The following is a 57671-nucleotide window of genomic DNA, read 5'->3' as shown; positions in this document are numbered from 1 at the left end:
ATATGCATAAACCAGACCTGCAAAACCTATAAGTGTAAATATCAAGGATACAAATACTAAACTAATTTTATCATCTCTAGCCTTTATATCTTTTCTAGATTCTTCTAATTGAGCTTTTTGTTGCTCCATCATTTTACGAGAATTCTCGAGGTCTTGGGTAACTACAGAAGTCAATTGTTGATTTTTTATATTAGATGCCTGCGCATCTATCGAATCTCTAATTTTAATATTTCGTTTTAAATAAACAGTAGCGTTTTTAAAATCACCTGTCTTATAATAGTAATCTGCATAAATTCTATTTCGCTTAAGAATATTGTCGGGCTTAATAGGATTTATATTATCACTTAAATAATCAGTTGCTTTAGCATAATTATCCAATTTCAGATAACAATCTGCTAACGCCAAGGTGTTCTCTATCAAATCAGGAGAAAACTTACCTTTACTATATTTCTTAATAATCTCCCTACTCTCCTCTAAAAATGGAATAGCTTTTTCATATTCTTTTAATTGAACATGACATTTACCTATATTACCTATTATTAATCCACTTAAAAATTTTCCATCAGTAATTTCCTTATCAGTCCTTTGATTGGTAACATCGCTTAAAAAAACCTGAACTAAGCCTTCTGCCTTTTTAAAATAACTAAGTGCCGTAGGGGTAGATTTGTCCAATCTAAGATAATTGCCAATAGTGTTGTCATAAACAGCTTGGCCATAGTAATCATCATCTTTCAATTCCTTTTTTTCCTCCGTCATATAATCACGCATCGCCTTTCTATATTGACCAAGGCTTGCATAAATATCATAGAAGGCAACGTTTTCTATTAAGCCTAATTCGCGTTTAACTCTCCTTATTTCAATCTGCTTATCATACAATTGTAACATTGCATAATTATCATCCATCAATTCTAAAATAGAACTCTTTACATCCTTATCCAACGTATCCAAATAAACATACAAAGATCTTGAAATCGCTAAACTCTTCTCATAATTACCTAAATCATAGTAAATCTTAGCTTGTATGAGTTGATAGTATCTAATAGAGGTAGTATCCTTAGTTTTTTCTGAACTATTTAAATACACATTAACCGTATCTAACCAATCGTATGGAGAATTTTGATTATAACGGTTGGAAGTATTGAAAAAGAAAAAAGAACGAAGCTCGCCGTTCTCTAAATCCTGAAATTGCTTAAAATAATCATCATTCTGAGTAGAAAGTTCATCTTGTGCAAAGACCATGCACGAAAGTGCACCTAAGAACAATGAGCATATCAATTTAGAAATAAGATTCTTTTTCATATTACCTTAAAAGAAAAAGTAAAATCAAACTTATAACTAATACTTGATTCTACTAAATTTTTGTTGTGAGCTTAAGTTGTGTTAAGTGCAAAAAGCGGGTTCTACGTACATTTAAATAAACTTGTAGCATTCATTCAAAACAATTGAAAAAATTTAATTGAGACTGCCATTTTGTACCGAATCTCTACTAGTCTCAAAGAGTACAAAATTATAGCTTAGCTGAGCTATTCATCTTTATTTGTTGTGAAACCCCTAATATTTGTTGTGAAACTACCTTTACCGATTTAAGCGCGTAATTCACCGATAATAACCAACACTTAAGCGGAAAATGCGAACAGCTCATCTGATTAAAAACAAAAAAAACACCTCGAAAAGGTGCTTTTATGGGTTAAATAAACAGTTTGTTTTATGAATTCATTGCCGATATTATAAATTCTTTGAAATCTTTTGAGATTGGTATTAACGTATTGTTAATCATAATATCCTTAGAATTGATAGCATCGATATGATCCACATTAACGATGTAAGACTTATGAGCTCTATAAAATTTGTTCTGTGGTAACTTCTCTAAATAGTCCTTTAAAGGAGAACGAACCAAAAACTTTTTATCAACCGTATTTACTTCTAAATACACATTGTCAGCCTTTATAAACTGAATATCTCCAAATTGTATTCTATAATATAAATGTTGTTTCTTGACAAATATTGAATCCTTTAAAACAGAATTGGACATAGGAACATCTTTCTCGACAACTTCACTAGAAAGTCCCTTTGCTACATTCTGTTTGCCATAAATAAAATTGGAAAGAGCAATTTCAATAGAGGTGTAGAGGTCTTGTTGCTCAAATGGTTTTACCAAATATCCATTTGGCTTAACTGTCTTTGCGTTCTCCACAGTTGCTCTGTCAGAGTTTGACGTTACAAAAATGAATGGAATATCATAATTTTCTCGAATATGCTTTCCTAAATCTATACCGGTTTTATCGGAAGCTAAAATTATATCGATAAGAACTAAATCTACTTGCTGTGTTTTTAATACTTCAACTGCCTGTTCATATACAATTACGTTGTCTACAATTTCATATCCTATCTCCTCTAACATGGACTGCATGTCATCTGCGATAATCACGTTGTCCTCAACAATTAGAATTTTAATGGGTTGTTCCAAGGTCAAAAATGGTTTAGAAAGTTACACTCAAAATTACAAAAAATAAAAATAACTAATAAAAAACAGCAGAGCAATGAAAAAGGTACTTAAGGCCAATTTTTTAAGTTCTGGATCTAAATCTGCCTGATTACTCGTTAACGATACTTTAATCATGTGAATAAACACAGGTACAAATCCGATAAGACATACATAACGCAAGAGTGTGCCGTTTGTTGTTAATAAAAAATAAAACAAAGATAAAAATGAGATGCTCAACAACGCATAATGGTATGTCTTTGCTTTTTCTAAACCCAACTTAACAACCAAGGTGTTTTTCCCTACAGCCTTGTCAGATTTAAAATCTCTCATATTATTTAGATTAAGAACACCTACACTCAAAAGACCAATAGAAATTGCAGGTAAAAATGCTATCAGGGAAATTGATTTGAGGTTCAAAAACATAGACCCCAAAACACTTACCAAGCCAAAGAAAATAAAAACGAATATATCTCCAAGGCCATTGTAACCATAAGCTGATTCACCAACTGTATATTTTATAGCGGCCCAAATTGCAAAAGCTCCTAATATCAAAAACAAAGCGGGATATAACACTTGGCTTAACCCAAAAGATGTTAGCACCAATAAAACAACTAGTATACTATTTATAAAAATGCTAATATAGATACCTTTCTTAAGTTGTTTTGCTGTTAAAAGTCCGCTTTGCAAAGCCCTTTTAGGACCTACCCTTTCTTCATTATCGGTTCCTTTAACCCCATCACCATAATCATTGGCAAAATTAGAGGTTATTTGAAGTCCTATAGTCGTACATAGCGCTAAAACAAAAATTACCACATTTGTTGATCCTTGAGACGCTGCAATAGCAGTACCTACAAGTATACCTGAAATAGATAAAGGAAGGGTTCTAAGTCTTGCCGCATTGAGCCAAGCATTAACTTTAGTCACTAAAAAGGATCTTCTATCTGTATTCGTTTACCATCTTGATATGAAGCTACAAAGGCATCACCGAAGCCTATATCAACCAACTGTTTTCTAAAAGACTGAGCCTCTTGTAAGGTTTCAAAATTTCCTAAAGAATAAGAGTAAAATGGGTTTGTTTTAACGAAAAGCGTATTTGTAAGTGCCTCGGAGGCTAGGGTAACGTTATTATCAACGAATGATTTTACTTGAACTGAATATATCTTTTCTTTTTGCAAGAACTCTTTGGCCAAATAAAATTCCTTTACTAAGCTAAGTTCTTCATTCTGCTCTTTTAAGCTTTCTAATCGCGTTCTTATAGCATCTACGCTATCAATAGAAGTAAGAACTAAATCATTTGAGGTATTTCTATTAAAACCACCCGAACTAGACAAACCTGCGGTGAAAGAGGTAAATGCTAAACCACCAATAAAAAAAAGAGTTGTAATCCCAGCAAAAATATTACGCTGGATTTTACTATTTTTTAATTCCCTATTCTTATATTTTATTTGGTCTAGAAGACGTTCATTGATAATTTGGGCTTTATCCACATCTTTATGTAATTCTAATAAATCACTCTCTTCTATAAAAGGCATATAACAACTGTAAATTTGATACTTAAATCTAAATGTAAGTTAAAAATTATTAATAACTTTTTATTTGCCTCAAAAATAAAATATAATGACTAGTATCACAAAAATCTTATGGTTTAATTAGCATATAAATCTGCAAATCAATTAATTAATATTTTTCTGACAAATTTAAACTAATCTTCAATTAAGGTGATTCCGTCCGACTCCATCTTAATTTTTCTATCCTTATACAAAGTTCCTAAGCCTTTCTTGAACGTTTTTTTACTCATCTGAAAAACATCCCTTATTTTTTCAGGTGCAGATTTATCGTGCAGCGCTAAAAACCCACCATTTTCTTTTAGAACTTCAAAAATCTTTGCTGCAGCTGGCTCCAATACCTTAGTCCCTAAGGGTTGAAGGGAAATATCTAATTTATTATCATTTCGAATTGTTTTAATACAACCGGGTATTACATCACCAATATTAATTGGTTTAAAGACTTCATTGAAATACACTAGGCCCTTATGTCGTTCGTTAACGATTACTTCCCAGCCCAAATCGGTCTGTCTGGTTACCACCAAATCTACTTGCTCCCATACTTTAAGGTCGACACTATCATTACTTAAAAATTTATCCAACTTATTGGATGCCACTAATCTACTTGACCGTTCGTCTAAATAGCAATGAACTACATACCATTGCCCTTCCTTCATTTTAACGCGCTGCTCTCTAAAAGGAACTAAAAGATGCTTTTCAAGACCCCATTCCATAAAGGCACCAAACTCATTAACTTCTGCAACCTGAAGCAATCTGAACTCCCCTAACATTATATCTGGCTCTAATGTTGTAGCCACTGGTCTTTCATCATAATCCAAGTAACAGAATACCTTTATGTTCTCACCAATTTCATAATTGGTAGGAACATATTTATTTGGCAACAAAACGTCGTTACCTTCTTCGTCGCCCAAAAATAGTCCGACACTGGTATCCCTTAAGATTTCTAGATTATTTATACGTCCTAATTCTATCATACTACAAAATTACATTTTAAAATCTAGAAACCTAGCCGTAAAAAAAAAGACCGTCACCAAAATGGTAACGGTCTATAGTTTCAAATCAGCGCTGTGCTATTTATAAATAGATGCTTTTTTAAAATGCTTACAAAGCATGTAATAAATAACTGCTCTGTGCTTATTTTTATTAGAGGAACCATACTTGTCCATAACACCTTTAATTGCATCATCTAATTCAGAACCATCATTAAGACCTAATTTCTTAATCAAATAGTTATTCTTAACAGTATCCAATTCCTTTTGATCACCACCAGATACCTTAGAAGCATCTAAATTGTAAATTGAAGGTCCTAAGCCTACAGTTACTTTTTTAAGTAAATCCATATCTGCACTCTCACCAAATTTATCTTTGATGTCCGCAGCATACTTTTCAATTAAATCGTCTCTTTTACTCATGTTTAGTGTGTTATAATTAATGGTTATAATACCTCTAAGATATAAAACGAAAATAATCAATCAAAATTTTATCGTTGATTAATGCCGGTGTAAAAACTTCTAATAATTTAGGTCGCCCCGAATCATCAAAAAAGCTATTCAATTGATCTTGAAGTGTATCTGAAGAATTTGTAGTATGATAGTCAAACCCAAACATGCTACAAAGGTGTTCAGCATTTAACTCGTGACGCGTTTCAAAATAGGTTTCAAAATCATCAGAATTCTCTTTACCAGGAAGGATTCTAAAAATACCTCCTCCTTTATTATTTACAACTATAATTCTAAAATTCGTGTTGATATAATTGTTCCATAAAGCGTTGCTGTCATAGAAAAAGCTTAAGTCACCAGTAATTAACAACGTTGGTGTTTCACTTATTATTGATGCTCCAATAGCTGTCGATGTACTACCATCTATACCACTCGTTCCTCTATTACAAAACACCTTTAATGTCGGGTTCAATTCGAATAATTGGGTGTATCTAATCGTAGAACTATTGGCAAGTTGCAAAAGATAATCATTCGGTATCCCTTTTAAAACTTCATTAAAAACCAAAAAATCTGAAAAAGGAATTTTCTCCAAATATGCTATCTTTTTTAACGTATAATTCCTCTTTACCTGATTCCAATAATCAAAATAATTACTTTTAATAGATTTTGTATCCGCATACATTTCTCTAAAAAAATACGCGACGGGTATTTTAATATGTTCTTCTAAACAAAAAAATGTATCGTTGGCTTCATGACTGCCAATATGCCAATGATGCTCTGGTGAAAAATTACGCAAAAAAGCTTTTATCTTTTTTGACACAATCAGTCCGCCAAAAGTCACCAAAACTTCAGGCTGTAATGCTTTAAACTGAATCTCAGGGTTTTCACTCATTTCAATAGGAGTAATAATCGAATCTATACTATTGAAGAAATTAGAATGATATAAGTTTGACGTTGTTTCGGTAAGCACCAACACACTTGGATCATTCGCAAGATTTTTAAGTGTTATTTCATCAATGCTATTTGGTGCATTTACACCTATTAATACCATCTTCTTAGTCGCTTGGCTCCAGATATCTTTTTGAAGCTGCAAAGTAGTATCACCGTCTTCTTGCGTAGAAACCGGACTACTATGTGAGGCTATACTAGGCTCTAAAATAGTTTCATATAAAGGTTCTTCAAACGGTACATTAATATGCACAGGGCATTGAGCTGTTAAAGCTAAATTAAATGCCCTATTTAATTCGGAATCATTATACTCTTGAACTTCATTTTGAACCTCATCGATATTCCTATCATTTATCCATTCTTGACGATATTGCAGAATTTTATCGGTTGAATGGGTTACGTCTTGCTTAAGATTAGCAGAATATCCTATTTGATTTTCATAGACATTTTTCTGATTTATTGTCTGCCCATCCCCTATTCCTATTTTATATAATGGCCTATCGGCTGAAATCACAACCAAGGGAATATTACTATAATACGCCTCGGCTACAGCCGGATAATAATTTAATAGTGCGCTACCCGAAGTACATAGTACCACAACAGGTTTTTGTAACTGTTGCGCCATGCCCAAAGCAAAAAATGCCGCACAACGCTCATCAACTATACTATAACAAGAAAAAAATGAATTCTCAGTAAACGCAATTATTAACGGAGCATTTCTAGAACCAGGTGAAATCACAATATTGGAAATATTCTTTGCCTGACAATGCTGTACGATGGCTTGAGCCGTGGGGATAAGAGAGTAATTCATGTACTTCAAAAATACGACCTAAGCAGGGTATTACCCAATAGTCTTCATGCTATTTATCATTCAACACACGAAACATGGTGTTACTTTTCAAAACCGTTTCATCCCATTCATTTTCATAATTTGAATCACTTGTAATTCCGCCACCTACATAAATTGAAACTTTATCTGCATGTACTTGCATACATCTTAGGTTAACAAAAAGTTCTGATTTGTTCACCACACTTCTATACGCACTATTTTCTTGATTTCGCCTATTCCTATTTCTTGACAATTCATTTTTAAAGTTTAATTCCCCCAAAAAACCAGTATAATAGGCACGATCATAAAATTCATTTTCACTAATGAATTTCCTCGCCTTTTCCATTGGCGTACCGCAAACTGCGGGTGTAGGATGAAGAGCCCGAAGCAAATTACCAAATTTATTGGGTGCAAACCTACCGTTCAACTTTGTTCGTAGATGCCAAAGTTGGCCTGCTTGAATAGATTCAACTTCCGATGTTGTTATTGAACTAACCTCATCCTTTAATGCTTTTATTATATAATCGGTAACCATTTGCTGTTCGTTCAATTCCTTATTGGTCCATTGAGGTTTTACAAACTCATTCGAACTTTGCGTACCCGCCAATGATATGGTCGTAAATTCTGCTCCTCTAGTATTAATCAGAATTTCTGGTGTTGCACCCATCCAGGTTCCAATTTTTGGATGATGCCATAGATAACAAAAAGCCTTTGAATATTTATTCAACATTCGTTGAAACATTTCAAAGTGATACACATTACAGTCAATCACAATTTTTCTAGATAGAACTACCTTATCAAATTCACCTTTACGTATTTCCTCAATTGCCTTGGTAACTAGCTTCATGTAACCTTCCCTATCAGTTTCATTAATAGAACTAATACCTTGATCAACTTTTAGTGAAGTATGGTTTAATTCAACCGGAGCAGTTAAGAGGTCATCTGAATGTAAAAGAATTGCATCAGCGTTTACATTGAAGGGAGCAAAAACAAATCCGGATTCCGAAAAATCATCAACAAAATGAATATCATTATTGTTTTGAAAAATGGCAGTCAATTGTGAGGCATTGGGTTTTCTATAGATAACGAAAGGCAATCCTTCATCTAAACAAGACGCGGCCCGGTCAAAAATTTCTTGTACCATCTTAGGCTTTTGGTAAAGCAATTGTTGTTAATTTACAAAGCGAAACAAGCTCCCCCGCTTCATTGGTAATCTTTATTTCCCATAACTGCGTTGTTCTTCCTTTATGAAGAATTATGGCCTTGGCAAAAACATAACCTTCTTTGACGCTTTTAACATGGTTTGCAGAAATTTCAATACCTCTCACAAAATACGTGCTGGCATCTAAAAATATGTACGATGCTGCGCTACCAACACTTTCGGCCAAAGCAACCATTGCACCACCATGGAGAACACCATCTGGCTGATGTACTTTAGGTGTTACTGGCATTTTAGCTAACAAAAAATCCTCCCCAACATCTATATAATCTATTTCTAAGGTTTCCATTAACGTATTCTTAGAAGTCTCGTTACAAATCTTTAGGATTTTTTCTTTGTAGTCGTTCATCTTTTTTTTGTAAAATTAAGCATTAGATTATCAATTGAAAAGCTAAAGAGAATTGCCTGCCTTATGAAAAACCAAATTAACAACGTCACTTACAATTCGTCTAACACCTACGAAACCTTAAATACTTTGTCTGATGAGACCAAAAATGTTTGGATAGTTTTTCACGGGATAGGTTTTTTAAGCCGTTACTTTCTTAAGTATTTTGATGAACTCCCTAAGAATGAAAATTATATCATAGCACCACAAGCACCTTCTAAATATTATTTAAACAGTAAATACAAGCATGTAGGTGCCAGCTGGTTGACTAAGGAAGATACAAAACAAGAAACAAACAATCTCTTCAATTATATCGATGCTGTATTAACTAATGAAGAAATTCCTACCTACTGTAATATCATAGTATTAGGATTTTCTCAAGGAGTTTCAATTGCTTTGCGCTATTTGGTACACACACAACTACGTTGCAACAAATTGGTACTTTATGCCGGTGGAATTCCGCATGAATTAAAAAAAGATGATTTTAAATTTTTATCAAATTTCAATACCGACATACTATCAATTATAGGAGATAAAGATGAATACCTCACTCCAGAACGCTTAATTGTAGAAAGAGAAAAAGTAGATTTATTATTTAGCGATACGATTCAGCATATTGATTTTGAAGGCGGACATGAAATGAAAAAAGAAATCATTAATAACTTAGCGAAATGAACACGTTATTCATCTTAGAAAATGCGAGAGTTGTATTAAGACCTCTAACACTTGAAAATTTCGAAGAACTAATTTCTATTGCATCCCAACATAATTTAGTTCAATATTCTCCTTCAAATATTGCTACGCCTAATACTTTAAAGGAATATGTTGAAACAGCCTTAAAACAAGTAGATGATGGCACCAGCATCTCTTTTATAATTTATGATAAGTTACAGAAAGCCTATGCCGGAAGTACTAGATATATGAACATGAACCATAAAAATAAAGTTTTACATATTGGTTCAACTTGGATTGGCCGAGAATTTCATGGCACAGGATTGAATGACCAAGTGAAACTTCTTATGTTAGATTATGCTTTTGGGGCTATGGATTTTGAAAAAGTAGAATTTCGTATTGATGAACGAAACAGTAAATCAAGAAAAGCAGTTGAAAAATTAGGATGTACCTTAGAAGGTATACTAAGAAAAGATGTGTACTTACTTAATGGTTTTAAAAGAAACACCTGTTGTTATGGGTTATTACGCGAAGAATGGCGTAATGTAACCACTAGACCCTAAATTTATTCTTTTACTTTTGGCTCGGAAACGTAATACGTTATTTTTCTAGTTTTGTAGGTATTATCAGGGGTGACAATTTGTTTGATCCAATTACCATTATCAGCTCTATCGTATTGGTATATATATTCTTTTTTAATAGTTTTCATCCCAGATATAGTCGTCTCGGAGATTAACATACTATTATCATCATACACATAGGTAGTTCTAGCCGTTGGTTCAAACTTCTCACCTTGATTGTTATACTTAAAATCTTGTTGTGCCATTAATTCCCCCTCAATACTAAATACCTCTTCAGATGCCTGATTGGCATCACCCTTTAAAAATTCTTTTGTGAGGACAGTTTTTTGAGGAGGTTTATTTTTTGGTTTTAATGTAGAAGTACGTATAGATTTTAAAGGTACCTCGTTCAGTAAATAGGTTACCGTATATTCTCCATTAATTTTTTTATGCTCTACTTGGGTGACATCCGTTCCATCATTATTCGTTCTTCGAATACTCACAATATCACCAGCTTGATCATACTCATACACATATTCATCTAAGAACTGTTTATCATAAGAAAATATTCGTTCCTGTATTTTTATATTTTCCGTAGAATCAATTTGGTAAAAGTGGGCTATAGAGGTACTTGGATCAAACGCATTATTTCTATAAGATTCTGATCGTTTCTCTGACAATTCACCTTCGCTGTACTTATAATAAACCACATCGTAGTCCATGTCATTATATCTTGTCACTGATTTAGTTAGAAAACCCTGCTTATTGAAATCATATTCTTCTTTCCCATAATCGGTACTCACCAGACAAAATTTCACGTTGCCTCTCAAATCAAAATCGGTGATGGTGAAAATTTGAATTTCTTGCCCTTGTACGCTACCTACAAAAGCTAAGAAAATAACATAAAGTGTTTGAACGTATTTTTGATTCATAAGGTAAAATTACTTTATTAATACTAAGCTCATGAAATTATAGCACAAAAGAAAAAAGGGACGGTATTAACCGTCCCTTTTCTATAACAATTTTAAGTTATATTACTTTACTTCCTCGAAATCTACGTCTTCTACATTATCACCTTCTGTAGCTGCACCATCTGCCGTAGGCTCTCCTTGAGGCGCTCCACCAGACTGTGCATCAGCTTGTGCTTTGTACATTTCTTCAGATGCTACTTTCCAAGCTTCATTGATTTTATCTAAAGCTGGAGCTATTACTGCTATATCTTTAGTTTCATAAGCAGCTTTCAATTCTGTCAAAGCATCTTGAATTGGTTGCTTCTTATCATCAGATAATTTATCACCAAATTCTTCTAACTGCGATTCAGTTTGGAAAATCATTCCGTCTGCTTCATTTAGCTTATCGGCAGTTTCCTTAGCCTTTTTGTCAGACTCTGCATTCGCTTCTGCTTCAGCCTTCATTTTTTTGATTTCCTCATCTGTTAAACCTGAAGAAGCTTCAATACGAATGTCCTGAGTCTTATTAGTAGCCTTATCTGTTGCAGATACTTTAATAATACCATTCGCATCGATATCAAAAGTAACTTCGATTTGAGGCGTTCCTCTTTTAGATGGTGGTATACCGTCTAGATGGAATCTACCTATCGACTTGTTATCGTTTGCCATTGGTCTTTCCCCTTGCAATACATGAATCTCAACCGATGGTTGATTATCTGCCGCAGTTGAAAATACCTGTGATTTTTTAGTTGGTATTGTCGTATTAGACTCAATCAATTTAGTCATTACACTACCCATGGTTTCAATACCTAAAGAAAGTGGCGTAACATCTAATAACAATACATCTTTTACATCACCTGTCAAAACACCACCTTGTATAGCGGCACCAATTGCAACTACTTCATCAGGGTTTACTCCTTTCGATGGTTTTTTACCGAAGAATTTTTCAACAGCTTCTTGTACAGCTGGTATTCTAGTTGAACCACCTACTAAGATAATCTGATCAATATCACTCTTAGAAAGTCCTGCTGCTTTCATAGCAGTTTCACAAGGTTTAATTGTTCTTTTCACCAAGTCGTCAATCAATTGCTCGAATTTCGACTTCGTTAAAGTTCTTACCAAGTGCTTAGGTCCAGAAGCTGTTGCCGTTACATATGGTAAATTAATCTCTGTCTGTGTAGAAGATGATAATTCTATTTTAGCTTTTTCTGCTGCTTCACGTAAACGTTGTAGCGCCATAGAATCTTTTCTAAGATCCATATCTTCTTCAGACTTGAACTCTTCCGCTAACCAATCAATAATTTTTTGATCTACATCATCTCCTCCCAAGTGAGTGTCACCGTCAGTAGCTAATACTTCAAAAACACCATCACCTAATTCTAATATGGAAACATCATGTGTACCACCACCAAAGTCAAAAACAACTATTTTCTGATCAATGTCTTTTTTATCCATACCATACGCCAAAGACGCAGCGGTAGGCTCGTTAATGATACGCTCTACAGTTAAACCTGCAATCTCACCAGCTTCTTTTGTCGCTTGTCTTTGAGCATCATTAAAGTAAGCAGGAACAGTAATTACTGCACGAGTTACTTCTTGACCTAAGTAATCCTCTGCTGTCTTCTTCATTTTCTGAAGAATCATAGCAGATAATTCTTGTGGTGAATATAAACGACCGTCAATATCTACTCTTGGCGTATCGTTGTCACCTTTTACTACTTTATACGGTACTCTTCCAGCTTCATTACTAGACTCTGAATACTTGTTACCCATAAACCTTTTAATCGAATAAATGGTTTTATTAGGATTGGTTACAGCCTGTCTTTTTGCTGGATCACCAACTTTAATTTCGCCTCCGTCAACAAAAGCGATGACAGATGGTGTAGTCCTTTTTCCTTCTGCATTCGGAATTACTACTGGCTCATTACCTTCCATTACTGAAACACAGGAGTTGGTAGTACCCAAATCTATTCCTATAATCTTACTCATTTTATATGTTTTAAATTAACTGCTTAATTTCACAATCGATAACTAAAGGTCAAACAATATGCCAAGCAAGAAAAACTGACATGATGTCATAATTACGAATTCTTAAATAAGAAATATGCCAGTTTAGTATGGCTAAAGATTTATGAAACATTGTACCTTAGCTTATCAAAATTATATGGTTTGGAAAGAGAAAGTATAAGTGTTTTTGATATGCTAAAAATTGGAGTAGGCCCTTCTAGTTCACATACTCTTGGCCCATGGCGAGCTTCCGAACGGTGGCTCATCCATCTCAATTCAATAAATGAGCTCCCTAATATTGAAGAAGTTCAGGTACACCTATATGGCTCCCTTTCATTGACTGGTAAAGGTCATGCCACTGACTATGCGATTATGCTGGGTTTATTTGGGGCCGACCCAGAATTCATGCCTATTGAAGATATTGATCCTTTAATAGATAAAATAAAGAAGACGAATAGTTTGTTATTGAACGGAAAACACAAAATTTCATTTAACGCTAAACAGCACATAGTTTTCAATAAAAAATTTCTGCCTTTTCATGCGAACGGCTTAAAATTTCAAGCAACACTTACTTCTGGGAAAAAAATATCAAAAACCTACTATTCAATAGGCGGAGGATTTGTTATAACTGAAGAGAGAAAAAATGCCAAACGTAAAGTTGACATGTTCAACAAGTTTCCTTTTCCCGTTCAAAAAGGAACTGAACTACTTGACTATTGCAAAACCGAAGGGTTAAAGATTTCTGAAATTATTTTACAAAACGAGCGTTCGTTGCGCAGTGATGAGGAAATAGACCATCAAATGCATAGAATATGGAATACCATGTTAGAATGCATGTATACAGGTTGTCATACGGAAGGAACATTACCTGGCGGACTAAATGTAAAAAGAAGGGCTTTCGAGATGCATCAAAATCTTAAAAGCGAGCTCCCCTACACTAACCCTGAAGAATGGTTACAAACCTTACGCCAAACCGAAGTTAAATTTAGACAGATATTAAAATGGGTAAGTTGTTTTGCGCTTAGTGTTAATGAAGTAAATGCCTCGCTTGGTCGTGTTGTCACAGCACCTACTAACGGTAGTGCAGGTGTTATACCTTCAGTATTAATGTATTACCTAATCATAGAAAACCACGCAGGTAATTTTGAGCATATAAAACAATTCTTATTGGTTGCGGGTGAGATCGGTAGTATTTTCAAAAAGGGTGCTACCATATCGGCCGCAATGGGCGGTTGCCAAGCAGAAATTGGAGTTTCATCGGCAATGGCTGCAGGAGCCCTTACTGAATTACTAGGTGGTACTCCCGAACAAGTGCTTATGGCTGCTGAAATCGCTATGGAACATCATTTAGGACTCACTTGTGATCCTATTGGTGGTTTAGTACAAATACCCTGTATAGAGCGAAATTCAATGGGGGCAATCAAAGCTATTAACGCAGCTGAACTTGCTTTGAGCTCTGACCCATCTGCAGCAAAAGTACCATTAGATAAAGTGGTACAGACCATGTGGGAAACTGCCCAAGATATGAGCTCTAAATATAAAGAGACCTCTGAAGGTGGATTGGCGGTTGGTGTATTTCTAAGTGATTGTTAAGTATAGAAAAATATCTATTTCTTTTAATGGCTTACTATCATTTTTATAGAATCAAAAATGCTGCTAATTTTAGTTTATGAAAAATCTTATTTCTGAAAGAGTTGCTGATTTTATTAAAAACTTTCCTCCATTTAATGTTCTTGACTCCAAATCTCTATATCTCTTAGCTGAGCAGGTACTTATAGTTTATAAAGAAAAGAATAGTATCATTTTTGCCGTAGACGAAAATCAGCATTCTCACTTTTATTTAGTTCATAAGGGTGCCGTATCACTTCACACTCCTTCCTCCAACAATATTATGGATTATTGTGACGAAGGTGACGTATTTGGACTTCGACCACTTTTCGCCAACGAAAATTATAAGCTCGAAGCTAGAGCACATGAGGAATGTATTCTTTATGGAATACCGATAGATGTATTTAGGCCTATTGCCAAACAGAATGAAGAAGTTTCTGTTTTTCTGATGGAAAGTTTCGCATCAAACACTCGTAATCCCTATTCAAAAAATCAAAAAGGTCAACTTTATGGACTTGATGGAGATGAGAATTCTCAAAAAGAAATTAAAATCCAGGATCTTCAGCTTGTACGTTATTCTAGAAAACTGATTTCCTGCTCCCCAAGAACTACAATTCAGAAGGCAGCAGAATTAATGACTGAAAAGCATATAGGCTCTATTCTCGCTGTTAGTAAAGGATTAGCCGTAGGGATTATTACCGATAAAGATTTACGTAGCAAAGTGATATCTGGTAAACAGCCCATAACTGCATCGGTTAAATCTATTATGACTTCGCCAGTTATTACCTACCCTAAAAAACTTACCATTACGCAGGCCCAAATGGCTATGATGAAAAGCAACATTAGCCACTTGGTCATTACGGAAGATGGCACACCCAATTCAAAAGCTTTAGGCATTTTATCCAAGCATGATGTTATGGTCTCTTTAGGAGACAATCCGGCAGTATTGGTCAAAGCTATTAAGCGTACACATAAGATAAAAAAAATAAAGCAACTCAGAAAAAGCGTAATGATGCTTTTAAATGGATATTTAGAACAAAATATCCCCTTAGGATTGGTTGCTAAAATAATCTCTGAACTCAATGATACTTGCATTAAACAGGTCGTTGAGATTTCGTTATTAAAAATGAAGAATCCACCGCCTGTTAAATTTGCCTGGCTTGCATTGGGCAGTCAAGGTAGAAGTGAACAATTGTTACATACAGATCAGGACAATGCTTTGGTATTTGAAGACGTTTCTGAAGAAAATTTACCGAAGACAACATCCTATTTTCTTGATCTCTCTAAAAAAGTAACCAAGGGGTTGAACACTATAGGGTACGAATACTGCCCAGCAGACATGATGGCCTCCAACCCAAAATGGTGCTTAAGTTTACAAGAATGGAAAAATAAATTGTCTTATTGGATTAGTAATCCCGGCCCGAACGAAGTACTTATGTCTTCTATCTTTTTCGATTATAGCCTAGCCTATGGTGAGCGCACTTTGTTGGATAACATGTCTGCTCATATTTTTAATACAGTTGAAAAATATCCGATATTTTTGGTCCATTTAGCAAATGGTGCTTTACAAAGTCCATCTCCAACAGGTTTTTTTAGACAATTTTTAGTTGAACAAGATGGCCAACATAAAGACTTCTTCGACCTTAAAAGTAGAGCCTTGAGACCCTTGATTGATGCGGCACGAGTTTTAATTTTATCACATTCTATAAAAGGAATCAGCAACACTTGGGAGCGTTATGAAAAATTGGCTGAATTAGAACCCAACAACAAAGAGCTCTACTTAGCCTGTTCTTATGCCACAAAAGCCCTATTAAAATTTAGAACAAAACATGGCCTGTTGCACCATGACTCGGGCAGGTTTATTGAACTGGAGCAATTGACCAAACAAGAAAAAATGAAACTGAAACGCACATTTAAAGCAATAAAAGAAATTCAGGAATTGATTACCCTACGTTTTAAGGTTGCTAATATTCTAAGGTAATGAGACTATTTAAAAGCAAACCCACCAACCTTCCGGTGTTTTGGAAATCGTATGAGAATTTATTCAAAGAGCCTACTTCAAAAGATTTCGACGAACTAGTTTTTGTAGTGTTAGATACTGAAACTACTGGTTTTAGTTTTGAGGAAGATCGCATACTGTCTATCGGAGCCGTTAAAATAAAACGAGAAACCATTTCCGTTCAAGAGGTCTTTGACATATACCTTGAACAAGAAAAATTTAATAAAGAAAGTGTGCCAGTACACGGACTTTTAAAGCACGGTCAACGGGCTTGCATTAGTGAGATTTTAGCATTGGAACGGTTTTTAAATTATGTTGGAAACTCAATAATAGTAGCTCACCACGCACGTTTTGATATGGGTATGTTAAATAGTGCATTATTACGAAATAGCTTACCTGAACTTAAGAATACAGTGTTGGATACCGGTATCTTGTATAGAAAAACACTTATCAAATCATACCTAGTACAACCCAAAACAAATTACACCCTTGATGAGCTGGCAGAAAAATTTTCAATCTCAAAAAAAGATAGACATACAGCACTTGGCGACGCATACATTACCGCAGTCGCCTTTTTAAAAATTATAACTCGCTTAAAAGAAAAGAAAATATTTTCACTAAAAATGTTGACCAGGTAATCGTTAAAGACTTTCTAAATAGCTAAGGACATTTCTATTAATTCGGTCATGAATATGCGTAGTATCGGCCTTCACGAAAGGCTCGCCGGTAATATGCTCGTAAAGTTCTATATACCGTTCTGATACTGATTCAATGTACGCATCAGTCATTTCTGGAACAGTCTGACCCTCCAATCCTTGAAAATCATTAGCAATCAACCATTGCCTTACAAACTCTTTAGAAAGTTGTTTCTGTGGTTCATCGTTATCTTGTCTTAACTGATAGCCTTCTCTATAAAAATATCTTGAAGAATCGGGCGTGTGAATTTCATCGATCAAAACAATTTTTCCCGCCTTTGTTTTCCCAAATTCGTATTTCGTATCTACCAATATTAATCCTCTTTCATCAGCGATTTCTGTACCCCTTTCAAAAAGCGCATAGGTATATTTCTCAAGAATTGCGTAATCTTCTGCTGAAACTATATCTTTTTTTATAATATCTTCCTTTGAAATATCCTCATCATGATCACCCATTTCTGCTTTAGTGGCAGGGGTAATTATTGGGTTCGGAAATTTATCATTTTCCTTCATCCCTTCGGGCATTGGAACTCCGCAAAGTATTCTTCTTCCAGCTTTATATTCTCTTGAAGCATGCCCAGACATATAACCACGTATAACCATTTCTGCCTTAAAAGGTACGCAAGCAACACCCATTGCAACATTAGGGTCTGGTGTTGCCGTTAACCAATTTGGCACAATATCTTCGGTAGAAGCCATCATTTTTGTTGCGATTTGATTTAAAATCTGACCCTTATATGGAATCCCTTTTGGCATCACCACATCAAAGGCAGATAATCTATCTGTTGCAACCATTAGCAACATATCGTTCTCAAGGGTATAGACAGCTCTTACCTTCCCTTTATATACATTCTTTTGACCTGGAAAATTGAAATTGGTATCGTAAATAGTAGTGTTCGACATGTTAATTTTTAATTGTGATGTTCAATAGTTTTATAAGCAGCTATTACTTCCTTAACCAGTTTGTGACGAATTACATCCTTTTCATCCAGATAGATTACTTCTATTCCTTCAACATTCTGTAAAACTAATAAAGCTTCTTTTAAGCCTGAAATTGTTCTACGTGGCAAATCGATTTGACCAGGGTCTCCCGTAATTAAAAATCGAGCATTCTTACCCATTCTGGTAAGAAACATTTTCATTTGTGCATGGGTGGTATTCTGTGCTTCGTCGAGAATTACAAAAGCATTATCTAATGTTCTACCCCGCATAAATGCCATAGGGGCAATCTGTATGGTTCCGTTCTCAATATAATGTGCTAATTTTTCTGCAGGTATCATATCCCGTAATGCATCATAAAGTGGTTGCATATAAGGATCGAGCTTTTCTTTTAAATCACCTGGTAAAAACCCTAAGTTCTCGCCAGCCTCTACAGCAGGCCTTGTCAAAATTATTTTCTTAACCTGTTTTTCTTTCAATGCCTTTACCGCTAAGGCAACCCCAGTATACGTTTTACCTGTACCGGCCGGGCCAACAACAAAAACCATATCATTCTTTCTCGAAGCATCGACCAATCTTCTTTGATTGGCTGTTTGAGCTTTAATCAAACGACCACTCACACCATGAACCAATGTCTCTCCACTGTAAGCTGAAGATTTAGGTTCATCTGCGTCAGAACTTGTTAAAATGTGTTCTATACTATTCTCATCTAATTTATTATATTTTATAAAATACTGCGTGAGCAAATCGAACCGTTGTTCAAATTCCTGTAAAAGTTCTTCATCTCCATAGACCTTAATTTTATTGCCACGAGCAACAATCTTAAGCTTTGGAAAATACTTTTTCAACAAATCTATATGTTCATTTTGCTGCCCAAAAAACTCTCTTGGGCTTATTTCTGTCAGTTCTAAAATAATTTCGTTCAAAGAGTCCGTTTTATTAACATTTATAGATAGCGAAGATTAGTTTCAAATCGCTGTTTTTTGTTTAGTTTTGTTCATCAAATTTAAGCAAATTTTAAGTTTGGATAATTAAAAACATATCAACATTGCTGTATGGCAATCATCACCCTAACCACAGATTTCGGACTTAAAGATCACTTTGTAGCCGTACTAAAAGGCTCTATATATAGTGAATTACCTGATGCTAAAATTGTTGACATTTCGCATGACATCATGCCATTCAATATACAAGAATGTGCATACATACTCTCAAATTCATATAAAAGTTTCCCTAAAGGTACCATACATATAGTTGGTGTGGATTCTGAAGAGACTCCAGAAAACAAGCATGTGGTTGCTTTGATCAATGGTCATTATTTTATAGGTGCAAATACGGGCGTTATAGGTCTTATCACCTCTGAGATGTCCCCTGAAAAAGTCGTAGAAATAAATCTACCAGATTCAATTGCTAATTCATTTCCAGTTTTAAACGTATTTATACAAGTGGCCTGTCATATTGCACGAGGTGGTACACTTGAAGTCGTTGGAAACCCTTTCACAGAACTGAACAATCTTAGAGAATTTTCGCCAAGAATTGTTGAAGATGGCAAGAAAATTATTGGAAGTGTAATTTATATTGATAACTATGGTAATGTAATCACTAATATTCGTAAAAACCTATTTGAGGCATACCGGCATGGTCGAGCATACAAGCTTTTGGTAAGAAATCATAAAATAAGCCAAATTCATAAAGCTTATAATGATTTTATCGATTATACCCAAGAAAAAAGTCAGCGTAAAGGTGCAGGAGATCTTTTGGCTATATTTAATTCTTCAGATTACATTGAACTAGCGATATTCAAAAGTAATCTAACAACCGTTGGTGGTGCCTCTACCCTATTAGGCCTAGATTACAGGGATACAATAATTATAGATTTCGAATAAATATAATCGTAGCAATACTAAGTCCAATAGGACTTTTAATCAATTAATTAAAAAAAATGAAAAGTTAATAACTATTTTACGAATCTCGTATTAATACGCTTTCTGTAGCAATACCTAGAGATTTACTTCACCTGTAGACTAATAAAACTGTTAATAAGTTTGTTTCCTTAAAAAGCCCATTTAAAATATCTTTGTTGGTAATGAAAACTGCCAATAGTAAGGAGTTAAACCTATTATTTTTAATTGATTTTAAGAATTTTACCCATAAAAATTAAAGAATGAAATTTATAGTTTCAAGTACCTATTTGCTAAAGCAACTTCAAATACTAGGAGGTGTAATCAATAACAGTAATACGTTACCAATTTTGGATAATTTTCTGTTTGATTTGCAAAAGGACAAACTAACCGTTTCTGCTTCTGACCTAGAAACCACTATGAGTTCGGTCATTAAGGTCGATTCAGACAATGAAGGCACTATAGCGGTACCAGCAAGGTTACTTCTCGAAACATTGAAAACATTTCCAGAACAACCGTTAACTTTTGTAGTAGAAGATAATAATACAGTTGAAATTAGTTCTAATCATGGTAAGTATGCCTTAGCATATGCCGATGGGGCTGAATTTCCAAAAGCGGTAGAATTAACTAGTCCTAGTTCCACAACGCTACTAGGAGATATTTTAGCAACGGCAATTAACAAAACTATTTTTGCAGCCGGTAATGATGACCTGAGACCTGTGATGAGCGGTGTGTTTTTTCAGTTTTCTCCTGAAAATTTAACTTTTGTTGCTACAGATGCACATAAACTGGTTAAATATCAACGAACGGATGTAACTGCAACTCAGGTAGCAGAATTTATAATGCCTAAAAAACCTTTAACTCTTTTAAAGGGAATTTTGGCAGGTAGTGAATCTGATGTTTTAATTGAATACAATGATAGTAACGCCAAATTCAGCTTCGAAGAAACGGAATTAATCTGTAGATTAATTGATGGTAAATATCCAAATTACGAAGCGGTAATACCGAAAGAAAATCCGAATAAACTTACTATCGCTAGAAATCAGTTTTTAAATTCCGTAAAGAGGGTTTCTATTTTCTCAAATAAGACCACGCATCAAATTCGATTAAAAATAGCTGGTGCAGAATTAAACATCTCCGCAGAGGATATTGATTACTCCAACAAAGCTGAGGAAAGATTAACCTGTTCGTATCTAGGCGATGATATGCAAATAGGTTTTAACTCAAGGTTTTTAACTGAGATGCTGAACAATTTAAATTCAGATGAGGTTTCTTTAGAAATGAGCTTACCAAATCGTGCCGGAATACTGACACCAACCGATGGTTTGGATGAAGGTGAATATGTGACAATGTTGGTAATGCCAGTTATGCTGAATAGCTAGTTGGTATAAAGTAAAATAAAAAAGGGTCAGTTGATATCAACTGACCCTTTTTTATTGATGAATTTTTCAACCCTACTATGATATAAATCGGATAGTACCAAAATAGCTTGGTGATTCATCATTATTAGCTCTTATTGCATTTAGTACAGGCATTACAATCGATAATACCCCTGCAAAAACCAATAAAACTATTCCTAGTCCAAAGAGTAAAATTCCGGGAATACCAATAACTACATATATAAGTAACGTTAATTGAAAGTTGATAACTGATTTTCCATGCTCTTCCATCCCGACAACAGCATCTTTAGTTGTCAACCAGATACCTAAGGGTACAAGTAGCCCTCCAAAACCGGTTATGAAATCTAAATATTGAGACAGATGTGTAATGACCAAAAGATTACGATCTTCACGTAGCGTTATACCATTATTTACTAGTTCCATTTTTTGATTGATTTAAGATGAATACTAGAAATAAGACGACTAATAATACATTTTGTTACACAAGTTCAACTTTTATATTTTACATTTTGTGTTTTACCTTTTTCAGCTTTTCTTCTTCATTCATTACCTTCAATTTTATCTTTACAATTTTATCGCTCATTTTTTGAATATCAACAGGCGCAAGAGTACCTTTTAATTTTCCTTTTTCAAGTTGATTTTTAAGCTTATATATCTGTTTTTCTTGTTTGATTATAGATTTCTCTTTGACATTATATCGCTTTTTAAATTTCTCCTTCTTTTTTAAATCCGCCACCTCTTTTTTTGCCTTTTTAGCTGCTGCTTCAGATTTCTCTACTTTCTTTTTAACCAGCTTAAACTCCTTCTGGCGCTCTACGGTAGTTTCATTTGTTAATTCCAGAGAATCACTTTGAGCATACCCAATAGAATAAGTCAATACAACCAGCATTAATACAATAAGTTTCTTCATTTTAGTATATAAATTTTTTGAATATAAAATTAGTATTTTATTACATACCGGTATCAATATGCGCTCAAAATTAGACAACAACAACAGTTATTAATTGATTATTTTTGCCCTATGATTCATACAGATACCATAATAGCATTAGCAACTCCATCCGGTTCTGGAGCTATTGCCATTATCAGACTTTCTGGAGTAAATGCAATTTCTATAGTATCTCAACATTTTGAATCCGTATCCGGCAAAAAGTTAGAAAAACAAAAAACTCACACGCTACATTTAGGTTTTATTAAGGATGGAAAAAATGTTTTAGACCAAGTCTTAATATCCATATTTAAAAACCCTAATTCATATACTGGTGAGGATGTTATTGAAATTTCATGCCATGGGTCTTTATTCATTCAGCAAGAAATTATTCAACTGTTTCTAAGAAATGGAATTAGAATGGCAACTCCTGGGGAATTTACCATGCGTTCTTTTTTGAACGGAAAAATGGATTTAAGTCAAGCAGAAGCAGTCGCTGATTTAATTGCCAGTGACAATGCCTCTAACCATCAGGTTGCAATTCAACAGATGCGTGGGGGTTTTAGTAATAAAATAAAAGAACTACGACAACAACTTTTGAATTTCGCTTCCCTCATAGAACTGGAATTGGATTTTTCTGAAGAAGACGTAGAATTTGCAAATAGAGATGAATTTAGAAAGCTTTTAAACGAGCTGGAGGAGGTTCTTAAAAAACTCATCGATTCTTTCGCTTTGGGTAATGTAATAAAAACAGGTGTTCCTGTGGCTATTATAGGAGAACCTAATGTTGGTAAATCGACGCTATTAAATGTTTTGTTAAACGAAGAAAGAGCTTTAGTTTCAGACATTGCTGGGACTACTAGGGATACTATTGAAGATGAAATAGTAATCGGCGGAATTAGTTTCCGATTTATTGATACTGCAGGCATCCGTGAAACAACTGATGTTATTGAAGGGATGGGAATTCAACGCACGTATGAAAAAACAGAGAAGGCCCAAGTCATTCTATATCTAGTTAGTGGTGATGAACTATTCTTAAATACCAATAAAGTGGTTGAGGCTAAAACAGCACTAAATAAAATCACAGAAAGATTTAAAGAAAAATCAGTCATTACAGTCATTAATAAAGTTGATAGAATCACTAAAGAATTTACCGAAGAATTGAATAGTCATTTCCCAAATTCAATTCACTTATCAGCAAGAGAAAAAATTGGAGTAGACCAGCTTGAAAATAAACTATTAAGTTTTGTAGAAACAGGCAAACTACGAAATAACGAAACCATAGTTACCAATAGTAGACACTACGATTCCCTTTTAAATGCTTTGACTGAAATAAAGAAAGTACAACAAGGATTAGACAATGAACTCAGTGGGGATTTACTATCCTTAGATATCAAAGCCGCTTTATTTTATTTTGGTGAAATAACAGGAGAAATAACCAATGATGAGCTTTTAGGAAATATTTTTGCCAATTTCTGTATCGGCAAATAAATAAGTATTTAATATGGTTTCATATGGTTCTATTTGGTTTCATATACCTGTAAATCAATAAGTTGTTAAAAAGTATTTTTATTCTCTCTTTCTCTTAATCTCCTATTTTCATATATTTATTTCATCTAATTTTCATCTCGGCGTAATTTTTAGTAGTCAAGATGAAATAATTTCACCTCGACCATGAAAATAAGTCTAAGAACCAAAAAGATTAAAAACGGAAAATTCAGTCTCTTTATTGAATTTTACAAAGGCCATTATATTGATAAAAACGGTGTAAATAAATACGATCGTGATTTCGAGTATTTAAAGCTTTACCCGCTAGAAAATCCTAATACTGCCGATGAAAAGAGAAATAATAAAGAAATCTATGAACTTGCCGAAAAGATTCTTTCCATTCGTAAAGCTGAATTCTATCAGGGGAAATTCAAATTAAAGAATGATAAAAAAGGACAAGTAACCTTTATGGATTATTATACACAGCTTAAGGAAGATCGTTTTGAGACGAAAGCCAACTATGGGAATTGGGATGCCGCTCAAAAACACATCGAGAGATATTGTCCGCCCCAGAAGCAGCTAAAGGATATTAATACAGAATTTGTAAAAGGGTTCAAGCGCTATTTAAATACCAAGGCTAAAACCAAGAGTGGTACTCCCCTATCACAAAATTCTAAATACTCTTATTTTAATAAATTCAAAGCAGCCTTACGGGAAGCTTATACCGAAAATTATTTGGAAGAAAATGTGTTGCGATCGGTTAAGGGTTTTGAACAGGGTGAATCCACTAGAGAATACTTAACTTATTCGGAATTACAGGCTATGACACAAGCCGAATGTAAGTACCCTATATTAAAGAGTGCTTTTATTTTTAGTTGCCTTACAGGCTTACGATGGAGCGATATTGATAAAATGAAATGGTCAGAAGTCCGCGACGAAGATACGGGTACGCGAATTATATTTAGACAAAAGAAGACCGACGGACTCGAATACCTTTATGTTTCAGAGCAATCAAGAAAACTACTGGGAGAACGAGCCAACGAAAGTGATCGGGTTTTCAAAGGCTTGAAATATGGTGCGGTTTACAACACCGAAATTCTAAGGTGGTGCATGAAAGCAGGCATTACCAAGCATATCACTTTCCATAGTGCACGCCATACAAATGCAGTACTCCTGCTCGAAAATGGTGCAGATATCTATACCGTGTCTAAACGTTTAGGGCACAAAGAAATCCGAACTACAGAAATTTACACCAAAATCATTGATGAAAAAATGAAGGAAGCGGCTAATCTGATTCCTGAGTTGAATCTGGATATTAGCTAAAGCCGTTTTAAAATGTTGGCTGTAGTTTAATATTGCGTTGATATTAAACTACAGCCTAATTCTTTTAAGAAGAAAGTATCCTTTGATCAATATGATCAGTTAGTTCAATCAAAAACAAAGTTATAGGTCAATGAGACAAGAGGGCTGTTCAGTATGGAAAGCTCGAAAGCACCAAGAGGACTGTCCCCAAAAATTTCACCGTTCTCCCCACCGTTCCTTTGTGTATAGTAAATACTGTAAGGGTTTCTTCTTGCATATAGATTATAAACGGTAAAGGTCCAATCACCGGACCATCTTTTGCTTTCACTTTTAACACCCCTGATATTCCATGAAAAATCAAGTCGATGATATGTAGGTAACCTCGCGTTGTTCCTCTCCAAAAAAAGCGGTGTATCTATACCTTCGATTTCCACAACGCCATTGGGAGCGGTATAAGGTCTACCGGTCTGAGCGGTAAAATTAAAGCTTAGGGTATTGTAAGGATTGGACTCTATATTCATCGTAGCGTTGAACACATGTGTCCTGTCAAAATCAGAGGCATACCATTCATTGTTATTGATTCTATCCCCGGGCTTCTCTATTTGGGAGCGTAAACGACTTCTAGACCATGTGTAGTTCATCCAGCCATTGATAGTACCCTCAGGTTTTCTTAAACTGAATTCGGCACCGTATGCTTGTCCTTCACCTTGGACCAGATCCCGGTTTATGGTTTCACTCAAAAAGAAGTCCGCCCCGGGCTTATAGGTCAAAATATTATCCACCTCTCTATAATATCCTTCTAGACCAAGTTGTATTGCATTGTTGTTTAAATTCTTATATATTCCAAAGCCATAGCTATCACTTACCTGTGGCAGTACTGTAGGGTCGGAGGTCTTCCATCGAGAAGTGGGTACGGGCGTGGTATTGTTATAAATATTCTGTAAGTATTGGTTCAGTCTGGCGTAGCTTGCCTTCAACGATGTAGTTTCGTCCAGTTCCAAGTTCAGTCCCAGTCGTGGTTCCAGACCATTGTAGGTTTTTACTCCCGCGCCTTTTTCAAATTGCGTGGTACCCAACAACTCCCCACTGAAATTGTCGAACGTATTTTGTGTATAGGGCCCTACAAGAACAAAATGGTTAAAACGAAGTCCCGCGGAAATGGAAAGTGCTTTAATCGGTGTCCAATTGGCATTACCATAGCCGGCGAATTCATAGCTAATTTCATTTTCCAAGGAAATCGGGAGTACGTTTTCCGCTGATCCAGGGTCAAGCGCACCCGGGCCAATATTGTAACGGTTGACCTGCCCTCCAAGATAATACTCCATATTAGGACTCTGTTTCTTTGAAAATTCCGAAATGAGACTTAGATAGTTGATTTTTGAGCTATACTCGACCTCGTTATCGCTATCACGCTCAGGAAATATAATTTTGGGACTGTAGTCACTAGCTACCACTATAGTCCTTAAATTAGAATTATTCTCAAAACTATGGGACCAGTTAAGGGTTCCGTTAAGGGTCATGAAATCGTATTGGTTGCTCTCGGCATTTATGTTCTGTACAGGTGTCACCAAATCCAACTGGTAAAAGTCTTTGGAAAAGAATCCGGTAAAAGTCACTTGATCATTCTCTGTAGGAAGGTAAAGTAGCTTCACGGTGCTATCATAGAACTTGGCCTTGGTATTGTTTAAACGCTCTGAAAAGATGGGTAATAAAAAATCGGTCACGCCGGCCCTTACTCCGGCCAGCAGCATTAATTTATCCTTAATAACAGGTGTTTCGATATTTAATCGACTGGAAACCAATCCAATACCTCCGCTAAGCTTCAACTTATCCACGTAGGGATTCTTGACCTTGACATCTAACACGGAGGTCGCCCTTCCCCCGTACCGGGATGGAATGTTGGCTCTGTAGAGATCGGATGATGAGATGACATCGGGAGTGAACACGGAAAAAAGTCCGAACAGATGGGTGGGATTAAAAACAGGGGCATAGTCATAAAGAATGAGATTCTGATCTAGGGAACCTCCACGTACGGTAAGACCATTACTGATTTCTCCGGCATTGTTCACCCCAGGGAGGAGGGTCATTGCTCTAAGCACATCAAATTCGCCTACTGCCGAAGGAATCTTTTTTAGCTCTTTGGATGTTAGCCTTACAACACCCATTTGCGGTACGGTAAGGTTTTCGTTCTGTGTCTTGGCCTTAACGATGACCTCTGAAAGCATTTCTTGTTGCTCTTTGAGCTCAATTTCTAAAAATATATTACTGTTAAGTTCAATTTCCCGAACTTCGGTTGCAAAACCGATATAGGTAATGGTAACGCTATAGTTGTTGGCTGGCAGGGAAATTGCAAACAGGCCTTCATTGTCGGTAAGTCCGCCACAGGAACATGGGTCTATAGCAATCTGGGTATTGGCCAATGGTCTGCCCATCGCTGTTGTTTCAAGAGAAAGATCATAGCTTTGGGATTGGCAGACATATCCGTAAAACAGAATCAATATTGCTATATTACGGAAGTTTCTATTCATTTATAAACTATTTATGTAATCGATTATCCTTTCAATTTCCAATCCATCCTTCAGGTTCAGTACCGGTTCTAAATCGACTTTCTATACAGGGGGCAAAACTGATTGGATTTCCAATAGGAGGATCGGTTTCAAAACTAAATATCGGTGGCGGGTCAACTTCGTCATCCAATATATCCGTCCGTTCAATAAAAATTGACTTGACAGTATTGGAAGCCGCCGTGAATCGGCCCAACACCATCTCTTTATCGTCATTTACATTGAATACGTTTCCTATTACAGCGGCAGGTGGTGGCGCATCGAAATTTCCGTTATTATCGATAATATCCTGTAATCTACGGTAGTACTGGTAGGCATCAAAAGACAGAGATATTTGTTCTAACGAAACGACAATATTTTCATTCGTGTATAATGGGATATTTGCCGCAGGATACTCCTCGACGAATGTGCCGTTCGTAAATTTATCGTCTAGAATTTCAATAGACTCATTATAGCGAATGGTCCAGCACGGTGTTTCGCAACCGTACGTATAATATGGCGCTCTGCGAGGAACGCCCACAGGAAGAACCGCTGGTGGTGGCGGATTCCTTTCACAATCCCCATTTCTAAAAATGGAATTATCACAAACCTTACATAAAATTAGTTTCTCAAAAGAACGAAATCGCCAGAGGTAGTAATTTTTGTCTGCTACAGGTTCATTGAAACTTACTGCTATGCTGTGCCCTGGCACGAATTTTCCTGAATCCTCCCTGAAAAAGAGCTCTTTTTCAAATGTAGCGGATATATCGTCAAAGGGTACTGGGGCGATTACCGTTTCCGGCAAGGACTTGTAGGTGCTACCGTCGGTTAAAGTGACGTTCAGTTCCCAAGTTTCACCAGTGGCGACAGCAAAGTCGTCTGGCGTAACATAAGTATCTATTTGTTCTCGCAAAGTCACCGATTCCCCCGAGTCGAGATTGTCAAAAGTGACTATGGCCCCTTCTTGAAATATGTTTCTGTATATGCCGAATTCATTACTGGTCCTCTGAATATTGATAAACGAAGAGCCAACGGTTGAACTTGCTTGACCTTCGATTATAGTCAAATCGTCTTCAAATTGAAATTCGGGGGCGACGGGGTCTATGCAACCTAATTGCATAATACAGAGAAATAGACTCAGACGTATTAAACCAGAATTTTCTACACAAGTTTTTATCATTCCGTTTAAGCATTTCAAAATAATTATCATGGAGAATATACTAAATTAATTTTAGCTTTAAACGTAATGATAACGGAGACTTTAAACTAAAATCTTATTACTTATTTTGAGAGGTACGATATGGTGTCACTTTTGAACCGATATATCTATGAATTAACTTGATGTTTAAATTGAAAACAACCATAACTTAAGTTTAGAGAAATGAAGATAAAGGAATATAGAAAAAAACTAAATTAGTTGGTTACGGGACGTGTTCATATTATTGGCAAGTGAACTCCTAAAGTTCGGTAAAAGGAAAAATCTATAGTATCTTATTCATTATCAGAGTGAAAAGTTGATTCAAGCAATTTTTATGTACTGGACTGCTCTTAAAAACATTAAAATTGACCTTTTTTTAACTAACATTTTCGTAATTAACGATTTGAAATTGTTGATAACTCAAAATTCTTTCATATTTGACAAAAATCAAGTGATCCCATTTAAAGCCATTTGAAACCAAATCAAAATTAGCACATCACATTTGAATTCATTTAAATTCATTTAATATAAGTAATTGTATATCAGATTATTGTGGATAAATAAAACTGAAAAACTAAGCTTCCACCCTTCCTTTACTTTACCTTTATCTTAAGAATTCTTCAAAAGAAAACAAAAGCGCTTTTGTTCATTTCGAAACCCTAAAAAGAAACAAATGGACAATTTTTTAATCCTAGAACGACTTGATCGTTTAGAACGGCTTTTAATAGCCAATAAGGAAGTACTCACCTTTGAGGAAACCAGTGACTATACCGGAATATCGAGAAGCTATCTATACAAACTGACGGCCTCAGGAAATATCCCGCACTCAAAACCCAACGGCAAAATGCTGTTCTTTGAAAAGGTCAAACTCAATACATGGCTTTTACAGAATGAAAGAAAGTCAAGGTCGGAAATCGAGACCGAAGCGCTGAACTACACCTTTAAAAACAGGCATAGATGAATCGGGAAAAAATTGACTGGAAAAGAGTCCGTGCAGTTTGTATCGTTAAAACAATGGCTAAAGCAGGACATTTTCCATGTAAGGAAAACACTAAAGAAGCTTGGTTTCGAAGTCCGTTCCGGCCGGAAACCCATGCCTCTTTTAAGGTGTCGAAAGTCAAAAATCTATGGTTCGACCACGGGGCAGGCTTTGGAGGAAATGTACTAGATTTGGTCGTCCGGTTTTACGACTGCCGCATTCTTGATGCACTACACTTCCTGTCGGATATACCGTCCTCTTTTTCTTTTCACCCGCAACATTTTGTGCCTCCCGAGAATACTAGCTTGATTGTCAAAAGTGTTAATTCCATTTGGCATTATGGTCTTAAGACGTATCTGAACGAACGGAACGTAAAACTGGAAACCGCTAAAAAGTATTGCAAGGAAGTTCATTATTCCTGTAAAGGGAACCATTATTTCGGTATTGGACTGCAGAACGATTCCGGTGGTTGGGAACTTCGTAATCAATATTTTAAGAGTTCATCATCCCCAAAGGATAGTACATTTCTGTCCAACGGATGTAGTCAATTGGTAGTGACGGAAGGAATGTTTGATTTTTTAACGGTCACAAATTTTTGTCATGATAACAAGTCTTTCCTCATTCTAAACTCCCTATCCTTTATTAAAAAAGCTATGCCGTTTATAGAATTTTTCAAGGACGTTGAACTGTATCTGGATAATGATACAGCAGGCAAAGATGCTACCAATTGGTTAATGCAAAATCATAAATACTGCAAAGACAAATCCTATTTATATAAAGATTTCAAAGATATAAATGAGATGTATATCGCAAGAAAAGATAAAACCAAATATAGCGATGAAAACCCATCTGAGTAAGAATTCAAGATGTGTCATTGTCATGACAAATCTTGCTTTTTCTCCCGTTGGTCGCAAAAGAATAGGAACTAGTAACCGAGTTTCCGATAAAGGAATTAACAGATAATACTACAATTAAAATAACTAAAGTGAAAAAGGAGTTTGTACAATTTCGGTGTTCTATTTATGAGAAGAAGCTGCTCAAAATCAAAGCCAAAAAGAGCGGACTTTCCATAAGTGAATATTGTCGCCGTGCCGCTTTTGATATTAGAATTGTCGAACGGTTTTCCGATGAACAAATTGATGTGTATAAGTTACTGGTTCAGTATCAAATCAACTTTAAGCGAATCGGCAATATGTACCGAAAACGAAATCCGAAACTAGCTAATGAAGTGATCCAGTTGGCCAACGAAATACGGAAACATCTTTACAATTTCAAAAAATGATAGGCATGGGAAAATCCATATCGCATACAGGAGCCTCTATGGGATATGGCTGGAACGAAGAGAAAGATGCTAAAGTGGTCTACCGCGAACATTTGGCAGGGGACAATCCCAAAGAGATTACTCAGGAATTCAAGATCATACAATCGCAAAACCATAGATGTGAAAAAAACACCTTGAGTTTTGTGCTTAGCCCAACCATTGAAGATGGACAAGAATTGAAAGAAAAAGAACTAAAGGAAATTACGGAAAGGTTCATCAAAGAAATGAAATTACAAGAACGACAGGCGATTGCTTTTGTACACCAAGATAAAAGCCATATACATATTCATTTGTATGTAAACCGTATTGGTTTTGATGGCAGAGCTTACAAGGATAACTATGTGGGAAAACGAAGCCAACAGGCAGCTGAAAAGGTGGCAAAGCAAATGGGTTTGACCACGGTACGGGAAGTACAACAAGAGAAATTGAACGAAATAAAAAATGTAAGACAGGAAATACAGCAAATCCATGAAAAGGTTATTACGGAACTTAAACCCAAGGATTTTGACCAATATATAAAATTCATGAAACAGAGGAGTGTTGAACTCATTCCTAGCATTAACAAATCAAATCAGCTGCGGGGTTTTCGCTTTGCATACAAAGGCCAAAACCTAAAGGGAAGTGAAGTTCATCGTTCCATGTCAATAGGACGAATAGCAGAGCGAATGGGTTTTTATAAAAATATCGCTCAAAAAATTGGTAAAGAAAACACCATGCTACTATTAGGCAAAACGATAGGGGTATCTCCCACCTTGGCAGCGAACATTGCGCAAAAGGCGATTAAATTGGCCATCAAAAAAACAATTGGATTAGGAATGGAAATATGAAATTATGGCAAAACTAGAAGAAATAGCGGAATTACTAACGGAGGAAATTAAAGAGTTTGAAAACTCGGTCAGTCGCATGGAAGAGCTTCAGGCTTTTTTGATGAACTACAAAATCAAGCCCGACACCGCGGACATCGATTTTATTCTAAAGCGGTATAATGACGATCAGCTAAAGGCCATTAACGACCAACACAAACTGATGGCAAACGTGGTCTTCTACATTAAAAAGTCCATGACGATTCCGAAATGGGCGATAAAGCTATTTTGTGGACTATTCGTCAGCATAATTTTGGTGCTGGGTTTCTCCATTTATAAGGTTTCCCGAATTTCTGAACTAAAGCAAAAAGCTTATGGGCAGGGAGAAGAAAAAGCGGTCGGGCATTTCAGGGCATTTTTCGAGGCCAGCCCAGAGGCAAGCGCACGCTATGAAGAATGGCGAGAACCCAAAAGCAAAAAGTAGATTGCGCCCTATCCGGTTTTTGCTTGACGCTTATCTGCCGGAACACTACAAAAACCGGACAGGATCCACGCGCAGGTAAGTTTTTGGTAAGATTTGGGGCAAAATATTACAATTTTTGAAAATAAATAACCATATATGTAATTTTCATCTTATCTTTACGTTTTAATTAATCAGCAGAGCTAGTGCATGTCATTTCATTTAAAAAGCTAAGGGAGTATTTTTCGAAAGAAACCAATGCTAAAGTGGCCTTGCAAGATTGGTATAAAAAAGCAAACAAGGCAGAATGGGATAGTTTTGCCGATTTAAAGAACACCTTCAATACAGCAGATAGTGTCGGCAATGGTCGATTTGTTTTTAATGTCAAGGGAAACCATTACCGAGTTGTAGCTATAGTTCGCTTTAAGTTTAAGAAAGTCCTGATTAGGTGGGTTGGAAATCACCGAGATTATGACAAAATAAAGAATATAGATAAGTTATAGGATTATGGAAAAAACAATAACACACGAGGAATATGTCAAAGCAAATCTTCGCTTGGAAGAATTGATAGATGTTGTAAATGACAATACACCAACGGAGGACCCTTTAGCTCAAGAGTTTATAAAGATTAGCGATATCATCGAAAAATACGAAGAGATTCATTTTCCAATAGGTTTGCCTACCTTACAGGAGATGATTGAATTACGTATGTTCGAAATGGGTCTAAAGCGAAAAGATCTGGCTGCTCTCTTAAATACCAGTGCCTCAAGAATAAGCGATTATTTGAACGGTAAAAGAGAGATTACTTTGAATGTTGCCAAAGCATTGCATCAAAAATTGAACATCGATAGTGATATAATTTTGCAATAACAATCTATAAGGAAAGCATCATCTTATCAAAAGAAACTAAAAGTTTTCACCTATTTTCCACCTCGAACGCCCCTACCCCAATGTTTACAGGGATAAGAAGATACTGTATCGGCAAATAACAAAATTACTTACGACGTATGTTTAGCTTTTTTACTAAAAAACATTTTTTAATAGATCATCTAGAAGGCTTCATTGATATTCATAATCATATTTTGCCAGGAATAGATGATGGTGCTAAGACTGTTGACGAATCTATTGAACTGATAAAAGGATTTGCTGAATTTGGAGTTACAGATTTTATTTGCACTCCACATATTATGGAAAACTATTATCCCAATAATCCAACCACAATAAACAAATCATTATCGCTTCTTAAAAATGGTTTAAAAATGAATAATTTGGATTATATAAATGTGAATGCTGCTGCTGAGCATATGATTGATTCGGGGTTTGAAAAACTTTTAGATGAGAAAAATATACTGCCGCTGTCTAAAAGCTATCTATTAATTGAAATGTCCTATTTACAACCGTCTCTAAATTTTGATATAGCGGTTACTAAAATAACCAATAAAGGTCTTTTTCCCATTTTTGCGCATCCAGAACGGTATGCCTATTTACACAACCGGCTTGGCGAATACAAAAGTCTTAAGAAAAAAGGATTGTTGTTTCAATTGAATTTATTGTCGTTAGGAGACTATTATGGAACCGAAGTTCAAAAGGTAGCAAAAACGCTATTAAAAAATAATCTAATAGACTTTGCTGCCAGTGACGTTCATAAGGTATCCCAATTAGAAAGCTTAAAAAAGCTACGCATTGACACTAAAACACTACACTATCTAAAACCTATACTACAAAAAACGACGTATAATTTTAAATAAATTTGGGTTAAAACTTCCACCACTTTTTACTTGTTTTACCATACCCGTAACCATACTTTCCTCCATAGCCCAAATCATCTATACTCACATCATTTACGACAAAAGAAACGCCCTTTAATTTACCCGAATCCCGCAAATCAAGTGGAAACTTAATAGCAATTTCATCGGTAATCCCTGCTCTAGTAACATAAATTATGTGATTGGCAAATGGCGTAAGCAATAAGGTATCACTAACGACCATCAATAGTGCCGTATCTACAATGACATAATCATAAAGTCCGGATACCTCAGTTAATAACTCCTCTACACGTTTACTCATCAATAATTCAGCTGGGTTTGGCGGTATTTTACCAGAATAAACAACATCAATAGTATTGCAAAAATACCATATTCGTGACTTTTTTTTAAAACCAAAATATAAAATAAGCGGGAAATCCTGAATAGGAAATCCCGCTTTTAAAAAACATTATCGTACTTCAGGATAAACATATATGAATAAAACTGCCAATCTTAGAATGTCTCCCGTGCAACTCTACATATGCAAAATCCTATTATAACTAATTTAATACAATCATTTTCTTCACCAAGGGCTCTGATGTATCAGTGATGTAAGCATAGACAGTATAAATTCCATTTCTCAAATCACCAACAAATATATCATAATTTCCATTTGCATTTGCATTTACATTTACATTATAAGATTCAAAATAATCATATTGTTTGACCAATCGTCCACTAGAATCATATACATAAATGCCCAAAAGTGGTGCAGGAACTTCTAAATTAATATACACTTTAGTAAATTCACTTGCAGGATTAGGGGAAATTACCATATTGTCCATTGTGGCATCAAATGTTTCATTCTCTTCAACTTGTATGATTAAAGTGGTTATATCAGTCAACCCTTCTTCATCACTTACGGTTAAGTTAACTTCAAATATACCTGCAAATTCAAAAGTATACTCCGGATTAGGAATTGATGAAGTATCCCCTGTTCCAAAATCCCACATATAGGAAATGATTTCCTTATCATCAGTAGAATTACTTCCCGTAAAGGTTACAGTCAATGGTGATGTTCCTGAAACTACACTAGAAGTAACAATGGCAACCGGAGCTGGATTACTAGGAACATCCGTTATGGTCCATGTAAAGGATACCGTGGTAGACTCCGAAGGAGTACCGTCGTCCGTTACCATTATATCAACTGCGTAAGGACTATTGGCAGCAGCACCCCTAGTAATGGTTCCACTTATTAATCCCGTTGCCATATCTATCGAAAGTCCGGTAGGAAGATTGGTAGCCGAATAGGTCATATCATCGTCCTCCGAATCCGTTGCAGTAACCTGTAACGAAACAACATTGTCCTCTACTCCGTTCTGCTCCCCTGGATTCGTGACCACTGGGGCAAAGTTCACAGGAACATCCGTTACATTCCAGGTAAAGGACACCGTGGTAGGCTCCGAAGGAGTACCGTCGTCCGTTACCATTATATCAACTGCGTAAGGACTATTGGCAGCAGCACCCCTAGTAATGGTTCCACTTATTAATCCCGTTGCCATATCTATCGAAAGTCCGGTAGGAAGATTGGTAGCCGAATAGGTCATACCATCGTCCTCCGGATCCGTTGCAGTAACCTGTAATGAAACAACATCACCCTCTACTCCGTTCTGACCTCCTGGATTCGTGACCACTGGGGCCAAGTTCACCCGAACATCCGTTACATTCCAGGTAAAGGACACCGTGGTAGGCTCCGAAGGAGTACCGTCGTCCGTTACCGTTATATCAACTGCATAAGGACTATTGGTAGCAGCACCCATAGTAATAGTTCCACTTATTAATCCCGTTGCCATATCTATCGAAAGTCCGGTAGGAAGATTGGTAGCCGAATAGGTCATATCATCGTCCTCCGGATCCGTTGCAGTAACCTGTAACGAAACAACATTGTCCTCTACTCCGTTCTGCTCCCCTGGATTCGTGACCACTGGGGCCAAGTTCACAGGAACATCCGTTACATTCCAGGTAAAGGACACCGTGGTAAGCTCCGAAGGAGTACCGTCGTCCGTTACCGTTATATCAACTGCATAAGGACTATTGGTAGCAGCACCCATAGTAATGGTTCCACTTATTAATCCCGATGCCGTATCTATCGAAAGTCCGGTAGGAAGGTTAGTAGCCGAATAGGTCAACCCATCGCCCTCTGGATCATTAGCCACAACCTGTAGCGAAACAACATCACCCTCTACTCCATTCTGCTCCGCTGGATTCGTGACCACTGGGGCCTGGTTTACTACTCCACTTTCCACTGTAATAGTTGTGAGGGTAGAATTTGTCAATCCCGCAGCATTTCCAACAGTTAACTGAACGTTATAAACACCAGGAGCCATAAACGTATGTGAAGGATTTGCAGATGAAACATCTGGTGTACCACCATCAAAATTCCAGGAATATGAGGTAACTCCCACAGCATCCGTAGAATTACTACCGGTAAATTGTACTTGTAAAGGAGCATTTCCGGTTAAGGGAGTTGCGCTAGCAACGGCAACCGGAGCTTGATCTCCTACTTGTCCGATATTCCAGATAAACTCTATGGTTTCGGTGGTCGGAGGATTTTCTCCAGTAACGACCGTAACCTCTACGTTATAGGGACCGTTATCCGCAGCCCCTGCTCCCCCACCTCCAAGGGGAGACTGAGGTGTATTTGTCAATAAATTAGCATCATAAGTAGCTCCAAAAGTATCCACCTTATACAATGCAAACTTGTCTATAGCATGGCCTGATGACCTTTCTGAGATATCCATGGTGTAAGTACCTGGATTGACAAACCATACATATATTTCATGATTATCATTGTCACTGGTCCGCGCTTGCCAATTGTAACTCTCAGAGGTGCCATCGGACCTATATATCTTAAAATATTCGTTGGAACTAGATCCTTCGGGTGTCGTTGCTGCAGTTTGTCTAGTCGTCCCTCCCGGAAAAACAATATTCGTCTGTGCCCCTTGTAAATTATTAATAATCGCTGCCTCATTGGTCGGGGTTCCCTTTAACCCAAAGAACCATACATCATCATTGTTTGGGAAACTAAGCCAGTTGTCGTTCTCCTCCGTGGGATCAGTCCCACTAAATAAACTTCTCCAGTTAAATCTGTAGACCCCTGGAGTACCAATGGTAATTTGATAAGGTATGGTACTACCATTCTGATTAGTGAAACTATTCGTGTTGGCTATGATGCCGGTTGCACCGTCCAATGCGGTAGTGCCCCAGCCAGCCGAATTGCCAGATTCGGCCTCTACAACCACCAGTCCGTTTTCTTCCATAAAGGAACCATCGCCTGCTCCACCATCGGATACCGTTCCGGATATTAAACCCGTACTTGAATCAATACTCAGCGTTGGAGGAAGTCCTGTAGCACCATAGGTAAGACCCGTACCCCCAGTAGTATTTATTTGAAGAGATACCACATCTTGCTCGTTATTGTTCTGCGTCCCAGGATTGGCCACCGAAAGACCTGTGTCCTCTGTATTGGACAGTGCAATGTTCAAGGTCGAGGTGGCCCCGTAATTTACAGTAAGGATAGCACTCTTATTCCCTATGTCGTTGTTTAGCTGTACCACAATATCATAACTAGTGTTCGCATTGAGCAACGCATTGGAGAGCGATCCGGCTACGATACTGAAATCTGCTGCGTCGGGGCCACCCAACTGTATGGAACGGATCATCTTAGCCACATTGCCGCCAACTACGTCCAGTGTTATGGTCTCGGTTGTGCCACTTGCAATCAATATTGAACTTGGAGCGTTCAAATCACTGGCCACAACGGCTGAACCCTGAGGAGAATTAATGCCAAAGACCTCCATATTCTTTTGATTACCCCCGCCTCGTTTGGGAGAACCCGCCAAAGTAAAGATACCTTGTCCAGATACTATGGCTTGTGAACCATGACGCTCAAAATTCATGTCCGGCAAACGGCTCCATGTACCCGTGCTTGGATCATATTGCTCGGTAATCTTCAATGCATCATCAGTGTTCACACCGTACACTAGTTCATTTAGTACCTCACCCCCAATAACCACCAACTTATTGTCAAAGTTTACGGTTGAAGCAGCTCCCCTTGGTGTCGGTATATTCTGGCCTGCCGGTAATGTGCTCCATGTCGCTGTCGTAAAATCAAAAACATCTACCTCTGGAACAGTAGGCTTATAAACCCCTCCGGTACCTCCGGAAAGTCTTCCCCCTGTAGCGTATAGGTTATTATCAATGACAGCAGCCGAGAAATGATCCCTTGCATTCGGCGCGTCTACTAGAGGTGTCCAAATACCTGTTGCTGGGTCGTACTCATCAAACCAGTTGACATATCCCCCGTCGTGGCCGATGGTATTACCCCCAACAATGTAGAACTTATCATTGTGAATCACAAGCCCGGAAGATCCACGTCTTCTACCCATTGGTATTTCGGGCCCTTGTATCCATTCACTGGTAGAAGTATCGAAGGCCCAAATATGGTCCGCAGGTACTTCGGAAGGGAACACATTGTTCTGAAAGGCTCCTATTACCCATATCAGTCCTTTATATTCCGTAGCTTGAAAGTGATTAAACTCAAAGGGTGATGAATCAACCAAGGAGGCCCAGGTATTACTTGTATAATCATACACATCTATGGTCTTGGCATTTTCCCTGCCCCCCATCAAATAGAACTTATTTCCTGCTTGCACAAACGAATTTTCGTGCCTGGCAGTATAGTTTTCGTTCTCATCAAGGTCTGTCCAAAAAAGACCATCACCAATAACGGTCCATGTAAATACTACACTGCTCGGAGAGGAGCCCCGTTTTAAAACCGTAACGGTGACACTGTGGACACCATTTCCATTAGCCCCCCCAGTCAAGGCATTTGATGTAATACTACCGCTTATTTCACCCGTTAATTCGTCAATCACAAGGCCATCTGGCTGCCCTGTCATATAATACCTAATTATTTCGTTAGGGTCACCACCAACAGCACTTGTTGCAATGGATACTGTATCAAAGGTATCATTGGATTGATCTGAAATAGTATCCAAACTTAATATAGGATTCGAATTATCTACTTTAAAAACTTCTATAGCATTGATTACCGGATTTTCTATTTCATGGGCAAAACTAATATTCAATTCCCCATCAGAAACAGATATAGGATAAGATACCATTCCAGCCACTTGATGACCAAACTTAGCTATTAGATCTAAATCATCTTCTTCAATAACACCTTCTATCAAAATATCAAAAACACGCTCTCCTATTTGATCTGTTCCAGCAAAACTATTACTTAGATATATATTAACTAAATAATCTCCATTGTCTAGAGGTAGCGCATATTCCATTTCAGGTACCGCAGCAACATCATATCTTTCATTGCCATACATTGCATCGAAAATAGCTAGATTAATGTAAGCGGGAATTGAAGCGTCTTTCCTTTTGAAGTCTAACCCTGCTGTTGTATTAGTTCCCGTATTTACAGCATAATTACCCCCATTTTGTGGGCCATTAACTGAATTATCCTCCCATGAAGACCCTATATCTGTGACAGAAATTGAAGGTCCTCCGGCATTAATTCTAAAGGAGAATGCATCAAATATAGTCCATGTAAACGCAAGAGTTTTCTGATCATCTGCATCAGCATCACTATCATCAACTGTTATGGTTACGCTATACGGGCTTCCAAAAATAGCAGTTTCATCTATGGTGCCTCCTATTTGACCATTGGTTGGTTCTATAGTAACCCCAGAAGGTAATCCTGTTGCCGAAAACGTTAAATTACCATCTCCTCCAAGAGCCTGTACCCCAAAACTACCATTAAGTTGCTGCCCTGCATTACTAATTTGATTTTCTATGCCATGAACATATATGGGTGTTTGATTGTCCGAAACATCCAATATCTCAATCCCATTTACTAATGGGTTTTCAATAGCTCCATGTATAAAACTTATATCAATAATTCCATCCAATACTGGAAGAATATAAGTAATCATAGTCCCCACCTCTTGGCCATAGGTACCTGATAAATCTATTGAACTCAACTCCGGATAAGAATTACCTTCTAGTTCTACATCAAAAATACGTTCTCCAAGGTTTGAAGTTTCGGCAAAACTATTCCCCATGTATACTCTAACCTCATAATTACCAGATACCGCTACTGGAAACGAGTAGGTCATATTGGGAATACCAGCCTGATTATCATAGCGTTCAGACTCAAAAATTTGTGAAGGGGTCGTATACGAATTTACAGCTGGGGTATAACTAGAAATAGTAGAAGCAAAAAATTTATTACCTGCCGGTTCAATAAGATATTGCGAATTATTGGCAACTGTATCCTCTTCCCAGTCCAATCCTCCGTCAACACTCGTTAACTTAGGCCCACCTGTATTCACTCTATATAATACTATAGGGGAGCCTGTAACTTCCACCAAAAATGACTGCTCAACAGAATTATCATCTGAATCTATTGCAGTAACCGTTATTACACTCGTTTCTGCAGTTGATGGATAGGACACTGTCAGCTCATTTAAATTGACAACTGCTCCGATGAGTGGATTGCTACTACTTGCGGCATACGATAGATTACCATCACCATTATCATCTTCAAAATAAATATTAAGATCTAAAACATCATCCGCAGAATTCAATAATCTCCTTATATCTGATATATTCTCGACTACAATTGGTTTTTCATCAAGCACGTTCAAAAAATCCCAACTTCCTTCTAACTCAACTCCATCAGTTCCAGAGGTGCCGATGAACCCTACAGCAAGATCAGAATTTGACTGCTGTATCGCATCCAATATAGACCCTTGGGCGGTAATGGTACCTACGCTAGTTCTAGCACCTCCATCAATAGCGTATTGCATGGTTATATCGCCCGTTAAAGGGTTTATCACAAAATAGAAAAACAGGTCACCACTTGGCCTATCGCCAATAGGCAAAGGCATGTTAAGAGGGCTTTTTGGAATATCATCGGTTTCTTGAAGTACAATGAATCCATCAACAGTTACCACAAACTTAATATAGTTGGACTGTGTTCCGTCACCTATGAAAAAACCCAATTCACCTCCCACTGCGGCAGTATTGCCATACAGGCGTAATGGTCCCGTAAAACCGTTCATACCTCCTACTACTGTAAAAACACCGGTATTTATATCGGTCTGTATCCCATATTGATACCCCTTCTCCTGGGAGTTGGTCAACCCAAGGGCCGTACCTGAGGTCATGTGCGAGGTCATAATACCGGGAGCTCCTCCAAGGACATCATTCGGGTTGGGGTCGTTGGGGTCGTCCCTACGATCAATCCAATCCAACCAGTTTGCACCAGTGTCCCCATTGTTCATCAATCCCGTCATACCCAGACCGAAAATGCCGCCTAGGCCCTGTTGGTCATTGAACAGCGCATTGTTTAACGGTAGCAAAAATGCATCACTCCCAATTTGCTCGGAATTTCCGAGTTGAAAAGGGTCCAATGCGTCTGAAATACCATCAAAATCATCGTCCGTATCGTTCAGATCAGAAACCAAAGGCGCACCTTGTGTCTTATCAAAATCAGCAGGCTGAGAACCCCCGTTACAAGGGTCCGTACCATTGTCTTCCTCGTCCTGATTGGTATAACCATCGTCATCGTAATCTGCTAAAGCATCATATAAAGGATCCGTAGGAGCTATACAGTTAACTATTTCCTGTGGTTCAAAGACCACTATTTTTCCGTCAAGAGTACCAGCCCATATCGTACCTGGATATACTTCATCATCACCGTTCGACGTAATGCCTAATGCGTTGCCCCCTATACCTGAAAGAAAGGACGCGGTGAAATTGGCTGATCCACCGGCATCATTGAGTTCTACCCTACGTATCACGCCACCATTGGTGCCTGCTAAAAGGTTACCCTTCATGGCGCCCCCAAAGTTACTGGCCGTATATTCATCTATACCGTTCGTATTGGTTCCCCAAACAACCACAGGGTCGTCATCGGGACCATCGGGGTTACCGATTCCTGGACCGCGCCAATCTCCTTCTATAGTATTAGCCGTTTGAACTGGAGGCCAGTTCGCAGGAAGTCCACTATTGGGATCTGTTGTAGAGTTTGGTGTCGTACCATCGGGGTCATACAACTTGTCGCGCCAAACAGGGTTTCCTGTTGTGCCAAGGTCACTGATATTATCTGTATAAAGACCTGCACCAAAAGGGTTTGCGCGAACAGGATTCGGATGCCCCCCATAATAACTACCAAACGTATAGTTCTGCAAATCTGTAGTGACCAATTGTAAATGATCTTTATTGTTTACTTGTTCACCATATAAAAGATTATTAGTACTCCCTGGCTCGTTAGGATCATAGGCGTTGGTTACCGAACCCCCTCCTTCATTAAAGGGAAGTCCTCCCCAACCAAGATTGGCGCCGTTGTCCGTGACATATAGGGCACCACTTTGCGTCACCACAAGGTCATAAGCATTACGGTAACCTGGAGACAAAATTTGTACCGGTCCGCTAGGGTCCACAATGGCCATATTCAGACCATCGTTACCTCCAAAGGGATCGTTAATATCTAATCCTGTATAACTAGCATTATCCGAATCAGTAATACCATTTACATTATCACGTGTTGGATCATCCAGTGTAGGTAAATCATAAACATAACTGCGACCATTATCATCAATAATTGGCATGCTATTCAACATATCTAAATTCATTGAAAGTATGGCGCCAGATAGCGCATATTCACATGTATTTACAAAATTCGTCGAAGGACTGCCTCCATTGGTATGCCCGCCTTGTGCAACGACCAAGTACGCTACACCCTGAATAGTGACCAACTCTAAACCATTGGTCGCATGGTTTTCTTCTGACCTAGGCAGCCCCCTAACAAGGTCTACCACATCCCAAGAACTTCCATTCCAACTAAAACGAGTAATAACTCCTGAATTAGTGTCCAATCCAACATCACCATTACCTCCTCCTGTTCCAGCTCCAATACGAATATCACTAGAGGAAACATAAATAACAGGGCTTATAGCAGTTCCTCCTACCGTAAGGCCAATTGTTTCTCGGGTCGTGCTTAAAAATTCACTCCCATCATCATTATGATCTGCCATCGTTTGGATACCATCCAGCTCCTCTATTTGCGTAACTACATAATTTGTAGGTCCGTTTCGCTGAATCGTTAAAATCTTTACGGCTCCAGTATACTCCGCAACATACAAGCGGCTATCAGGACCGTACATCAATGAAGTAACTCCATCACCCACATCACCATTTTCAAAAGTAAGAGCGGACTGTGAAAAATTAATCTGCCCAAAGGACGAATCAATATTTATAAATAATCCAATTACTAATGTTAGAAGTAAAAATGAACTCTTTTTAGTTTTAAAATAATTTCTAAACATGGCAAATTCAGGTATTTATTAAAGTATAAATTTACTAAATGTGGTCTTTCAATCCTTTTTTCAGGAATCATATTCGCTTATTAGCTAGATTACTCGATTAAACGCATTAAAAATTACTAAAATTATATTTAAATATTTTTGACTTAGTGCGAAGATTCTAATTAGGTATTACTATCTGAATATTCTACTACGAATGGTGTGGGACTTGAAGAAACGTATATTCTAAGAAAAAATATCCCACCATTTTGTTGTGTTTTTTCCATACCCATAGCCATATTTACCCCCATACCCCAAGTTATCTAAGCTCACATCGTTTACTACAAATGAAACCCCTTTCAATTTTCCTTGACCCCGTAGATTTAGTGGGAATTTTACGGCGGTTTCATCAGTTACGCCTGCTCTGGTCACGTAGATGATATGATTGGCGAAGGGCGTTATTAATAAGGTATCACTCACTACCATTATTGGTGCGGTATCAACAATTACATAATCATACAGTTCCGAAACTTCTTGCAGTAATGTCTCGACCCTATGGTTCATTAACAATTCAGACGGATTCGGTGGAATTTTACCTGAATAAATCACATCAACGGTATTATTATATACAAGCATAGGTCGAATAATATCTTGAACTGTAATAGATTCGTCTAGCAAATATTCCGTAAATCCAGCATCCTTGCTCCGTGTTGGCGCTTTTAGTTTATCTACGAAAGCACCACTAAAAAATGAATATAATTTTGGGTTTCGAATATCCGCACCCACCAATAGCACCTTCTTATCCGTACTTGCTAAAATCATAGAAAGATTCGTAGAAACAAAGGTTTTTCCTTCACCGGGAGTACTAGACGTAACAAAAATCACATTATTTTTATTCTTATCGGTTGCCCGCTTGGTTTTTATTAAGAAGTCTAGGTTGGTCCTTATTATACGTAAAGCTTCCGCTAAAACGGAACGGTCGTCATTGATGATGATTTTACTGTCCTTTTTAGATAACCTAGGTAATTCCCCTAATACCGGTACATCATTAGTCAGTGCCTCTAGACTATGCTTATTATGAATTTTAGTATCTAACTGATCTTTCGCATAAATTACACCGAAGGGAAGTAATAAACCTAGTATCAAAGCCGCTAAGTAGGTAATTTGTTTTTTCGGTTTTACCGGAATGGGACTCGCTATAAAAGCCCTGTCTATAATATTGGATTTAGGAGAAGCCGAAGCAAATGCAATCTGTGATTCCTCCCTTTTTTGCAAAAGATACAAGTATAGGGATTCTGTTGTTTCCTGCTTACGGGTAATATTACGCAATTCTCGCTGGTTTTCGGGTGCAGAATAAATAGTTCCTTGAATTCGTCCTAATTGGTTTTGAAGGGTATTTACGCTCAGCCCAACATTTTGTTCCAGCGAATTTAAACTTGATTGCATGGTGTTTTTAATGCCATCCAATTGTTCGTCAAGATTAACAATCATCGGGTTTTGTTCATTAGAACTCTTTAACAACCGTTTCCGCTCAGCCACGAGGGTATTATATTGTATGGTAGCCTGACTTAATGCACCACTACCAACATCTACAACAGGCATTTCATCATATCCGGTTTCACCATTAACATAATCTTTTAATCCACTAACCATTTGTAATTGTACCTTGGCATTTTCTAAATTTTGCCGACTACCTGCACTCACTTGTACTGCTGCACCTACTTCAAGTCCAGATCCTGTCATTCCCTTTTCGGTTAACAATTCTTGTGCATCTTTATCCACAGAACTCAGGGTTCCAGAAATTAATTGAATTCGGTTATTAATAAACTCAGAAGTCGTGTCTGCAATCCGTCGTTTTTCTTCAGTTGCATTTTTATTATAAACTTCTATTAATTCGTCGATAATATCCTTGGCCTTTTCGGGTAAGGCACTAGTCATCGATATATCTACAATATTCGAATATTCAACGGTTGCGGAAATTCGAACTGCCAGCTTTAAGGCGCGTGCCACATCCTCTACGGGTCGTATAGATACCTTAAATTTCTTGCCGGTCAAACTTTTAATATCCTTCACATTTGGGGTAATGACCATATCCCCAATGGGGGTTGAAATCCCATTCCCAAAAGAATAGACTTTCGAGGGTACATCTTCATTTTCAGTAAACCCGAAAGTAGTCCCTGAAGAAAACTCAATAAAAAATTCATACCGAGCACTGCTAATGATAGAATCTGCAGCAATAAAATTAATTTTTAAAGGGGGATTATTATATACCTCCGAATTTATGATATTTCCTATGGCCATAATTTGAACGTTGGCACCCAATTCCTTTACGACTTCGATAAAATTAGATCTAGACCTCAAGATTTCAATTTCATCTTCCACCTGTTTGGACGAACCCCCCAAAATATTAAGATCTTGAAAGGCACTCATTTCATTTCCTGAATTTTTTTCTTGTACAATCTGTATTTGCGATTGAACTGCATATTCAGGAGTCGTATACCGTATACTACTATAGGCAAAGATTAAGGCCAATAGGCCACAGAGCACAAACCATTTCCAATGTTTGGAATAAGTGTTAATGATATTTTTTATATCCTCTTTTTTTTCTGAAAAACTCATAGCATACTATTAAATTGGGTAAGTAAAAACTCTCTAATTATCTAATAAGTATAAGTGTCGTTGTAATTAAAAGCGAAGCAATTGAAATAGATATTCCTGCCCTATTATCTAATGCAGAAGAAGTTATTGCAGAATTATTTGGCTCCACATATACAACATCATTCTGTGTCAGATAATAGACCGGGGAGTTTAAAACATCTTTACTGGTCAAATCTATTCGGGTGTACACTTTAGTACCATTAAAATCTCGAATCACCAGTACATTATCACGTTTTCCTTTGATCCCTAAATCATTCGCAAGCCCTATAGCTTCAAGAACCGTGATTTGTTCCCCATTGACCGGATAGGTCCCAGGACGGTTTACTTCGCCTAAAACGGTAACGGTGAAATTTCGTAAACGAATATTAATAATCGGATCCTTTAAATAGGGCTTTAATTTTTCCTTTAAAAGTATCTTAGTCTCCTCAGGAGTATACCCCAAAATCTTAATAGTTCCTAAAACCGGAAAATCAATTTCTCCATTTTTATCCACTATATAATCTAATTGTTGCGGTTGATTGAACCCCCCTTCTTGTCTTCCCATGACTAAATTAAAAGGTATACTCACTGTAGGATCCAGTGTAGATACATTAATCCCTATAAGGTCATCCACCTTAAAAGTATTATTGAGGGTATTATTACTAACTATTGTTTCGTAATCTTGCGCATCTTGAAAATAAACTACATCTTTTTTAGAACCACAAGAACTAATAAGTAACCCTAACAAAACAATAAATAAAGGGATAGCGTAATAAACTTTTTTCATAATTATTTTTTAAGTGTTTTGTAAAGAGAACATTCTATGAATTTAGTGCTGAACTATTTTTAAGTTTGATTTTAATTGTGGCATACTTTCAGCTTTCGATGTATCTAAATCACAATAGTCTGAATTTTTTGACACATATTCCGGCACAATTTCTTTCATCAGTTTCACTGTATTTCCGCTAAAAAACATATTGGTAATACACAGTTCATCAATTTTAGATCTTGTAAAGATATAGTCTAAGTTGCGTACTTTACTTATTTTTATTTTTTCATGATACGTGGGTAGCGTATTCTCCCCATTTGCCAACAACTCTTCGTATAATTTTTCACCAGGTCTCAATCCGGTAATCTTTATATCTATATCCTGTGGATATCGTAACCCTGATAACTTAATCATGTTTTTAGCTAGGTCATATATCTTAACGGATTCACCCATATCAAATATAAAAATTTCCCCGCCCTCACCCATGGCCCCAGCCTCTAAAACCAATTGAGAAGCCTCTGGTATGGTCATAAAATAACGAGTAATATCTTTATGGGTCAACGTTAGTGGACCACCTTTCTCTATTTGTTTTCTAAATAAAGGTATAACTGAGCCATTAGACCCTAAAACATTACCAAATCTAGTAGTGATAAACTTGGTCTTGTTTTCGCGTTGCATACAGCTAATATACATTTCTGCTATTCGTTTGGTCGCTCCCATTACATTGGTAGGGTTCACCGCTTTATCGGTAGAAACAAAAACGAATTTTTCAACACCATGTATAACTGACAGGTCGGCAATGTTCTTTGTTCCACCAATATTGATTTTAATAGCTTCATATGAATTGTACTCCATTAAGGGAACATGCTTGTAAGCTGCCGCATGGAACACGACATCGGGTTTGTGTTCCGCAAAAAGTGAATTCATCCTATTTTTATCCCTGACATCACTTACTATAGGTATAAAATTATGACATCCATTTTGTTTTAGTTCTTGTTGCAAGTCATAGAGTGCAGATTCTGCAGAATCAATAATAACCAACGATTTATATCCATAGGTGCTAATTTGACGAACAATTTCACTCCCAATCGAACCCGCTCCACCCGTAACCATAATGTTTTTGTTCATTAACTCGAGGGCAATCTTACTATTCCTGATTTTTATAGGGGCACGATCTAATAAGTCTTCTATTTGTACTTGTTTAATTTGTGAAATTTTGAGTTCTCCATTAATCCAATCTTCTATAGGTGGAACTATTTTCACCACAATAGGGTAATCAACTAATCCTTCTACAGTTTTGCGTAATTTTCTTGAATCAATATTTTGAATGGAGAAGATAATTTCGGAAATATCATTTTTAACAATAAACTTTTCAGTCAAATCCTTTCTACTAAATACCGGTACTCCATTGATATTTTTTCCTATTTTTTTAACATCCCGGTCAATGTAACCAACTACTTTATATCTACTTTTAGAGTGATTTGTTATTGCACCATGGGTTAATACGCCGGATTCCCCGGCACCGTAAATCAAAACGTTTTTATTTGTTTTGATATTACCGTTCATTCTACTGTACATCGATTTAAACACAAATCTTGAAGCGGTAAGACCAACAAATGTTATCAAACTATTAATGATAATAATGGATAATGGTACGGTAAAACTATTAATAAGAACTACTTGTCTATTGGCAATGACAAAAAATATAAGGAGAATGCTTGATAAACATACTGCATTAAAAATATTGTATACATCCCTAACACCGGTGTGACGCACGACGCCTTTATACGAACCTACAATAAGAAAGGATAATAAAGCGGTCAACACTACTAGTGGTAATTGAACCAATAAGCTCTTAACTTCAAAATTAAGTGTTAGATTAAACCTAATTAGATAGGATAGTATAAAAGAAAAACCAATTGTAAAGAGATCGATACATAAAACAAGCCATTTTGATGCATAGCGTTGCGAAGTATATATTAAATATTTCTGTATCATAATAGTGTTTTTTTTATGCAATCGGTAACTCGGTCTAAATCGGCACGGCAAAGGTTACTGCCACTGGGTAAACAAAGACCACGATTAAATAAAGACTCAGAAGTTCCATCAGAAAACTGCTTGCATTCATTAAAAATAGGTTGTAAATGCAAAGGCTTCCATAACGGTCTAGATTCGATATTTTCATCAAGCAAGGCTAATCGAAGTCGCTCTCGTATTTCAAAAGAAGGGGTAAGTATACAACTTAGCCATCGGTTGGAATAATAGCCATCAGCTTCGTTCAAAAATTCAATTCCCTTCAATGAACCCAGCATATTCTGATAAAATGCATAGTTGGACCTGCGAGAATCCACTCGGTCCTGCAATACTTCCATTTGTCCTCGACCTATACCTGCTAAAACATTACTCATTCGATAATTATAACCAATGTGTGAATGTTGGTAGTGAGGCGCATCATCTCTAGCCTGTGTTGCCAAAAATATTGCCTTATCTGTATATGCTTTGTTTTTTGACACCAAAGCACCACCGCCAGAGGTCGTAATAATTTTATTTCCGTTAAATGATAGCACGCCGATATCACCGAAGGTACCACAAGCCTTATTCTTATAAGTACTTCCTAATGCTTCTGCGCTATCTTCCAACACTGGAATGTTATATTCGTTGGCAATACGCTGTATAGCTTCTACTTTATAGGGCATACCGTAGAGATGTACTGCTATAATCGCTTTTGGAACCCCTTTTTCCTCAATTCTATTTTCTATCGCCTGTCTTAAAAGTAAAGGAGACATATTCCAGGTATCCTTTTCGCTATCTATAAAGACAGGTTTAGCACCTAGATACAGAATAGGATTTGCTGAAGCTGAAAACGTAAAACTTTGACACAGCACCTCATCACCTCGTTGAACTCCTAAAAGTTGCAAACCTAAATGAATAGCCGCTGTTCCAGAACTTAAAACAGCTGCATGAACGGAATTGCCAAGTTTTTCTTTTATGGCATACTCAAAGCCATTGACATTAGGGCCCAAAGGAGCTATCCAATTGGTTTCAAAGGCCTCTTTGACATAACGCTGCTCTGTATCTCCCATGTGTGGTGAGGAAAGCCATATTTTTTCCTTTGTGTCTATCACTTCTGTATTTTAATATTTTAATAAATGTACGCCTAGTTTAGTCTAAAGCTAGATTGTAATGCTATAATTCGATTAATGCTAAAATTAAATCGTTTAACTACTTTTAAAGACTTGTTTGAGCTATGTTATCTCTACTTTAAGCTCCTTTTTTCGCCCAGTCACAATATATACTGTATCAATAGCTGAGGCTGCACAGTTCCTCTGAAAAGAAAGGCACGCAAGAAGGTAAATGTCTTTTCCTACAAACGCTCAAATCAAATAACGTATTTACAAACAGCCTATTCATCATACGCGGCATTATTTTATCGATTAAACTAAACACAAACATAAAACAGTGCAACTATTAAAATTATCTCAAGTAAGAGTATTTCTACCTCCTACACATCACTCCATTGTTCTCATTTTTACAGTAAAATAACTCATACTTTATTATAGGTACTAAAATCTTTATGATCTCTTTTATAAAGTTCTTCAGAAGGCAAGGATTTAAAATACTCGTATGTTTTTTTCATACCTTCTTCTCTCAAAACTTTTGGCTCCCAATCTAAAATTTCTCTTGCCTTAGTGATATCTGGTTGGCGCTGCATAGGATCATCTTGGGGTAGCGGTTTAAAAATAATTTTCTGCTTAGTACCTGTTAATTTCACAATTTCTTCCGCAAAATCTTTAATTGTAATTTCATGAGGGTTTCCAATGTTTATGGGCATACTATAATCACTTAATAATAATCTATAAATACCTTCCACTTCATCATCAACATAACAAAATGACCTTGTTTGATTTCCTTTACCAAATACGGTCAAATCTTCCCCTCTTAATGCTTGACCTATAAAAGCAGGTATTACGCGACCATCATTCAAACGCATTCTTGGGCCATAGGTATTGAAAATTCGAACAATCCTTGTCTCTACTCCATGAAAACGATGGTAGGCCATGGTGATTGATTCCATAAAACGTTTAGCTTCATCATATACGCCCCGGGGCCCAATGGTATTCACATTACCATAGTACTCTTCGGTTTGAGGGTGCACCAATGGGTCACCATAAATCTCTGAAGTTGATGCAATTAAAATTCTAGCATTTTTCTCTTTAGCCAATCCCAACAGGTTATGTGTGCCCATTGCACCCACTTTTAGTGTCTGAATTGGAATTTTTAAATAATCTATGGGACTTGCCGGTGAGGCAAAATGTAAAATATAATCAAGCTTGCCCGCGATATGAACAAATTTGGTAACATCATGGTGAAAAAATTCAAATTGTTCTAGGTGGAATAAATGCTCCAAATTCTTGATATCACCTGTAATTAGATTATCCATAGCTATCACGTGATAGCCTTCTTTAATAAAACGATCGCAGAGATGTGATCCCAAAAATCCAGCTCCACCAGTAATTAAAACTTTTTTCAAAATATATTATTTTAGGTTTCACGAAGATAGGTCAATGCAAGTAACGAAGAAAAAGGAACACTTAAAATCCTTTAAACTTCAAAAAAATTGGATGAAATCATACTAAACAGGCAAAATAGCAGTTCACAGAGAGTACGGTTTTATTTAAACAATATATACTACTGTATTTGACCCGTATATAATATGTTTAGCAATCAAATGGTTAAAAACATGAGAACTCTTAAAATATACCCTTTAACGACTAAATACTACTAAATAATTTATCTTTGCAAATTTTGCACGGTACTCAAATAAAAAACATGAAAAAAATTACGAACATATGTTGTATTGGTGCGGGTTACGTAGGTGGCCCAACCATGTCCGTTATTGCAAGTCAATGTCCAGATATTAAAGTTACTGTCGTTGATATCAATCAAGACAGAATCAATAGCTGGAACGCTACTAATTTAGACAATCTTCCTATTTATGAACCAGGACTAAAAGAGATAGTTGATAAGGCAAGAAATAAAAACTTATTTTTTTCTACCGAGGTAGATAAAGCCATAGACGAGGCTCAAATTATTTTTATTTCTGTAAATACCCCGACCAAAACCTATGGTAAGGGGAAAGGACAAGCAGCGGACCTAAAATATGTTGAACTTTGTGCACGTAATATAGCCAAAGTTGCTAAAGATGATAAAATTGTGGTTGAAAAATCTACCCTGCCGGTACGCACTGCAAGCGCTATTAAAAGTATACTACAACACACAGGCAATAAGGTTAATTTTGAAATACTATCCAATCCTGAATTTTTGGCCGAGGGCACGGCAATAGAAGACCTTTTGAATGCAGATAGAGTCTTAATTGGTGGCGATGATACGCCTTCTGGACAAGAGGCGAAAGACACCTTAAGTGCTATTTATGCGCATTGGTTGCCTAAAGAACGTATTTTACAAACTAATGTGTGGTCATCTGAACTATCCAAATTAGTGGCCAATGCCTTTTTGGCACAACGCGTTTCTTCCATAAATACGATTTCTGCATTATGCGAGAAAACCGATGCCAATATCCAAGAGATTTCTAAGGCTATTGGTTATGACAGCCGCATAGGTCCAAAATTTCTAAATGCCTCGGTAGGTTTTGGCGGGTCTTGTTTTCAAAAAGATATTCTCAATTTAGTATATATCGCACGTTCCTATGGTCTTGCTGAGGTAGCCGATTATTGGGAGCAGGTCATCATTGCAAATGATTATCAGAAAAGTCGTTTTGCAGAGCATATTATTTCATCTCTTTACAATACTATTTCCGGTAAAAAAATTGTGCTTTATGGTTGGGCCTTTAAAAAGGACACCAACGATACAAGGGAATCTCCGGCAATAACCGTAGCCGATGCCTTACTGGCGGAGCAGGCAGAAATATTGGTTTATGACCCTAAGGTTTCCGCTGAACGTATTTATGCAGATCTTGATTACCTGAACACCCGCTCTCCAGAAGAAAATAGGAAGTTGTTGAAAGTGACTCATAATCCTATCGAAGCAACGGCAGAAGCTCATGCTATCGCCATCTTAACCGAATGGGACGAGTTTAAGACCTATGATTGGGAAACAATTTATAATCATATGTTGAAACCGGCCTTTGTGTTTGACGGCAGACGCCTGTTAGACAGCCATAAAATGAATTCCTTAGGGTTTAATTATTACAAAATAGGGCAGTCATGAAAATATTAGTGACCGGAGCAGCAGGGTTCATTGGGTTTTTCGTAGCCAAATCACTTCTGGAAAAAGGACATACGGTAGTAGGTTTGGATAATATCAATGATTATTACGATATCAATTTAAAGTATGCACGCTTAAAGAAATTAGGCATCGCCAAGACCGATGCTGAGCAATTCAATAGTTTGGCCAGTAGTGAAAACCATGCCCATTTTTCTTTTATTCGCTTGGCTTTGGAGGATCGTAAGAATATCCCACTAGTATTCGAGGCACAAGCATTCGATAAAGTCTGTAACCTAGCGGCCCAAGCTGGTGTTCGTTATAGTCTTGAAAATCCTGAGGCTTACGTAGATAGCAATTTAGTGGGTTTCTTGAATATTTTGGAGTGTTGCCGCAATTATAAAGTCAAGCATTTGGTCTATGCGAGTAGTTCAAGCGTTTATGGGCTAAACGAAAAAATACCTTTTGAAACGACTGACACTGTAGACCACCCCATAAGTCTCTACGCAGCAACCAAAAAAAGTAATGAGTTAATGGCTCATTCGTACGGTCACCTTTACGGCTTTAAGACGACTGGCCTGCGCTTTTTTACAGTCTATGGCCCATGGGGAAGACCCGATATGGCCATGTTTCTCTTTACCGATGCCATTATTAACAGTAGGCCGATTAAAGTTTTTAATAATGGACAGTTGGAACGTGATTTTACGTATATCGATGATATCACCGAAGGGGTTGTTCGTGTTATGGAAACACCAATGAATGAAGACCGTAAGGCTGGACAAAAAGAGCCCTATAAAATATATAATATCGGCAATAGTAAATCTGTCAAATTGATGGATTTTATTACCGCTATTGAAGAGAGCCTAGGAAAAACTGCAAAAAAAGAAATGCTGCCCATGCAACCGGGCGATGTAGAAAAAACCTGGGCCAATGTAGATGATTTAATTCAAGATTATGATTACAGCCCCAATACCTCAATAAAAATTGGGGTACAGTATTTTGTGGACTGGTACAAAGAATATTATGGCCCATTAACGCAATAATGATTTTATGTGCAGGTGATACTAATAGATTAAGTGTACCGCATAGTTGGTTTATATGCTCATTAAAAATAAATTATATCCTAAATCGAAAATCAAGTTACGTTACGTTTTTACAATCTCAAAATACATACATGAATTTATATAATCTCGATTCAAAATTCCACATCTTAGTTACCGGTGGCGCAGGCTTTATTGGTTCCAATCTTTGCAACGCTTTAGTACAAAACGGAAACCAAGTGACCTGCCTAGATAATTTTGCTACAGGAAAACGTGAAAATTTAGTTCCTTTGATGAATCATCCCAAATTCAATTTGATTGAGGGTGATATTCGTAATTTAGAAGATTGCCAAAACGCTTGCAATGGAGTGGATTACATATTACACCAGGCGGCCTTGGGATCGGTACCCCGCTCCATCAATGACCCAATAACCAGTAATGACGTCAATGTCTCTGGGTTCTTAAATATGTTAGTGGCTGCCCGAGATGCTAAAGTGAAACGTTTCATTTATGCAGCGAGTTCGTCAACCTATGGGGATTCTAAAAGCATGCCTAAAGTAGAGGATATTATCGGTAAACCTCTTTCCCCCTATGCCATCACCAAATATGTTAATGAATTATACGCGGATGTATTCAGTAAAACGTATGGTATAGAAACCATTGGTTTGCGCTATTTTAATGTATTTGGAAGAAAACAAGATCCGAACGGAGCTTATGCAGCGGTAATTCCAAAATTTGTGATGCAATTGATGGACCATGAATCTCCTGTTATAAATGGGGATGGTTCTTTTTCAAGAGACTTTACCTATATCGATAATGTCGTTCAAATGAATGTGCGGGCACTAGTGACCAAAAACCAAAAGGCCTTAAACACCGTATATAATACAGCTTACGGCGAACGAACCGATTTAAATGAACTCACCCAATTGCTGAAAGAGTATCTTGGTGCCTACGACCCTAAGATTACTGGTATAGAAAACACCTATGGTCCTACGCGTGCAGGAGACGTGCCACATTCTTTAGCCTCCATAGATAAAGCAAAAGAACTTTTAGGCTATGATCCACAATTTGATATCAAAACCGGACTTAAAGAAGCCGTGAAATGGTATTGGGAGAATCTTAGGCAGTAGCAAGTACCCAGTAAAAAATTAATTGCAGTGTTGATATTGAGTAGTGGAGTATTAAAGTAAAAAGAACTGTCAGTTCGAGTGAAACCCTGAAAGTGGTTTTCTATAGAGAACCTTTATTAACTAAAAGCTTCTCGATACAACCTTTGCTCCAGAAAGGGTCGCAAAACCCGCTTGAAAGGTCATTTGAACGAAACGCCAGCCTCTTCCTTTTCAATTTTTTGAATGGGGCCTTTACTGACGAAATTAAGGAATCAGTTGCCTATAGAAGTTAACAGTAAGAGTATGAAATGAGTCAGTTAGCAGTAAACAATTATCAATGAACAATTATCAATTTCAAAAGTAAAAGTAATCACCCGAAAACGAACAACGAACAACGATTTATAAACACATGAACAACATTAAAATTGCCATTATAGGATTGGGATATGTAGGCTTGCCACTTGCACGGTTATTTGCTACCAAATATCCTGTTGTAGGGTTTGATATAAACATTAATCGCATTAACGAATTACACAAAGGACATGACAGTACTTTAGAACTGGAAGATGATGTATTGCAGAGCGTTTTAAAAGACTCACCTAAAATGGACATTGGCCTGTACTGTAGTAACCAATTAGCTGATATCGCTGACTGTACATACTACATCGTTACCGTACCAACACCAGTAGATAGTACTAATCGTCCTATTTTAACTCCTTTATATAAAGCCAGTGAAACAGTTGGCCAAGTATTAAAGAAAGGAGATACGGTTATTTACGAATCTACCGTATACCCTGGTGTAACCGAAGATGAGTGTATTCCTGTATTGGAAAAAGCTAGTGGATTGAGTTACAATACCGATTTCTTTGCGGGGTATTCACCGGAGCGTATCAATCCAGGTGATAAGGAGCATACGGTAGAAAAAATATTAAAAGTGACTTCAGGATCCACACCCGAAGTAGGCGAAAAAGTAGACGCTTTGTATGCTTCTGTTATTACAGCAGGTACGCATTTAGCCCCTAATATTAGGGTAGCTGAAGCTGCTAAGGTTATTGAAAACTCGCAACGAGATATTAATATTGCTTTTGTTAATGAATTGGCCAAAATTTTCAACTTAATGGGTATTGATACCCACGATGTTTTAGAGGCTGCAGGAACCAAATGGAATTTTCTTCCTTTTAAGCCAGGTTTGGTTGGGGGCCATTGTATTGGGGTAGATCCTTATTATTTGGCGCAAAAAGCACAAGAATATGGGTACCACCCAGAAATTATTTTAGCAGGGCGTCGTATGAATGATACCATGGGCAAATATGTTTCATCTGAAGTCATTAAGATAATGGTGCAGCGTGATATTAAAATTAAAGGGAGCTCAATTTTAGTTTTGGGCATTACCTTTAAAGAGAACTGCCCAGATGTTCGTAATACAAAAGCAGTAGATGTTATTAACAACTTAAAGACCTATGGAACTAATGTGACTATTTATGACCCTTGGGCTTCAGCGAAACAAGTCGAGCATGAATATAATATGAAAGTCATAAAAGATGTCCCTACTGAAAAATTTGATGCTATTATTCTGACGGTAGCTCACAACGAATTTTTAGAAATGGAGCTTAAAAAAATGCTTAAACCAAATGGCATTATTTATGATGTAAAGGGCATTCTCAAAAAAGATGTGGACGGGAGATTATAATTTTATAAGCTATTGTTTATTTATATTATTGCATGAAATAATCTGTATGTATCTAATCAAATTAGACAATCAAAGAAGTTACAGAACTAAATTCTAACAAAATATACTATAGTAATATTTAAATTTTGAGTTATACGCCTAGTATCTGTTTTATGTTTTTATGATAAATAGGTTTCGCTAAGACCATTCTTTCTATAGTTTTATGAAAAATACTTTGCTTGAATTGAGAGCGGTTGATCCTAAAACAAAATTCATCAAAGTAAGCTTGTACGTGCCATTTACTTACGTGAGTTGGTATTGCTCTTAACCAAGATTTTAAGTGCATAATCACTATGTGCAGTTCTTTGAAATTTTTACCGTTGTTACTGAATTTCTGTTCGATATCATAGTCCTTTTTTAGTGGTGAATATCCTCTCCATTTATCTGTCACTATTTTTGCATCTGTACTTATAT

46 protein-coding genes (1 of these 46 running past the window's edge) are annotated in these 57671 nt (G+C 36.8%); 21 read left to right on the top strand and 25 right to left on the bottom strand.

Features of this window, described 5'->3' with window-relative positions:
• The 9 genes from ES765_RS12575 to ES765_RS12535 all read right to left on the bottom strand — a co-directional run.
• Window positions 1-1299: the 5' portion of a histidine kinase dimerization/phosphoacceptor domain -containing protein gene (locus ES765_RS12575; protein WP_138114676.1), read on the bottom strand. 672 nt of this gene lie to the left of the window's left edge; only the first 1299 of its 1971 coding nucleotides appear in the window; its start codon is at window positions 1297-1299; its stop codon lies beyond the left edge, outside the window.
• A 406-nt stretch (window positions 1300-1705) separates the two neighbouring features.
• Window positions 1706-2467 carry a LytR/AlgR family response regulator transcription factor gene (locus tag ES765_RS12570; RefSeq protein WP_138114675.1) on the bottom strand — a complete coding sequence of 254 codons (762 nt, stop codon included), beginning with the start codon at window positions 2465-2467 and terminating at the stop codon, window positions 1706-1708.
• 33 nt (window positions 2468-2500) lie between these two features.
• Complete coding sequence (gene menA / locus ES765_RS12565; RefSeq protein WP_138114674.1) at window positions 2501-3409, bottom strand: 1,4-dihydroxy-2-naphthoate octaprenyltransferase; 909 nt, start codon at window positions 3407-3409, stop codon at window positions 2501-2503.
• Window positions 3409-4017, bottom strand: a complete 609-nt coding sequence (locus ES765_RS12560; protein ID WP_138114673.1) for an SPOR domain-containing protein — start codon at window positions 4015-4017, stop codon at window positions 3409-3411. Before ES765_RS12560 ends, menA begins: the two co-directional genes overlap by 1 nt.
• Before the next feature lie 170 nt (window positions 4018-4187).
• Complete coding sequence (locus tag ES765_RS12555; protein ID WP_138114672.1) at window positions 4188-5024, bottom strand: S1 RNA-binding domain-containing protein; 837 nt, start codon at window positions 5022-5024, stop codon at window positions 4188-4190.
• Window positions 5025-5120: 96 nt separating this feature from the next.
• A complete protein-coding gene (locus ES765_RS12550) occupies window positions 5121-5462 on the bottom strand; it encodes a DUF2853 family protein (protein ID WP_138114671.1) in 342 nt (113 codons plus the stop codon).
• 34 nt (window positions 5463-5496) lie between these two features.
• Window positions 5497-7248 (bottom strand): 2-succinyl-5-enolpyruvyl-6-hydroxy-3-cyclohexene-1-carboxylic-acid synthase, encoded by a 1752-nt coding sequence (gene menD, locus ES765_RS12545; RefSeq protein WP_138114670.1) that lies wholly within the window; start codon window positions 7246-7248, stop codon window positions 5497-5499.
• 49 nt (window positions 7249-7297) lie between these two features.
• Window positions 7298-8410, bottom strand: a complete 1113-nt coding sequence (locus tag ES765_RS12540; protein ID WP_138114669.1) for a chorismate-binding protein — start codon at window positions 8408-8410, stop codon at window positions 7298-7300.
• Window position 8411: 1 nt separating this feature from the next.
• A complete protein-coding gene (locus tag ES765_RS12535; protein WP_138114668.1) occupies window positions 8412-8834 on the bottom strand; it encodes a PaaI family thioesterase in 423 nt (140 codons plus the stop codon).
• Window positions 8835-8897: 63 nt separating this feature from the next.
• On the opposite strand from ES765_RS12535, the gene ES765_RS12530 reads away from it, so the two are divergent.
• Together ES765_RS12530 and ES765_RS12525 are read left to right on the top strand one after the other, a co-directional pair.
• Window positions 8898-9545, top strand: coding sequence for an alpha/beta hydrolase (locus ES765_RS12530; RefSeq protein WP_138114667.1), 648 nt, complete (start codon window positions 8898-8900; stop codon window positions 9543-9545).
• Window positions 9542-10105 (top strand): GNAT family N-acetyltransferase, encoded by a 564-nt coding sequence (locus ES765_RS12525; protein ID WP_138114666.1) that lies wholly within the window; start codon window positions 9542-9544, stop codon window positions 10103-10105. Before ES765_RS12530 ends, ES765_RS12525 begins: the two co-directional genes overlap by 4 nt.
• Before the next feature lie 2 nt (window positions 10106-10107).
• Here ES765_RS12525 and ES765_RS12520 read toward each other — a convergent pair whose 3' ends face one another.
• Complete coding sequence (locus tag ES765_RS12520; RefSeq protein ID WP_138114665.1) at window positions 10108-11034, bottom strand: hypothetical protein; 927 nt, start codon at window positions 11032-11034, stop codon at window positions 10108-10110.
• 102 nt (window positions 11035-11136) lie between these two features.
• The gene (dnaK, locus tag ES765_RS12515; protein ID WP_138114664.1) at window positions 11137-13041 is read right to left on the bottom strand and encodes a molecular chaperone DnaK; all 1905 of its coding nucleotides are present in this window, start codon (window positions 13039-13041) and stop codon (window positions 11137-11139) included.
• Window positions 13042-13251: 210 nt separating this feature from the next.
• On the opposite strand from dnaK, the gene ES765_RS12510 reads away from it, so the two are divergent.
• From ES765_RS12510 to ES765_RS12500, 3 genes are all read left to right on the top strand, one after another.
• Window positions 13252-14652 carry an L-serine ammonia-lyase gene (locus ES765_RS12510; protein WP_171017297.1) on the top strand — a complete coding sequence of 467 codons (1401 nt, stop codon included), beginning with the start codon at window positions 13252-13254 and terminating at the stop codon, window positions 14650-14652.
• Between the two features lie 76 nt (window positions 14653-14728).
• A complete protein-coding gene (locus tag ES765_RS12505) occupies window positions 14729-16648 on the top strand; it encodes a DUF294 nucleotidyltransferase-like domain-containing protein (RefSeq protein WP_138114662.1) in 1920 nt (639 codons plus the stop codon).
• On the top strand, window positions 16648-17304 hold the full coding sequence (locus ES765_RS12500; protein ID WP_138114661.1) for a PolC-type DNA polymerase III: 657 nt from the start codon (window positions 16648-16650) through the stop codon (window positions 17302-17304). Before ES765_RS12505 ends, ES765_RS12500 begins: the two co-directional genes overlap by 1 nt.
• Before the next feature lie 3 nt (window positions 17305-17307).
• On the opposite strand, the gene ES765_RS12495 is transcribed toward ES765_RS12500, so the two are convergent.
• Together ES765_RS12495 and ES765_RS12490 are read right to left on the bottom strand one after the other, a co-directional pair.
• Window positions 17308-18264: a phosphoribosylaminoimidazolesuccinocarboxamide synthase gene (locus ES765_RS12495; RefSeq protein ID WP_138114660.1), complete on the bottom strand. Its 957-nt coding sequence runs from the start codon at window positions 18262-18264 to the stop codon at window positions 17308-17310.
• A gap of 8 nt (window positions 18265-18272) precedes the next feature.
• A complete protein-coding gene (locus tag ES765_RS12490) occupies window positions 18273-19226 on the bottom strand; it encodes a PhoH family protein (RefSeq protein WP_138114659.1) in 954 nt (317 codons plus the stop codon).
• Between the two features lie 129 nt (window positions 19227-19355).
• On the opposite strand from ES765_RS12490, the gene ES765_RS12485 reads away from it, so the two are divergent.
• Together ES765_RS12485 and dnaN are read left to right on the top strand one after the other, a co-directional pair.
• On the top strand, window positions 19356-20186 hold the full coding sequence (locus ES765_RS12485) for an S-adenosyl-l-methionine hydroxide adenosyltransferase family protein (protein ID WP_138114658.1): 831 nt from the start codon (window positions 19356-19358) through the stop codon (window positions 20184-20186).
• Window positions 20187-20464: 278 nt separating this feature from the next.
• Window positions 20465-21583 carry a DNA polymerase III subunit beta gene (gene dnaN / locus ES765_RS12480; protein ID WP_138114657.1) on the top strand — a complete coding sequence of 373 codons (1119 nt, stop codon included), beginning with the start codon at window positions 20465-20467 and terminating at the stop codon, window positions 21581-21583.
• Between the two features lie 75 nt (window positions 21584-21658).
• Here dnaN and ES765_RS12475 read toward each other — a convergent pair whose 3' ends face one another.
• The gene (locus ES765_RS12475; RefSeq protein ID WP_138114656.1) at window positions 21659-22024 is read right to left on the bottom strand and encodes a DUF4870 domain-containing protein; all 366 of its coding nucleotides are present in this window, start codon (window positions 22022-22024) and stop codon (window positions 21659-21661) included.
• 79 nt (window positions 22025-22103) lie between these two features.
• Window positions 22104-22511 carry a hypothetical protein gene (locus ES765_RS12470; protein ID WP_138114655.1) on the bottom strand — a complete coding sequence of 136 codons (408 nt, stop codon included), beginning with the start codon at window positions 22509-22511 and terminating at the stop codon, window positions 22104-22106.
• Window positions 22512-22622: 111 nt separating this feature from the next.
• Here ES765_RS12470 and mnmE point away from each other — a divergent pair, with 111 nt between their 5' ends.
• Together mnmE and ES765_RS12460 are read left to right on the top strand one after the other, a co-directional pair.
• A complete protein-coding gene (gene mnmE / locus ES765_RS12465; protein WP_138114654.1) occupies window positions 22623-24020 on the top strand; it encodes a tRNA uridine-5-carboxymethylaminomethyl(34) synthesis GTPase MnmE in 1398 nt (465 codons plus the stop codon).
• 183 nt (window positions 24021-24203) lie between these two features.
• Window positions 24204-25340: a tyrosine-type recombinase/integrase gene (locus tag ES765_RS12460; RefSeq protein WP_138114653.1), complete on the top strand. Its 1137-nt coding sequence runs from the start codon at window positions 24204-24206 to the stop codon at window positions 25338-25340.
• A gap of 104 nt (window positions 25341-25444) precedes the next feature.
• Here the strand turns inward: ES765_RS12460 and ES765_RS12455 are convergent, their stop codons facing one another.
• Together ES765_RS12455 and ES765_RS12450 are read right to left on the bottom strand one after the other, a co-directional pair.
• Window positions 25445-27847 (bottom strand): TonB-dependent receptor, encoded by a 2403-nt coding sequence (locus ES765_RS12455; protein WP_138114652.1) that lies wholly within the window; start codon window positions 27845-27847, stop codon window positions 25445-25447.
• Between the two features lie 31 nt (window positions 27848-27878).
• Entirely contained in the window at window positions 27879-28982 is a 1104-nt protein-coding gene (locus tag ES765_RS12450) for a DUF4249 domain-containing protein (RefSeq protein WP_171017295.1), read from the bottom strand.
• Window positions 28983-29733: 751 nt separating this feature from the next.
• On the opposite strand from ES765_RS12450, the gene ES765_RS12445 reads away from it, so the two are divergent.
• The 8 genes from ES765_RS12445 (at window position 29734) to ES765_RS12410 (ending at window position 34371) form a co-directional block, all read left to right on the top strand.
• Window positions 29734-30021 carry a helix-turn-helix transcriptional regulator gene (locus tag ES765_RS12445; protein ID WP_138114650.1) on the top strand — a complete coding sequence of 96 codons (288 nt, stop codon included), beginning with the start codon at window positions 29734-29736 and terminating at the stop codon, window positions 30019-30021.
• Complete coding sequence (locus tag ES765_RS12440; protein WP_138114649.1) at window positions 30018-30896, top strand: toprim domain-containing protein; 879 nt, start codon at window positions 30018-30020, stop codon at window positions 30894-30896. The genes ES765_RS12445 and ES765_RS12440 overlap by 4 nt, the downstream gene beginning before the upstream one ends.
• A 128-nt stretch (window positions 30897-31024) precedes the next feature.
• The gene (gene mbpA / locus ES765_RS12435; RefSeq protein WP_138114648.1) at window positions 31025-31321 is read left to right on the top strand and encodes a mobilization protein MbpA; all 297 of its coding nucleotides are present in this window, start codon (window positions 31025-31027) and stop codon (window positions 31319-31321) included.
• Window positions 31322-31326: 5 nt separating this feature from the next.
• Window positions 31327-32187 carry a relaxase/mobilization nuclease domain-containing protein gene (locus ES765_RS12430; protein ID WP_317131415.1) on the top strand — a complete coding sequence of 287 codons (861 nt, stop codon included), beginning with the start codon at window positions 31327-31329 and terminating at the stop codon, window positions 32185-32187.
• A gap of 4 nt (window positions 32188-32191) precedes the next feature.
• The gene (locus tag ES765_RS12425; RefSeq protein ID WP_138114646.1) at window positions 32192-32647 is read left to right on the top strand and encodes a DUF6730 family protein; all 456 of its coding nucleotides are present in this window, start codon (window positions 32192-32194) and stop codon (window positions 32645-32647) included.
• A 182-nt stretch (window positions 32648-32829) separates the two neighbouring features.
• Window positions 32830-33126, top strand: coding sequence for a type II toxin-antitoxin system HigB family toxin (locus ES765_RS12420; RefSeq protein ID WP_138114645.1), 297 nt, complete (start codon window positions 32830-32832; stop codon window positions 33124-33126).
• Window positions 33127-33130: 4 nt separating this feature from the next.
• A complete protein-coding gene (locus tag ES765_RS12415; RefSeq protein WP_138114644.1) occupies window positions 33131-33493 on the top strand; it encodes a type II toxin-antitoxin system HigA family antitoxin in 363 nt (120 codons plus the stop codon).
• Window positions 33494-33630: 137 nt separating this feature from the next.
• Complete coding sequence (locus ES765_RS12410) at window positions 33631-34371, top strand: tyrosine-protein phosphatase (protein WP_138114643.1); 741 nt, start codon at window positions 33631-33633, stop codon at window positions 34369-34371.
• Window positions 34372-34378: 7 nt separating this feature from the next.
• Here ES765_RS12410 and ES765_RS12405 read toward each other — a convergent pair whose 3' ends face one another.
• The 7 genes from ES765_RS12405 to ES765_RS12375 form a co-directional block, all read right to left on the bottom strand.
• On the bottom strand, window positions 34379-34690 hold the full coding sequence (locus ES765_RS12405; protein WP_212744236.1) for a tyrosine-protein kinase family protein: 312 nt from the start codon (window positions 34688-34690) through the stop codon (window positions 34379-34381).
• A 238-nt stretch (window positions 34691-34928) separates the two neighbouring features.
• Entirely contained in the window at window positions 34929-43775 is an 8847-nt protein-coding gene (locus ES765_RS12400) for a putative Ig domain-containing protein (RefSeq protein WP_138114642.1), read from the bottom strand.
• Window positions 43776-43997: 222 nt separating this feature from the next.
• Window positions 43998-46370, bottom strand: coding sequence for a GumC family protein (locus tag ES765_RS12395; RefSeq protein WP_138114641.1), 2373 nt, complete (start codon window positions 46368-46370; stop codon window positions 43998-44000).
• Between the two features lie 37 nt (window positions 46371-46407).
• Window positions 46408-47175: a polysaccharide biosynthesis/export family protein gene (locus ES765_RS12390; protein WP_138114640.1), complete on the bottom strand. Its 768-nt coding sequence runs from the start codon at window positions 47173-47175 to the stop codon at window positions 46408-46410.
• A gap of 42 nt (window positions 47176-47217) precedes the next feature.
• Window positions 47218-49155 carry a polysaccharide biosynthesis protein gene (locus tag ES765_RS12385; RefSeq protein WP_138114639.1) on the bottom strand — a complete coding sequence of 646 codons (1938 nt, stop codon included), beginning with the start codon at window positions 49153-49155 and terminating at the stop codon, window positions 47218-47220.
• Window positions 49152-50240: a DegT/DnrJ/EryC1/StrS family aminotransferase gene (locus tag ES765_RS12380; protein WP_138114695.1), complete on the bottom strand. Its 1089-nt coding sequence runs from the start codon at window positions 50238-50240 to the stop codon at window positions 49152-49154. Before ES765_RS12380 ends, ES765_RS12385 begins: the two co-directional genes overlap by 4 nt.
• Window positions 50241-50701: 461 nt before the next feature.
• Complete coding sequence (locus ES765_RS12375; RefSeq protein ID WP_138114638.1) at window positions 50702-51688, bottom strand: UDP-glucuronic acid decarboxylase family protein; 987 nt, start codon at window positions 51686-51688, stop codon at window positions 50702-50704.
• Between the two features lie 299 nt (window positions 51689-51987).
• Between ES765_RS12375 and ES765_RS12370 the strand changes: the two genes are divergently transcribed.
• The 4 genes from ES765_RS12370 to ES765_RS12355 all read left to right on the top strand — a co-directional run bounded on the left by ES765_RS12370 (window position 51988) and on the right by ES765_RS12355 (window position 57218).
• Entirely contained in the window at window positions 51988-53385 is a 1398-nt protein-coding gene (locus tag ES765_RS12370; RefSeq protein ID WP_138114637.1) for a nucleotide sugar dehydrogenase, read from the top strand.
• On the top strand, window positions 53382-54422 hold the full coding sequence (locus ES765_RS12365) for an NAD-dependent epimerase (RefSeq protein ID WP_138114636.1): 1041 nt from the start codon (window positions 53382-53384) through the stop codon (window positions 54420-54422). The genes ES765_RS12370 and ES765_RS12365 overlap by 4 nt, the downstream gene beginning before the upstream one ends.
• A gap of 131 nt (window positions 54423-54553) precedes the next feature.
• Window positions 54554-55549: an SDR family oxidoreductase gene (locus ES765_RS12360; protein WP_138114635.1), complete on the top strand. Its 996-nt coding sequence runs from the start codon at window positions 54554-54556 to the stop codon at window positions 55547-55549.
• A gap of 388 nt (window positions 55550-55937) precedes the next feature.
• Window positions 55938-57218 (top strand): nucleotide sugar dehydrogenase, encoded by a 1281-nt coding sequence (locus ES765_RS12355; RefSeq protein ID WP_138114634.1) that lies wholly within the window; start codon window positions 55938-55940, stop codon window positions 57216-57218.
• Between the two features lie 130 nt (window positions 57219-57348).
• Here ES765_RS12355 and ES765_RS12350 read toward each other — a convergent pair.
• The coding region (locus ES765_RS12350; RefSeq protein WP_138114633.1) for a transposase at window positions 57349-57671 on the bottom strand (323 nt) is incomplete at its 5' end.

The organism is Maribacter sp. ACAM166 (assembly GCF_005771495.1).
Classification (GTDB): domain Bacteria; phylum Bacteroidota; class Bacteroidia; order Flavobacteriales; family Flavobacteriaceae; genus Maribacter.
This window is presented reverse-complemented; position numbering and strand designations above follow the sequence as displayed.

What these genes read in the sequence shown, in the direction of transcription:
- ES765_RS12560 (WP_138114673.1), bottom strand. Translation starts at nt 4,017, where the DNA reads ATGCCTTTTATAGAAGAGAGTGATTTATTAGAATTACATAAAGATGTG.
- ES765_RS12555 (WP_138114672.1), bottom strand. Translation starts at nt 5,024, where the DNA reads ATGATAGAATTAGGACGTATAAATAATCTAGAAATCTTAAGGGATACC.
- ES765_RS12550 (WP_138114671.1), bottom strand. Translation starts at nt 5,462, where the DNA reads ATGAGTAAAAGAGACGATTTAATTGAAAAGTATGCTGCGGACATCAAA.
- menD (WP_138114670.1), bottom strand. Translation starts at nt 7,248, where the DNA reads ATGAATTACTCTCTTATCCCCACGGCTCAAGCCATCGTACAGCATTGT.
- ES765_RS12540 (WP_138114669.1), bottom strand. Translation starts at nt 8,410, where the DNA reads ATGGTACAAGAAATTTTTGACCGGGCCGCGTCTTGTTTAGATGAAGGA.
- ES765_RS12535 (WP_138114668.1), bottom strand. Translation starts at nt 8,834, where the DNA reads ATGAACGACTACAAAGAAAAAATCCTAAAGATTTGTAACGAGACTTCT.
- ES765_RS12530 (WP_138114667.1), top strand. Translation starts at nt 8,898, where the DNA reads ATGAAAAACCAAATTAACAACGTCACTTACAATTCGTCTAACACCTAC.
- ES765_RS12525 (WP_138114666.1), top strand. Translation starts at nt 9,542, where the DNA reads ATGAACACGTTATTCATCTTAGAAAATGCGAGAGTTGTATTAAGACCT.
- ES765_RS12520 (WP_138114665.1), bottom strand. Translation starts at nt 11,034, where the DNA reads ATGAATCAAAAATACGTTCAAACACTTTATGTTATTTTCTTAGCTTTT.
- dnaK (WP_138114664.1), bottom strand. Translation starts at nt 13,041, where the DNA reads ATGAGTAAGATTATAGGAATAGATTTGGGTACTACCAACTCCTGTGTT.
- ES765_RS12510 (WP_171017297.1), top strand. Translation starts at nt 13,252, where the DNA reads ATGCTAAAAATTGGAGTAGGCCCTTCTAGTTCACATACTCTTGGCCCA.
- ES765_RS12505 (WP_138114662.1), top strand. Translation starts at nt 14,729, where the DNA reads ATGAAAAATCTTATTTCTGAAAGAGTTGCTGATTTTATTAAAAACTTT.
- ES765_RS12500 (WP_138114661.1), top strand. Translation starts at nt 16,648, where the DNA reads ATGAGACTATTTAAAAGCAAACCCACCAACCTTCCGGTGTTTTGGAAA.
- ES765_RS12495 (WP_138114660.1), bottom strand. Translation starts at nt 18,264, where the DNA reads ATGTCGAACACTACTATTTACGATACCAATTTCAATTTTCCAGGTCAA.
- ES765_RS12485 (WP_138114658.1), top strand. Translation starts at nt 19,356, where the DNA reads ATGGCAATCATCACCCTAACCACAGATTTCGGACTTAAAGATCACTTT.
- dnaN (WP_138114657.1), top strand. Translation starts at nt 20,465, where the DNA reads ATGAAATTTATAGTTTCAAGTACCTATTTGCTAAAGCAACTTCAAATA.
- ES765_RS12475 (WP_138114656.1), bottom strand. Translation starts at nt 22,024, where the DNA reads ATGGAACTAGTAAATAATGGTATAACGCTACGTGAAGATCGTAATCTT.
- ES765_RS12470 (WP_138114655.1), bottom strand. Translation starts at nt 22,511, where the DNA reads ATGAAGAAACTTATTGTATTAATGCTGGTTGTATTGACTTATTCTATT.
- mnmE (WP_138114654.1), top strand. Translation starts at nt 22,623, where the DNA reads ATGATTCATACAGATACCATAATAGCATTAGCAACTCCATCCGGTTCT.
- ES765_RS12460 (WP_138114653.1), top strand. Translation starts at nt 24,204, where the DNA reads ATGAAAATAAGTCTAAGAACCAAAAAGATTAAAAACGGAAAATTCAGT.
- ES765_RS12455 (WP_138114652.1), bottom strand. Translation starts at nt 27,847, where the DNA reads ATGAATAGAAACTTCCGTAATATAGCAATATTGATTCTGTTTTACGGA.
- ES765_RS12450 (WP_171017295.1), bottom strand. Translation starts at nt 28,982, where the DNA reads ATGCAATTAGGTTGCATAGACCCCGTCGCCCCCGAATTTCAATTTGAA.
- ES765_RS12445 (WP_138114650.1), top strand. Translation starts at nt 29,734, where the DNA reads ATGGACAATTTTTTAATCCTAGAACGACTTGATCGTTTAGAACGGCTT.
- ES765_RS12440 (WP_138114649.1), top strand. Translation starts at nt 30,018, where the DNA reads ATGAATCGGGAAAAAATTGACTGGAAAAGAGTCCGTGCAGTTTGTATC.
- ES765_RS12430 (WP_317131415.1), top strand. Translation starts at nt 31,327, where the DNA reads ATGGGAAAATCCATATCGCATACAGGAGCCTCTATGGGATATGGCTGG.
- ES765_RS12425 (WP_138114646.1), top strand. Translation starts at nt 32,192, where the DNA reads ATGGCAAAACTAGAAGAAATAGCGGAATTACTAACGGAGGAAATTAAA.
- ES765_RS12415 (WP_138114644.1), top strand. Translation starts at nt 33,131, where the DNA reads ATGGAAAAAACAATAACACACGAGGAATATGTCAAAGCAAATCTTCGC.
- ES765_RS12410 (WP_138114643.1), top strand. Translation starts at nt 33,631, where the DNA reads ATGTTTAGCTTTTTTACTAAAAAACATTTTTTAATAGATCATCTAGAA.
- ES765_RS12405 (WP_212744236.1), bottom strand. Translation starts at nt 34,690, where the DNA reads ATGAGTAAACGTGTAGAGGAGTTATTAACTGAGGTATCCGGACTTTAT.
- ES765_RS12400 (WP_138114642.1), bottom strand. Translation starts at nt 43,775, where the DNA reads ATGTTTAGAAATTATTTTAAAACTAAAAAGAGTTCATTTTTACTTCTA.
- ES765_RS12395 (WP_138114641.1), bottom strand. Translation starts at nt 46,370, where the DNA reads ATGAGTTTTTCAGAAAAAAAAGAGGATATAAAAAATATCATTAACACT.
- ES765_RS12390 (WP_138114640.1), bottom strand. Translation starts at nt 47,175, where the DNA reads ATGAAAAAAGTTTATTACGCTATCCCTTTATTTATTGTTTTGTTAGGG.
- ES765_RS12385 (WP_138114639.1), bottom strand. Translation starts at nt 49,155, where the DNA reads ATGATACAGAAATATTTAATATATACTTCGCAACGCTATGCATCAAAA.
- ES765_RS12380 (WP_138114695.1), bottom strand. Translation starts at nt 50,240, where the DNA reads ATGGGAGATACAGAGCAGCGTTATGTCAAAGAGGCCTTTGAAACCAAT.
- ES765_RS12370 (WP_138114637.1), top strand. Translation starts at nt 51,988, where the DNA reads ATGAAAAAAATTACGAACATATGTTGTATTGGTGCGGGTTACGTAGGT.
- ES765_RS12365 (WP_138114636.1), top strand. Translation starts at nt 53,382, where the DNA reads ATGAAAATATTAGTGACCGGAGCAGCAGGGTTCATTGGGTTTTTCGTA.
- ES765_RS12360 (WP_138114635.1), top strand. Translation starts at nt 54,554, where the DNA reads ATGAATTTATATAATCTCGATTCAAAATTCCACATCTTAGTTACCGGT.
- ES765_RS12355 (WP_138114634.1), top strand. Translation starts at nt 55,938, where the DNA reads ATGAACAACATTAAAATTGCCATTATAGGATTGGGATATGTAGGCTTG.